Source organism: Enterobacter cloacae complex sp. OE43NF (assembly GCF_023544405.1).
In the GTDB taxonomy this organism is placed as follows: domain Bacteria; phylum Pseudomonadota; class Gammaproteobacteria; order Enterobacterales; family Enterobacteriaceae; genus Enterobacter; species Enterobacter cloacae.
This window is the reverse complement of the sequence record NZ_JAMJFW010000022.1, coordinates 1-57,038: the sequence shown is the minus strand read 5'-3', so window position 1 is coordinate 57,038 and position 57,038 is coordinate 1. Positions and strand designations below refer to the sequence as shown.

Below are 57,038 nucleotides of genomic sequence, written 5' to 3'. Positions count from 1 at the left end.
CGCGACGGGCTGGACGGCTTCATCACCATCACCGGCGGTAAATTGATGACCTACCGCCTGATGGCCGAATGGGCGACGGATGCTGTCTGCCGCAAACTGGGCAATAGCGAACCGTGCGTGACCGCAGAACAGCCCCTGCCCGGCTCGCGCCAGTCCACCGAGAAAACGCTGCAAAAAATTATCTCCCTGCCAGCCCCCCTGCGTGGTTCGGCTGTCTATCGCCATGGCGACAGAACACCGGTCTGGCTGGGTGAAGGACGGCTGAGCCGCAGTCTGGTATGCGAGTGCGAGGCCGTTACCGCCGGGGAAGTGCAATACGCGGTGGAGAATCTGACGGTGAATAGCCTGCTCGATCTCCGCCGCCGCACCCGCGTCGGGATGGGCACCTGTCAGGGGGAGCTGTGTGCCTGCCGTGCCGCCGGGCTGCTGCAGCGTTTTCATACCACCACCGCCACCCAGTCGCTCGATCAGCTCAGCGATTTTCTGAACGAGCGCTGGAAAGGCATTCAGCCTGTCGCCTGGGGCGATGCCCTGCGTGAAAGCGAATTTACCCGCTGGGTGTACCAGGGGCTTTGCGGTCTTGAGAAGGAGCAACGCGATGAAATTTGATACGGTGATCGTCGGCGGCGGGCTGGCGGGTCTGCTCTGTGGCATCAAACTCACGAAGCAGGGACTGCGCTGCGCCATTATCACCCGGGGCCAGAGCGCCCTACACTTCTCGTCGGGCTCGCTGGATCTGGTGGACGAAACGTACCGCGAAAAACTGCCGGCAGAGCATCCTTATCACCTGACTGGCGCGCAGCACATTGACCGCTTTGCCCTGGAGACCGAAGCGCTGCTGGCTGATTGCGGCGCACGTATGCAGGGGAGTGCCAGGCAAAATCACGCGCGCGTCACGCCGCTTGGCACCCTGCGTTCCGCCTGGCTCAGCCCGGAGGAGGTGCCCGTTGCCCCGTTCAAGGCCACGCGCGTGCGGGTGGTGGGCATTAGCGGTTTTCTGGATTTTCAGCCCCATCTGGCAGCGGCCTCGCTCAGTCGCCAGGGGGTCAACGCTGAAACGGCAGAGATTGACCTTCCTGAGCTGGATGTCCTGCGCGACAACCCCAGCGAGTTCCGCGCGGTGAATATTGCCCGTTTGCTTGATAACGAAGAGAAATGGCCGCTGCTGTATGAGGCGCTCAAACCGCTTGCAGAGGGATGCGATGCGCTGTTTATGCCCGCCTGCTTTGGCTTACAGGACAACCGGCTGTGGCGCTGGCTGTCCGACCGCCTGCCCTGCTCGCTCGGCCTGCTGCCAACGCTTCCTCCGTCCGTACCCGGCATTCGCCTGCATACCCAGCTTCAGCGCCAGTTTGTGGCCCAGGGAGGCGTGTGGATGGCGGGTGATGAAGTGAAAAAAATCACCCTGACTGACGGCTCGGTGAGCGAAATCTGGACCCGCAACCACGACGATATTCCGCTTCGTACGCGTTACGCGGTGCTGGCAAGCGGCAGTTTCTTCAGTAACGGTCTGCTGAGCAGCCGGGACGGCATTCGCGAGGCGATTATGGGGCTGGACGTCCGCCAGAGCGCCTCTCGCGCGGACTGGTATCAGAGCGATTTCTTTGCCCCGCAGCCGTGGCAGCAGTTCGGCGTAATTGTGGATAACCTGCTGCATCCGCAACTTTCAGGAAAGTCAGTACCGAATCTCTACGCCATCGGCTCGCTTTTGGGCGGATACGATCCTATCGCCCAGGGCTGCGGCGGCGGCGTCTGCGCCATAACGGCGCTCTATGTGGCAGAGCAAATTTGCCAGCGCACGGAGGCTGAACAATGAACGATACCCGCTTTGAAAGCTGCATCAAATGCACGGTCTGCACCACCGTCTGCCCGGTCAGCGGCGTTAACCCGCGCTATCCCGGTCCGAAACAGGCCGGGCCGGACGGCGAGCGCCTGCGTCTGAAGGACGGCGCGCTGTACGATGACGCGCTGAAATACTGCATCAACTGCAAACGTTGTGAAGTCGCCTGTCCGTCGGATGTGAAAATCGGCGACATTATTCAGCGCGCCCGGGCACGCTATAGCACGCAAAAACCGTCGCTGCGCGATGCCATTCTTAGCCATACCGATCTGATGGGCAGCGTCTCCACGCCGTTTGCCCCGCTGGTGAACGCCGCGACCTCGCTGAAACCGGTGCGCCAGCTGCTGGATGCCACGCTTAAGATCGACCATCACCGCAGTTTGCCCAAATATTCCCACGGCACCTTCCGCCGCTGGTACAAATCCGTAGCGGCAGACCAGGCGCGGTATGCCGACCAGGTCGCGTTCTTCCATGGCTGCTACGTGAACTACAACCATCCGCAACTGGGTAAAGATCTGCTGAAAGTGCTGAACGCCATGGGTACAGGCGTGCAGTTACTGAACAAGGAGAAATGCTGCGGCGTGCCGCTGATCGCCAACGGGTTTACCGATAAAGCGCGCAAACAGGCCAGAAGCAACGTCTCGTCGCTGCGCGAGGCCATCGTCGATAAAGGCATTCCGGTGCTGGCCACCTCCTCGACCTGTACCTTCACGCTGCGCGATGAGTATCCGCACCTGCTGGACGTGGACAATACCGGCCTGCGCGAACATATCGAGCTGGCAACCCGTTTCCTGTGGCGCAAGCTGGACAGCGGGCAGACGCTACCGCTGAAAAATTTACCCCTGAAAGTGGTCTACCACACGCCGTGCCATATGGAAAAAATGGGCTGGGCGCTTTACACGCTGGAACTGTTGCGGTTAATTCCGGGGCTGGAGCTGACGGTGCTGGATTCGCGCTGCTGCGGCATTGCGGGGACGTACGGCTTTAAGCGTGAAAATTACGAAACATCACAGGCAATTGGCGCGCCGCTGTTCCGCCAGATTGAAGAGAGCGGCGCGGATATCGTGGTGACCGACTGCGAAACCTGCAAGTGGCAGATAGAGATGTCCACCAGCAAGCGCTGCGAGCATCCGATCACGTTGCTGGCGAAGGCCCTGGGTTAGGTATCGCCGGGGCCGCCGCCCCGGCAAACCGGTCACTCAACGAACAGCGATTCCACCACGTTGATCCAGCCGTGCTCGCTGGCCACCTCTTTACCTGCCAGCCAGCGACGCAGCATGTTCAGCGCCATCATGGCGCAGACGTCCTGACGCACCGCCAGACTGTGGCGGGTGATACTCATTTTGACTCTTAAGGCATGCGTCCCTTCCGGCGTAGCCAGCGCAAAGTTGAGATATTCCTCATCCATACCCCCGACAAACAGCGCCAGCCCGGCAAAATGGTTGACCCGGCGTTCTGACGCCCAGCGCGCCGTCTGCGCCAGCGTCTCCTGCTGGAACGGCACCACCTCGCTGGCCAGCAGCGGAGCATTAACGCGCGACAGTTGCAGCGCCAGCAGGCCGCCGGTGAACTGCTCGCTGAGGGTGACGCTCAGCTGGCGCGACTGCAGATGCTTCGCAATCTGCGCCGGTAGCCCTTCCGTACCCTCGAAAATCAGACTTTCGCCCGCCACGCGCTGCACTTCCGGCCAGAGCGCCAGCATCGCCGCTTTCTGCGTGGCAGGCCCGGTGAGCTTGAGTTCAATGATCGGCATGGAAGAGCGATAGCCCATGGATACCCCCGGCGGCAGCGGCAGGTGATCGAGGCTCTGCGCCAGATCGCTTTCCGAACGGCCAAAGGTGGTCAGGCGCAGGCAGACTGGCGGTTCAGGCAGGGTAAAACGTTGGCGAAGGCGCGGCAGGATCTGCTGTTCGACCATCACTTTAAATTCAGACGGGACACCCGGCGTGAAGAACATCAGGCAGCGGTTCAGTTGAACGGCGAAACCGCAGGCGGTACCCACCGGGTTATCGACCAGTTCGGCGCTGGCCGGGATTTCAGCCTGTTTGCGGTTGCTGGGGGCCATCACGCGGCCACGTTCGGAGAAGAAACGCTCCATGCGGGTCAGCCACTCCTCGTGCAACACCAGCCCTTCGCCTTTGGCGGTCGCGGCAGCCAGCGCGCTGAGATCGTCGCTGGTAGGGCCGAGCCCACCGTTCACAATCAGCACGTCGCAGTGTTCGCTACGCTCGCGCAGGACAGTCACCAGCGACTCAAGACTGTCGCCTACGGTATTGCGGCGCGTTAACGGTAATCCTTGCTCAAAGAAAAGATCGGCAAGCCAGGCAGCATTGGTATCAATAATCTGTCCATGCAGCACTTCGTCGCCGGTGGATAACATCTCCACATTAATCATTGTGTTCTCCCGCTTATATGGTGAAAACACTATAGCGCAATCACCGGCATGGAGAGGAGAGAAACTGGCGCGACGGACGCCGCGCCGGAGGAGTTAGAAGCCTGCGCTGACACCCACGTACGGGCCGTCAGCCAGCGCGTTGTCGCGGTTGCCGTCTTTGCCCGCCAGGTTCAGATAACGATAACCCGCTTCAATGGTAATTGGGCGCATGATGGTCCAGCGCGCACCCGCGTTGGCTTCTTCATAGCTGTCGATACCGCTGGAGAGGGAGTCCGGCGAGTAGTAGTACTCACCAAACAGGCCGAAGCTGTCGCCAATTTTCCACTGCAGACCGCCGCCCACCGCTGCCGCATACCCTTCGTCGCCGTCGTTCGGGTTGGTGTAGATGCCTTTACCGCCGACGGTGGCCAGGAACGGGCCAAGAGGAATATTCAGACCCAGGCCGAGGCTTGCCGCATCGCCATCGTCGTCGTTATGCGTCCAGCCGCCGGTCATCGCCAGACCGGCGGTCTCGGTACCCAGGCCAAAGCCCAGATGGGTGTAATCCTGACCCGCAGAGCCGTTAAAGCTGATGGCGTTAGCCGCCGCCGAAACGAATATCAGGCCTAAGCCCATCAATGCCACTTTTTTCATTATCGTGTTCCCGCGCAATTTATAGAAAAGTCCCAAAAAAACCGCGAGATTTTAACCTGAGACGCCTGGCGATCAAGCACTCTGCGTGCGGCGGGCAAGTAGATTGTAACGATTTGAAACGCGCGGTTTTTTTACGTCAGCAACAGAAAGCGCATTTTTACGCTCAGCCCTCCCAGTGCCTCACTGCGGGAAAGCTGCAGGTGGCTTCGGTGAAGCCGGGCGATATCACTCGCCAGCGCCAGCCCGATACCCGATCCGCTGGCGTCCCCGACGTTGTCCAGCCGATGGAAAGGCAGTACTGCCTGATGAATCTGGCTGTCTTCGATGCCGGGCCCGCTATCCTCCACGCTGAGCTCAACGCCGCCCGCGTCGGTGTGCAGGAACACGGTGACGATGCCTCCTGCCGGGGTGTACTTGATCGCGTTCTCAAGCAGGTTGGCGCACAGCTCCCCCAGCAGCACCTCATCACCGTCTATCAAGACGGGTTGCTGAATGCCGTCATAACCCAAATCGATCGCCTTGCTGCGCGCCTGCGTCAGTCTGGAGAAACAGCAGTTCTGCACCACCTCAACCAGGTCCACCGGCGCAAACTGGCGATCCCCCTGCTCTTTGCGCCTCACCGTGGAGAGTTGCAGCAGCCGTTCGGTGAGGACGATGGTGTTATCCAGCGTCACGTTCATGGCGCGTAAACTCTCCTGCCACAGGGCCGGATCGTTTCGCGTCAGGGCAACGGAAACCTGGGTTTTGAGCACCGCCAGCGGCGTTTTGAGCTGATGAGACGCATCGGCGTTGAAGCGCTCCTGGCGGGAAAGCACGCCGCGTAATCTGTCGATATAACGGTTAAAAGCCACGATCAGCAGCCGCGTTTCCGACCAGGGCAGCAGCTCCGGCAGCGGGGCCAGCAGCCCTGGCTCACGGCGCACCATCAGCGAGGAGAGCTGACGCATCGGGCGCAGCACGCGGCGCAGCAGCCAGGCGGTTAAGACCAGCGTCAGCAGCACCAGCAGTCCCTGCGAAACGAGCGATGAAAACAGAAGCTGAGTGGCGAGATAGCGCCGCGACTGCAAGGTTTCGGCAACGTAGATTTCCGCCATACCGGAAACATTGTCTTCGTTAATTGGCTGGAGCAGCTTCGCCACGCGGATCGCCTGGCCGCGATACTCGGTATGATAAAACCAGGCCAGCGCGGGATAGTGCGTGGTGCGCGACGTGGAGGGGGGCATGTTCGGCAGATCGTCATAGCCGGAGATCACCCGTCCCTCCGGATCAACCACCTTGTAATAGAGACGATCGTTCATGTTCAGCTCAAAGCTGTCGAGCACCACCCAGGGAACATCAACCAGCAGCTTGCCGTTGTGCACCTCCAGCCGCTCAGAGACGGTACGCGCCGAAGATAACAGCGTGCGGTCGTACGCCTGGGTCGCCGCCTGCAGGGCGCTGACGTAACTGTTAAAAGCCGATAATCCCCATAACAACAGCAGCGGCAGGCCGAGAAAAAGCAGCAGCTGCAGATAAAGCGACTGAGGCTTAACCCACTTCATCGCCGCACTCCAGCACATAGCCCAGTCCGCGCAGGGTGGTGATCCGCACGCCGCTGCCGCTCAGCTTTTTACGCAGGCGATGAATGTAAAGATCGAGACTCTCCGGGCTGACGTCGTCGTTCAGGCTAAACACCTGATCGAACAACTGCTGCCGGGAAACGGGGCGGGTGCGACGATGCATCAGCACCTTCAGCAGCGACAGTTCGCGCGGGGTGAGCGAGAGCGGCTCGTCGCGCAGCAGGAAAAAACCGTCGTCGTCATACTCCAGCTCCCCAAGGCGCTGGCGTTCCTGGGTTCTCCCCTCGCTTCTGCGCAGCAGGGCGCGAAGCCTGGCGTCCAGCTCCTCCAGCTCAAACGGTTTTGGCAGATAATCATCCGCCCCGGCGTTCAGGCCTTTCACCCGATCCGCCACGTTGCTGCGTGCGGTGAGAAACAGCACCGGCAAGGTCTGGCCGCGTTTACGTAAACGGTGCACCACCTCCAGGCCGTCAAAACCGGGCATACCGATGTCCAGTATCGCCACCGCGTAATTTTCCCCCTGCAGCAGATGATCGGCCGCGCGCCCGTCAGAAACGCAGTCTACGGCAAAGCCTTCCTGCACCAGCGCTTTCTCCAGCCAGTGAGCCAGCTCACGATTATCTTCCGCCAGTAAGAGACGCATATCACATCCTGTAAAGTTGGTGTCGCGTTGAAAGGGAAATGAAAGGTTATTGTTTTAACAATCACGCAACGGAACCGCTACAAGGTGGTTCACATAATCAGAAAAAAACCAGTACCCGTACCCCCGGATCGCCGGCGTGAGGATAAACGATGAAAAAACAATTACTTTCAACGATTGCTGCAAGCGTTTTAATGTTGAGTGCCTCTGTTGTCCAGGCGCAGGACGCCCCGTCCCGCACCGAATGTATCGCTCCGGCCAAACCGGGCGGCGGTTTCGATCTCACCTGCAAGTTGATTCAGGTCAGCCTGCTGGAGACGAAGGCCATTGAAAAACCGATGCGCGTGACCTACATGCCAGGCGGCGTGGGCGCGGTGGCCTATAACGCGATTGTCGCGCAACGTCCGGCGGAAGCCGGCACAGTGGTGGCCTTCTCCGGCGGCTCGCTGCTTAACCTCTCCCAGGGCAAGTTTGGCCGCTACGGCGTGGATGACGTGCGCTGGCTGGCCACCGTCGGTACCGACTACGGCATGATTGCCGTGCGAGCAGATTCCCCGTGGAAATCCCTGAAGGATTTGCTCACCGCCATGGAAAAAGACCCCAACAGCGTGGTGATTGGCGCAGGCGCCTCCATCGGCAGCCAGGACTGGATGAAAGCCGCCCTGCTGGCGCAGCAGGCGAAAGTGGATCCGCACAAAATGCGTTACGTGGCGTTTGAGGGCGGCGGTGAACCGGTGACGGCGCTGATGGGCAACCACGTGCAGGCAGTTTCCGGTGATCTCAGTGAAATGGTGCCTTACCTGAGCGGCGATAAAATCCGCGTGCTGGCGGTCTTCTCCGAAAACCGTCTGCCGGGACAGCTGGCAAATGTGCCGACTGCAAAAGAGCAGGGTTATGACCTCGTCTGGCCGATTATCCGCGGCTTCTTTGTCGGGCCAAAAGTGACCGATGCCGAATACCAGTGGTGGGTCGATACCTTTAACAAACTGCAGCAGACAGACGAATTTAAAAAGCAGCGCGATCTGCGCGGGCTGTTTGAGTTCAACCTGAACGGCAAGCAGCTGGACGAGTATGTCAAAAAACAGGTGAATGACTACCGCGAGAAAGCAAAAGCATTTGGCCTGGCCAAATAACCGGAGGCGCTATGAGCGATCGCATTTTTGCCGGGATCTGGTTGTTGCTCTGCATTGGCGGGATGTTCGTCGCCTGGCAGATCCACAGCGAATACAGCTATGAACCCGTGGGGCCCCGCCCCTTTCCAATGGGCATTGTCGGCCTGATGCTGCTTTGCTCGGTGGCCATGCTGTTACGCCACCCGGATACCGTCGAGTGGCCGCCTAAGCGCATTTTGCAGCGGCTGCTGGTGATGGTCATTGTGCTGCTGATGTATGCCTGGGGCTTTGAATGGCTCGGCTTCCCGGTAGCGACCGCCATCCTGACGATGGTCATCGGCACGCTGTTTAACGCCAGCCTGCCTGCGGCGGGGATCTCAGGCGTGGTGATGGGCATTTTCCTGTGGTACGCCTTTGACCGCCTGCTGGATGTGACGTTGCCGCTTGGCGCCTGGCTTAATTAACGGAGCACGCTATGGATACCTGGATTTACCTCTCACAGGGGTTCGCTGTGGCGATGACCCCGGAAAACCTGGTGATCGCCCTGATCGGCTGCTTCGTCGGGACGATCGTCGGTCTGTTGCCTGGACTTGGGCCTATCAACGGAGTCGCTATTTTGCTCCCGCTGGCGTTTGCCCTGCATCTGCCTGCGGAATCAGCGCTGATCCTGCTGGCGACGGTCTACATCGGCTGTGAATATGGCGGCCGAATCTCGTCAATACTGCTCAACGTGCCCGGGGATGCGGCGGCCATTATGACCGCGCTGGATGGTTACCCGATGGCGCGGCAGGGGCGCGGCGGCGTGGCGCTGTCTATTTCCGCCGTCAGTTCGTTCTTTGGCTCGCTGATTGCCATTGGCGGCATCATTCTGTTTGCGCCTGCGCTGGCCCAGTGGTCGCTGGCGTTTGGTCCGGCAGAGTATTTTGCCCTGATGGTCTTCGCCATTGCCTGTCTCGGCAGCATGATGGCACAAAACCCACTGAAATCGTTTTTGTCTGCGCTGATTGGCTTAGGGTTAGCCACCGTCGGCGTGGATGCCAACACCGGGGTCTATCGCTTTACCTTCGACAGCGTTCACCTGTCCGACGGCGTGCAGTTTATCGTGGTCGTGATTGGTCTGTTCTCTGTCTCTGAGATCTTACTGATGCTGGAACATACCAGCAGCGGGCAGACGCTGGTGCGTAAAACTGGCCGGATGCTCTTTAACGCCAAAGAGGGGGTGCAGTGTATCGGTACCACGCTGCGTTCAGCGGTCATTGGCTTCTTTGTTGGCATTCTGCCGGGCGCCGGGGCGACCATCGCCAGCGCCATCACCTACATGACGGAGAAAAAACTCAGCGGCAACAGCGACAGCTTTGGTAAAGGCGATATTCGCGGCGTCGCCGCACCCGAGGCGGCTAACAATGCCTCGGCCTGTGGCTCGTTTATTCCCATGCTGACGCTCGGCGTGCCCGGCTCCGGTACCACGGCGGTGATGATGGGGGCGCTGACGCTCTATAACATTACGCCAGGACCGGCGATGTTCACCGAACAGCCGGATATCGTCTGGGGGCTGATTGCGGCACTGCTGATTGCCAACGTGATGTTGCTGGTCATGAACATTCCGCTGATTGGCCTGTTCACCCGTATGCTGACCATTCCGCTGTGGTTCCTGGTACCCGCAATCGCAGCCGTCTCGGCGGTGGGGGTGTATGCGGTACACAGCACCACCTTCGACCTGATTCTGATGGTGGTGCTGGGGGTGTTCGGCTACATCTTGCGTAAAATGCACTTCCCGATGTCGCCGTTGATTCTGGGCTTTGTGCTGGGTGAGATGCTGGAGCAGAACCTGCGCCGCGCCCTGTCCATCAGCAATGGCGATGTCGCCATTCTGTGGGACAGCAATGTGGCGAAGATCCTGCTGGTGCTGGCTATTGTGGTGGTGGTCGTGCCGCCGGTGCTGCGCCTGCTGCGTCGTCAGCGTAAGCCGCAGCCCGATGTCGGCTAATTAACCAGACAGCTGGGCATTCACCCACTGTTTTAACGCCTGGCGGGAGATCTTAATCCCGCCATTTTTTAACTCCGCAGGCAGTACCAGCCAGTGGACGGGCTGTTCAAATCGTGCCAGTTTGCCCTGTACCCATTCCGGCAAGCGGGTGATATCCGTTCCCGGTTCACACTCCACCACCGCTACCGGACGCTGACCAAATTCGGCGTCATTCAGCGGAACAATGAAGACCTGGCTGATGTGCGGATGGGTCGCGATAATCCGCTCAAGACTCTCCGGCTGAATGCCCTCGCCTCCGCTGAAAAAGAGGTTATCCATCCGACCGAGGATCGTCAGGCGACCGTCATGCAGTTCGCCGCGATCGCGGGTGGCAAACCAGCCCTCTGAATTCGTGAGCGGCAGCAACGCGCCGTCGCGCCAGTAGCCTGAGGCCATGCTTTGCGCCTTGATCCACACTTCACCGTTAACGACCTGAACCTCCCTGCCCGGCAATGCGCTGCCCACGTCCGGCTCACCGTCAGCCTCTTTCGCGCAGACGGTAGAGGCAAACTCCGTCAGGCCATAGCCACAAAACGTAGAAATACCCTGCGCGCGCGCCTGTTGCGTCAACTCAACGGGGATGGCGGCCCCGCCCAGCAGTACCGCTTTCAGCGCGATCCGCTGGTGGGTATTGAGCAGACGCCAGAGCTGAGTTGGCACCAGCGAGGCATGCGTACACCCCTGCAAGGCCTGCTCCAGCGGCTGCTTCTCGCGTACGGTTAAGCGCGCGCCAGCCTGCAGCCAGCGCCATAAGATCCCCTGCCCGGAGACATGAAACAGCGGCAGCGAAAGCAGCCAGTCGTCATCGGCGCCGTAGGGCATCAGCGCGAGGACGCCCTCAGCGCTGGCAAGATGCGCCCCGCAGGTATGAACAGCCGCTTTCGGCAGCCCGGTGGAGCCGGAGGTGAGCGTCATTGAGGCCAGCCGCTCAGGCTGCCATGCCACGCGGTATTCGCCGGACGGTGCATGCACGCTAAGCGCGGCGAGCCCGTCATAGTGACCGTCCAGCACCAGCGCAAAACGCAGCGTCATCTGCGGAAGCAACACCTCCAGCAGCGGATGCGGGAGCTGGGGATTAACCGGAAGAATTCGCGCGCCGCACTGGAGCAGCGCCAGCCATACCAGCAGGGTCTGCGGGTGATTATGGGCGAGCAGCAGCACGCCGTCCCCCGCCTCCACACCCTGCTGATGAAACCCTGCGGCCAGATTGTCGATGCGGGTGCAGAGCTGTTGCCAGCTCAGCACCTCGTCGTTGAGACGCAGAGCCGGTGTATCAGCACGCTGCTCGCGCCAGTGCCGCCACGGCCAGTCGCTAAAACTCATTGCAACGGCTCCAGCGCCTCAACGCCCGCGCACGGCAGCGCGCTCCCCGGCCACGGGCGAATGAGCTGGGTTTGCATCAGGTTTAACGTATCCAGCCCCGGGATGGTGTCGGGCGTTAACCAGGCGGCAATGCGCGCCAGCTGCGTCAGCCCAAGGCTGGATTCGATGGAGGAGCTGATCACCGCCGTCAGCCCTGCCTCATGCGCTGCCGCCACCTGTTCGCGCACCTTCGCCAGACTGCCCGTTAGCGTCGGTTTTATGACCACGGCGCTGACGCCTGGCTCGGCGCTAAAGGCAAAGTCCGCCTCGCGCAGGCTTTCATCCCAGGCGATGGCAATGCCGGTTTCTCGGGCAAAAGCGCGTGAATCCTCACGGGTTTTGCACGGCTCTTCCAAAAAAGCGATGCGGCTGCGGTACGCCGGGTTGACGTACTTCGCGAACTGCTGCGCCTTAAGCGGCGTCCAGGCGCGGTTGGCATCCAGACGCAGGCGCAGATCGGGGATCGCCTCCAGCAAGAGGTTAGCGACCATGCCGTCGCGTACCGCTTCGTAAAGACCGACTTTGATTTTCGCCACTTTCTCGCCGGGCATTGCGCTGAGCAAGGCAAACAGCTCGTCCGGATCGCCCGTGCAGAGCGGCGCGGCACGGTAATCGGCCTCATCAGGGAGGCTGCCGTCGAGCTCCGCGAGCGCGCAGCTGATGCCAAACGCGGCGGAAGGGAGATCGGGCAGCGGCGGATTCAGGCCTGTACGCCATTCCTCTACCCATGCCATCAGCGCAGCCTGCGCCTCCTCCAGCGACTCCAGGCTAAAGCCCGGCAGAGGCGAAATCTCGCCCCAGCCCTGCCCTTCGCCCTGCTGCAGTTGCACGAAGAAGCCATCACGGGTTTTTAACCGCCGTTCACGCAGCACCACGCCCGCGTCCATCGGTATCTGCCAGCGGTATACCTGCGCGCGACGCATTACGGGTTCCGTTTGTATTTACTGAAGTCCGGCTGGCGTTTTTCGTTAAACGCGTTGCGTCCTTCCTGACCCTCTTCGGTCATGTAGAACAGCATGGTGGCGTTACCCGCCAGCTCCTGCAGCCCCGCCTGGCCGTCACAGTCAGCGTTCAGGGCCGCTTTCAGGCAGCGCAGCGCCATTGGGCTGTTCTGCAGCATTTCGCGACACCAGCGAACGGTCTCTTTTTCAAGATCGGCAATCGGCACCACGGTGTTAACCAGGCCCATATCCAGCGCTTCCTGGGCGTTGTACTGACGGCACAGGAACCAGATTTCGCGGGCTTTTTTCTGACCGACAATGCGCGCCATGTAAGAAGCCCCCCAGCCGCCGTCAAAAGAGCCGACTTTCGGGCCCGTCTGACCGAAGATGGCGTTCTCTGCGGCAATGGTCAGATCGCACATCATGTGCAGCACGTGGCCGCCGCCGATGGAGTAGCCTGCCACCATGGCCACCACGGGTTTTGGGCAGGTACGGATTTGACGCTGGAAATCAAGCACGTTCAGGTGATGGGTACCCGCATCGTCCTGGTATCCGCCGTAGTCACCGCGTACTTTCTGATCGCCACCGGAGCAGAACGCTTTTTCGCCTTCCCCGGTCAGGACGATAACGCCGATGTTGTCGTCATAGCGCGCATCCGCCAGGGCCTGAATCATCTCTTTTACGGTCAGGGGACGGAAGGCGTTACGCACCTGCGGACGATTAATGGTGATTTTGGCGATACCGTCAGCCGATTTGTGGTAACGAATGTCGGTGTAACCTTCGGAGCAGTCTTGCCATTCAACCGGTGCATAGAGCATGTTTTCATCAGGATAGATCATAGAGTGTCCTTTATTCGACGACGCAGTATCTGAGCCAGACTCGCGCTAACCGCCCCGGGATTTTCCCGGTGGGCGTTGTGTCCGGCGTTTGGAATGACATGGCGAACAGCGTTCAGTTCAGCGGCCAGGGCCGCGAACTTCTCGTCACGTTCGCCATAGAGATAATCAAAAGGGAAATTTCGCGCGCTGAGGGCGGCACGCAGGTCTGGTTGCACGGCGAGCGAGGTTGCCTCAAGCATCATCGCCAGGTTTGTGCCCGCGTTGCGACAGCGCAGGGCGATGAGCGCCCTGCGCTGGCTGTCCGTCAGGGAGGCAAAGACAGGCTGTTGATACCAGTCGGCAAAGACGTTTGAGAGGGGCTGCGTGCGAAAACGCTGCGCCCACAGATGGTCGGATGCTGCTCTTGCCTCTCGTGCTGCGCCCCCCTTCAGGCCCGGATGTCCGCCTTCCACGATGATGCCGCAAAGCCCCGCAGGATCCTGGCAGGCATGAAACATCGCAATACGGCCGCCAAGGGAGTACCCCACCAGCCAGTAGTTAAGTATGTTGTAACTAACAAGGGTTCGGGTAAGCACGTCACTCATTTCTTTGAACCCCGTGACGGCCATACTGGCGGACCGCCCATGCCCCGGCAGGTCGAGATAAAGCCGGGGATAATCGCTGAGCGCCTCGCCGACCGTCTGCCACTCGCGGCAATCGCCAGAAAATCCATGCAAAAAGACCAGCCAGGGGTAACCTGGCTTACCGGCCTGTTGCGCGCCTGCAAGGATCACAGGTGGCTCACCTGCGCCAGCAGACTTTGCAGCTTCTGCGCACCGTCAGCCTCGTTGACGACCAGTTCAATCAGCGTTGCACCGGGCTGTCGCCAGGCGCTGCTCAGGACTGCATCCAGCGCTTCCCAGTTTTCCGGGCGGTGGTATTTCAGGTTAAACATCGCTGCGGCATGTTCAAACTGCACGTTCTGCGGCATCAGATAGAAGCGCTCGCGTTCGCTCTGCGGTGTCGGCAGCAGGGAGAAGATCTGCCCGCCGTTATTGTTGACCACAATCAGCACAAACGGCGCCGACACTTGCCGCAGCAGCGCCAGCGCATTGAGATCGTACAGCGCCGAAAGATCGCCCACGATCGCCAGCGTGGATTTCGCGCTGGCTCGCTGCACACCCGCCGCCGTAGAGATCAGCCCGTCAATGCCGCTGGCTCCCCGGTTACTGTAGACCGGATAGCCCGCAGGCAGTTTTGAGAACGCATCAATCAGACGCACCACCAGGCTGTTGCCGACAAACAGTTGCCCCTGCTCCGGCAGATACCGGTAAATACGGTGCGCCAGCTCCGCTTCACCAAATTCTTCGCATTGTGCACGGGTCAACTCCCACGCCTGACGCGACAGCGCCGGGATCTCAACGGCCCATGGGGCGCGCTTTTCCGCCGGGTGGAGCGCCAGCCAGGCGTCAATGTCGCTCACCAGACGACGGCCGCGATGGTGCGCCGGATCGAGCCGCCCTTCCAGCGGATCCACCAGCCAGTACTCTTCCGGGCTACAGGTTGCCTGCCACTGCAGTAACCGTTTGCCGGTCAGGCTTGCGCCCAGCTGAACCACAATCTGCGCCTGCGCCAGTTCAGTCACCGCTTTCGCATTCCCGAGCCAGAGATCGGCACACGGCAGCGGCTGCCCGGTCTGGGACAGCACGTCGCCAATCAGCGGCCAGCCAAGGGTGTGTGCCCATTCGGCAACCTGCCTGCCTTCGGCGGCGCTCATGCGCCCGGCAATAACCACGCCGCGTTTTTGTCGCCAGAAAAACCAGTCACGTTGCTTTGCGCTCTCAAGGTGTGTCTGCTCGCGCAGCCACGGCTTTTCGCTCTCCCACCAGTCGCCAAGCTGCTGCTGCCAGGCAAGACCGGTGTCGTCCATTTCGCCATACAACGGCTCGGCAAACGGACAGTTAATATGTAACGCCCCGCTGCGCAACGTCTCCATGGTGTGATCGACGGTCGAGACCAGCCAGCTTGCGGGAATGTCCTGCGTGGGTCGGGGTAACGAAACCGTCTGCGAAGGATGCGAGGCAAAGAGGCCCGGCTGACGAATAGCCTGGTTCGCTCCGCAGTCAATAAGCTCGGGCGGGCGATCGGCCGTCAGCAGAACCAGTTTCTCACCGGTCAGCCCGGCTTCGATAAGGGCCGGATAGAGGTTTGCCACGGCAGTACCGGAGGTGACGATCACCGCCACCGGTTCCTTGCTGACCTTTGCCAGCCCCAGAGCCAGGTGGCCCAGGCCGCGCTCGTCAAAATGGGTGTGGTGAATAAATGCCCGGTTCTCTGCTGCCGCCAGCGTCAGCGGTGTGGAGCGTGAGCCCGGCGCAATACACACATGCCTGACGCCATGGCGAGTCAGGGCTTCAAGGATCACCGTCGCCCAGCGTCGGTTAAAAGAACTTACTGACATGAGATTGTCCGGTATCAAGAATGCGACACAGTATAAATAATAGAAAAAAATAGAATTTTGATATGAATCGGGATTGCGCGAATCAGTACTAATCCTTCAGGAGCAGAGAGCGCAAGCCTGCGGCTTTATTTTCGATCTCCTGCCATTCCTGTTCCGGATCGGAACCGCTGACGATCCCCGCCCCGGCGTAAAGACGGACGGTGGCGTCATGAACGCGCGCCGAGCGCAGGGCCACGCAGAACTCGCTTTGTTCTGGCGACAGATATCCGGCGGATCCGGCATACCATTCCCGGTCGAAAGGTTCAACGCGGTGTATAAATTCGCGTGCTGGCTGGCGCGGTAACCCGGCAACCGCAGCCGTCGGCTGCAGCACATGCAGACATTGCTCATCATCCGCATGCTTGAGCTCGGTCCAGATGCAGCGGCGAAGATGCTGCACTTTGCGCAACCGCATAACCTGTGCTGGCAGGACCTCCAGCGTCCGGGTATGGTGCTGCAGCCGCTGGCAGATATCCTCTACCACCAGCATGTTTTCACGCTGGTTTTTATCATCGTTCATCAGCCAGTCGCCCAGAAGGCGGGCCTGCTTGTCATCGGGATGGCTGGCGACGGTACCGGCCAGCGCTTCGGTACGCAGCAGGTTGCCGCGCCGCCGCCACAGCCGTTCAGGTGTGGAGCCAAGAAACGCGTTGCTGGCATCGAAAACCATGCAGAAATGATAGCAGTTCAGATTCAGGGCACGGCTGGCCGCCATCAGCGCCACGGCATTCACCGGCTGACTGAACTGCAGATCGGTTGCCCGGGCGAGCACCACCTTTTCGACTTCGCCGCGCGCAATGGTCTCTGTCGCCTGACAGATAAGGCGCAGCCATTCCGGTTTTTGCGGCTGATGGGTCTCCTGCACTACCTGGGCGGAGAGCGGGCGGATTGGGCGGGCATCGCGAAGCTGCTGTAAGAACGCCAGCGCCGCGTCGGCATCCTCCTGAAGGGAACGGTCACTCCACAGCTGCAGACGCAACGTGGCGGTCCCGGCAGAACGTCGCCACAGCAGGCGGGGTAAAAAGAGACTGCCCTGCTCCGGGGTGAAGGCATTCAGGCCGCAGATCCGCGTGTCGTTCGCTACAGGCTGTTGCTGTAAAAACTGCGAAGCCTGAGCCAGGGAGGAAAAATGGATGACGGCGCCCAGCGCAGCCAACTCTTCATCACCGTTACGCTGCTGCCAGTAAAACTGGGGAAAGAGGCACTGAGCACCAAGCCAGGCGAGAGGGTCGAAAGCGTCGTTTAACGGGAAAGAGACGTCAACGTGACGTAAGCCGGGTGTAGCGGGTAACGCTTGCGCAAGCTGAGTACGCAGACGTTCCAGCGCGTTGGAAATCGAATGCACGCGAACCTCTCCCTGTAAAAACGCTTAGTATACGGGGTACCATCAGAAATATCAGTACCCACGTATAGGGAGGGGTTAAGCGTCCGATTCAGGGGTTAACGACGGGCCAGAAGCAGCCCCAGCACCAGACCCACCGCCGCACCGACACCAATGCCTTGCCACGGTTTTTCATGGACGTAATCATCGGCGCGATACACCGCTTTTTTTGCGCGGTAGTAGTAATTGTCGGACGCATGGCTGACGCGGGTTTTGACATCATGTAGCGCCTGTTCGGCACGTGCCTTGAGTTCGATATATTTCTGATCGGCAGGGTCGCCGGACGAACGTAACACCTCTTCCAGCGTTTCGCTCAGTAACGTCAGGTCGTCATCGACACGGGTATCCCAGGATTGAAATGACATATTTTTCTCCATGTTAGTACACCAGTCCGCTAACTATAGCCAACGACCTGCCATTACGCCTGTTTCACTTCCCGCGCCATACCGATATGAGGAATGCCGTCTTCGTCGTACACGTCTGTGACCGGCATAAAGCCAAAGTGGCCATAGAAAGACTGAAGGTGCGCCTGTGCGCCAAGGTATAACGCCTTGTCTGGCCACTGTTTTTGGCATGCCTCCAGCGTTTTTTCCATCAGCTGATAGCCCAGTTTTTCACCGCGCGCCTTGCCGCTAATAATGACGCGACCAATAACGACAGGCTCAAAATCGTCCCCGCTTTTCAGAATCCTCGCATACGCCACCAGCTCGTTATCCCTCCAGCCGAGAATATGACGGTTCTCGCCCACCAGATCATCACCATCGATGTCCTGATACGGGCAGGTTTGTTCCACAACAAACACTTCGCAGCGCAGTTTGAGCAGGGCGTACAGTGTCTGAACGGTGAGTTCACTATGGTGTAAATCTTGCCACTGGATCATGTCGGTCTCCTTCCTGGGTTCATCACGTTATACTAAACCCTCCCCCATTCGGCAAAGGGCTGATTGCGTTATGGAACTGATTTTTCTGGGTACGTCCGCTGGCGTGCCAACACGCACACGAAACGTGACCGCGATCCTGCTGGATCTGCAGCACCCAACCCGTGGCGGACTGTGGCTGTTTGACTGTGGCGAAGGAACGCAGCATCAACTGTTACACACCGCTTATCATCCCGGTAAGCTGGATAAGATCTTTATCACGCATCTGCATGGCGATCACCTGTTTGGCCTGCCGGGCCTGCTGTGCAGCCGTTCGATGGCGGGTAATGCCAACCCGCTGACGATTTACGGGCCGGCGGGTACTGGTGAGTTTGTTGAAACCACGCTGCGCCTGAGCGGGTCGTGGACGGATTATCCGCTGGAGGTGATTGAGATAACCGAGGGGCTGGTTTTGGATGACGGGGACTATACCGTCACCGCCCGCCCGCTGAATCATCCGGTTGAGTGCTATGGCTACCGCATTGAAGCGCATGATAAGCCCGGCGCGCTCGACGCCGCTGCGCTGATTGCCGATGGTGTGAAGCCCGGACCGCTTTTCCAGCGACTGAAACAGGGCGAAACTGTTACGCTTGAGGACGGCCGCACGATTAATGGCCAGGACTATCTCGCACCACCGCAGCCAGGGAAAAAACTGGCGATTTTTGGCGATACCGCGCCCTGCCCTGCGGCCCTGCAACTGGCGCGAGAGGTGGATGTGATGGTGCACGAAGCCACGCTTGAAACGGCGATGGAAGAGAAAGCCAACAGCCGGGGTCACAGCTCCACGCGTCAGGCGGCGGCGCTTGCCCGTGAAGCGAACGTTGGAAAATTGATTGTCACCCATGTCAGCTCGCGCTATGACGCCCGCGGCTGTGAAAAACTGCTGGCAGAGTGCCGCGACGTGTTCCCGGCGTGTGAGCTGGCCAACGATTTCACTAAGGTCAGCGTTTAGTCCTTCATTTTTCTCTCAGGATGCCGATAACGATTAAAAGGGCAGCATTTCACTTGAGGGTAGAATGGATAATTTCCAGAAAGATATTGATGACAGGGCAAATCTCACCCTGTCGAATCGTTTTGAGCTGTTGCTGTTCCGTCTGGGCACGTCTCTGAATGAAAATAAATCCGAGCTGTTTGGCATTAACGTCTTTAAGCTGCGTGAAATTGTGCCGATGCCGGAGTTCACCAAACCCGCAGGGATGAAGTCTCCGCTGATGGGGATGGTGAATATCCGCGATCAGGTGATCCCGGTGATCGACCTGGCCGCCGTGGCGGGCTGTAAGCCGACGACGGGGCTCAACATCCTGCTGATCACCGAATATGCCCGCAGCGTGCAGGCGTTTGCGGTGGAATCGGTTGAGAACATCATGCGCCTTGACTGGAAGCAGGTTCACGCGGCGGAAACCGCCGTTAGCGGACGTTACATCACCAGTATCGCCTGTCTGGACGAAAAGACCGATACCAACGAGCTGGCGATGGTGCTGGACGTTGAGCAGATCCTGTATGACATCACGCCGGCCAACCACGATCTGCACGCCACGAATCTGCAGACCACTAAGTTCCACATCAAGCCTGGCGCTGTGGCGATTGTGGCGGAAGATTCCAAAGTCGCGCGCTCCATGCTGGAGAAGGGATTACAGGCTATGGAGATCCCGGCGCAGCTGCATATCACCGGTAAAGACGCATGGGAGAAAATTGGCGTGCTGGCCGCGCAGGCGCAGGCTGAAGGGGTGCCGATCACCGATAAAATTGCCCTGGTGCTGACCGACCTCGAAATGCCAGAGATGGACGGTTTCACGCTGACGCGCAAAATCAAAACCGACCCGCTGCTGAAAGATATTCCTGTTGTGATCCACTCTTCGCTTTCGGGCAACGCCAACGAAGATCATATTCGTAAAGTGAAGGCCGACGGCTACGTGGCGAAGTTTGAGCTGAACGAGCTGTCGTCGGTGATTGAAGAGGTGCTGGACCGTTCGATGAAGAAGATTGACGGGCCGTTGATTAGCAGGAAACAGCTGGCTTAAGTCTGGTGCGGGCTGGAGCCCTCACCCCGTCCCTCTCCCACAGGGAGAGGGCGAAAACCATAAAAAAACCCGCCGAGGCGGGTTTTTTGCTTTTACATCAGCGGCATTGCTCGCTGCACGATATCAATCAGCGGCTGCGGATAGATACCGAAGATCAGCACCAGCAGCGCGGAGATCAGCACCACAATACCACCGGCGCTGTACTGCCAGTTGCCTGGTGCGTCGCGGTTGAGCTGCTGAGGCGCGCTCAGGTACAGGCTCACGGCCACACGCAGATAGTAGTACAGACCGATTGCCGAGCCGATAACCACGCCCGCAGTCAGCCACCACAGGTGCGCCTGCACACCGACAGCCAGCACGTAGAACTTACCGATGAAGCCCAGCGTCATTGGGATACCCGCCAGAGAGAGCATCATCACGGTCATCACCGCAGACAGGATCGGACGGTGCCAGAACAGGCCACGGTAGGAGAACAGTGAATCTGCGTCCGGGCCACGGTACGGGCTGGACATCAGGCTCACCACGCCGAACGCGCCGAGGCTGCTGAACAGGTAACCGGCCAGGTAAACGCCTACGGTTTCCATCGACATCTCACCGCTCTGCAGCGCAATCAGTGCCACCAGCAGGTAGCCCAGATGAGAGATGGAGGAGTAACCCAGCAGACGTTTAATGTTGGTCTGGCTCAGCGCCATCAGGTTACCGAAGATGATGGAGACGAACGCGATAATCCCCAGCACCGTGCGAACTGCTTCGCTGTCACCTACCGGTGCGTACAGGAACAGGCGCATGACCACACCGAAGATAGCGATTTTGCTCGCCGTCGCCAGGAAGGTAGAAACCGGCGCCGGTGCGCCCTGGTAAACGTCCGGGGTCCACAGGTGGAACGGAACCAGAGAGAGTTTAAAGCCGAGGCCAACAATCATCATGCCCAGACCCGCCAGCAGCAGCGGCTCGTGCAGCATGCCGTCGCCGAGGCTCTTACCAAGCGCCATAAACGAAAGGTTACCGGTCTGCGCGTACAGCAGCGCAATACCAAACAACAGGAAGGACGAGGCAGCAGCAGACAGGATGGTGTACTTGATGCTCGCTTCAAGAGAACGCTTCTGACGGAAGGCGTAACCAATCAGGCCGAACAGCGGCAGAGAGATAAGCTCAATGCCGAGGAACAGCGCAGCAAGATGGTTTGCATTCGCCAGCAGAATGCCGCCGAGTGCGGCAATCAGTACCAGCAGGTAAAACTCTTCTTTGTTGTCGTTGTAGCCTTCGAGCCACGGATAGGCAAAGGTACAGGTCGCCAGGCTCGCCAGCAGAACCAGCCCCGTGTACAGCATGGCATAGCCGTCAACGCGCATCAGCGGGGTGACGTCCATCGCCCCGCTCTGGCCAACAAACCAGAGAGAGACTAACGCGGCGTTCAGTCCGATGACCGACAGCGTGGCATTCAGGAAGTGATTGCGTCGCCACGCAATGGAGAGCATCACAACCACCACCGTCAATCCGACGATCAGCAGCGGTAGCAGCGCGATCAGTTGTTGTGGAGTTATTGTCATGGCGAATTACGGCCTTGTAGTAGAAGCAGAATTAACAAACCACTGCTGGATATTACCCATCGCGGAGTGCGAGGTATCCAGAATCGGCTGCGGGAAGAAGCCCAGCAGCACCAGCAGTACGACCAGCAGCAGGATGATGAACAGCTCACGCAGCGACATCCCCGGCAGTTCTTGTGCAGCAATTTCGCTCTTCGCTTTACCGAAGTAAGCACGGTGCAGCATCGCCAGCGAGTAGACGGACGCGAATACCAGACCAAAGGTGGAGATGACGGTAATCATCGGTACCACTTTGAAGCTGCCGAACAGAATCATAAATTCGCCGACGAAGTTACCGGTACCTGGCATACCCAGGGTCGCCACCGCGAAGAACATAGACAGAGCCGGCAGCCACTTAATTTTACTCCACAGACCACCCATCATACGCATGTCACGGGTATGCAGACGTTCGTACAGCTGACCACAGAGGATGAAGAGACCGGCTGCGGACAGACCGTGTGCAATCATCTGGATCACCGCGCCCTGGTACGCCAGCTGGCTGCCGGTGTAGATAGCAATCAGCACGAAGCCCATGTGGGAAACGGAGGTGTACGCAATCAGACGTTTGATGTCGTACTGCGTGAACGCCATCCAGGCGCCGTAGAAGATACCAATCACACCCAGCCACATGGCAATCGGTGCGAACTCAGCGGACGCGTTCGGGAACAGTGGCAGCGCGAAACGCAGCAGACCGTAGGCTGCCGTTTTCAGCAAGATGCCCGCCAGGTCAACAGAACCTGCGGTTGGCGCCTGAGAGTGCGCATCTGGCAGCCAGCCGTGCAGCGGTACTACCGGCATTTTCACCGCGAAGGCGATGAAGAAGCCGAGCATCAGCAGGTATTCCACACCGTGAGACATCGGGGTCTTCAGCAGGTATTCATAGTTGAAGGTCCAGACACCGGTCGCATTGTGGTGCACAAACACCAGCGCCAGAATGGCAATCAGCATCACCAGACCACTCGCCTGGGTATAGATGAAGAACTTGGTGGCCGCCGTGATACGCGTTTTACCGTCGGACGCCTTATGGCCCCACAGCGCGATCAGGAAGTACATCGGCACCAGCATCATCTCCCAGAAGAAGAAGAACAGGAACATGTCGATGGCAAGGAACACGCCGATTACGCCGCCCAGGATCCACATCAGGTTCAGGTGGAAGAAGCCCTGGTATTTTTCGATTTCTCGCCAGGAGCAAAGTACCGCCAGGACGCCGAGCAGACCGGTCAGCACCACCATCAGCAGCGACAGACCGTCAATCGCCAGGTGGATCGTAATGCCGAAACGCGGGATCCAAGGCAGGATAAACTCAGACTGCCACTGCGGAATGCCCGCAGACTGGGTCAGGGAGTAGCCACCCTGCAACCAGAGTTGCAGACCAAGCGCGAGCGTCAATCCCATGGTGATCAGCGCGATCCAGCGCGGCATCTTCACGCCAAAGCGTTCAGTCTGCCAGCACAGGAAGCCGCCGATGAAGGGAATTAATATTAGCCAGGGTAGTAACATGGCGATTTACATTCCTTTTTAAGGCCCCCAGCAGGGGCCTGATTTTCAACGAATTCGAATAAAATTCACTTTACGATCAACGCAACACCATCAGCAGCGCCAGCACGACAACCGCACCGATGCTCATGGACGCCACATACCAGCGCAGGTAACCGTTCTCGCTGTACAGCAGGCCTTTACCTGCAAAGCGGGAGAGGATCGCCGGGATATTCATCAGGCTGTTCAGTGGGTCGCGCTTCAACAGCCACGCAATGCCCAGGAACGGCTTAACGAAGATCATGTCGTACAGCCAGTCGAAGCCCCACGCGTTGTACCACCAGGTGCCCAGCAGGCGGCCTGGCGCACTGTTGGCAACGGCAGTCACCAGCGTGCGTTTGCCCAGCCACAGCCATGCAGCAATCAGGATACCCGCGATAGCGACCACACCAGAGGTGATTTCAAGCGTCAGAACGCGACCGTGCTCAAGCTCGGTGGTGTCTGGCAGTACACCCTGCAGCGGCGGCACAATCATCGCGCCAACGAAGGTGGACAGGACCAGCAGCACAATCAGCGGCAGGTGGTGAGTAATCCCCTTCCCTGCATGAGCGTGAATTTGTTCTTTACCGTGGAATACGATGAAAATCATACGGAAGGTATACAGGGAGGTCATGAACGCACCGACCAGACCCGCAACCATCAGATTGATATGACCATTCGCCATGGCACCGGCAAGGATTTCGTCCTTACTGAAGAAGCCCGCGGTAATCAGCGGCAGTGCCGCCAGCGCCGCGCCGCCCACCAGGAAGCAGACATACACCAGCGGGATGGACTTACGCAGTCCGCCCATCTTGAAGATGTTCTGCTCGTGATGGCAGGCCAGGATCACGGAACCGGATGAGAGGAACAGCAGCGCTTTAAAGAACGCGTGCGTCATCAGGTGGAAAATCGCCGCGTCCCACGCCTGAACGCCCAGCGCCAGGAACATGTAGCCAATCTGGCTCATGGTGGAATAAGCAAGAACGCGTTTGATGTCGGTCTGCACCAGCGCGGCAAAGCCTGCCAGCACCAGCGTGACCGCACCAACGATACCCACCAGATGCAGAATTTCCGGGGTCATCAGGAACAGGCCATGGGTACGCGCAATCAGGTACACACCGGCGGTGACCATGGTCGCGGCGTGGATCAGCGCGGAGACAGGGGTTGGACCCGCCATCGCGTCGGCCAGCCATGTCTGCAACGGCAGCTGTGCAGATTTACCCACAGCACCACCCAGCAGCATCAGCGTTGCCCACCACAGCATGTTGTTGCCTGCGGCGAAGTGTGCAGGCGCCAGTTCCACCATTTCGCGGAAGTTCAGCGTGCCCAGTTCGTTGTAGAGAATGAACAGCGCGAACGCGAGGAAGACGTCACCCACACGGGTCACGACGAACGCTTTCATGGCCGCTGCGCCATTCTTCGGATCGGTGTAGTAGAACCCGATCAGCAGGTACGAACAGAGACCCACGCCTTCCCAGCCCAGATACATCAGCAGCAGGTTATCGGCCAGCACCAGAACCACCATGCTGGCGATAAACAGGTTGGTGTAGGCGAAGAAGCGGGAGTATCCCTCTTCACCGCGCATGTACCAGGAGGCGAACATATGGATCAGGAAGCCCACGCCGGTCACCACGGAGAGCATGGTCAGCGAGAGACCATCCAGCACCAGGTTAAAACCGATGTTGAAATCACCGACCGACATCCAGGTCCACAGCGGCACGCTGAAAGCCTGACGCCCGTTGTTGAAGAAATCGATACCCGCATACGCTGTTACCAGCGCAGCCAGACCGACAGAACCCATGCCGACGGTCGCAGACAGATTCTCAGACCAGCGGCCGCGAGAAAACGCCAGCAGCACGAAGCCAATCAGCGGAAAAATAATGGTTAAGGCAAGCATGTTCATCCACGCAACTCACTTACTGAATCGATGTTCAGGTTCTGGCGGCGACGATGGAGCTGCAGCAACAGCGCCAGGCCAATACTCGCTTCGGCAGCCGCGAGGCTGATGGCGAGAATGTACATCACCTGACCATCGGTCTGGCCCCAGTAGCTTCCGGCGACCACGAAGGCCAGCGCGGAGGCGTTAATCATGATTTCCAGACCGATCAGCATAAACAGCAGATTGCGGCGGATAACCAGACCGGTTAAGCCCAGAACGAATAAAATCGCAGCGAGGATCAGTCCATGTGTTAAGGGGATCATGCGCGTTCCTCCGTTTTTCTTTTCGCGCGGTCGTCAGTGCGGTTGCTCAGCACCTCACCAGCACGCTCTTCGCGGCCAACGTGGAAGGCAACAACCAGACCCGCTAGCAGCAGCATAGAGGCCAGTTCAACCGCCAGAACGTATGGGCCAAACAGCGTGATACCCACTTCTTTCGCGCCGATTGGCGTACCGTCGATGCCCTGGTCGTTCACGCCGAGAATGGCATAAACAATCACCACCAGCATGATGGCCGACAAAATTGCCGGGCCAATCCACACCTGCGGTTTTAACCACTGACGTTCCTGCTCAATTTCAGAGCCGCCCAGGTTCAGCATCATCACCACGAAGACGAACAGCACCATGATGGCACCGGCGTAAACGATGATTTCCAGCGCACCGGCAAAGTGCGCGCCGAGCGCAAAGAACACCCCGGAAATAGCCAGCAGCGAAATGATTAAGTACAGCAGCGCATGCACCGGATTGGTGTGCGTAATCACTCGTAGCGTAGCCAGGATGGCGATAAGGCCACAGATATAAAAAGCGAATTCCATTGCCCTCTCCTTACGGTAACAGGCTCTTGACGTCGATAGGCTTGGCTTCGTTCTCTGCTTCGCCCTTATCTTTGCCGTCGATTGCCATACCCGCCATCCGGTAGAAGTTATATTCCGGGTATTTGCCCGGACCGGAAATCAGCAGATCCTCTTTCTCGTACACCAGGTCCTGACGCTTGTACTCACCCAGTTCGAAGTCTGGGGTGAGCTGAATCGCCGTGGTTGGGCACGCTTCTTCACACAGACCACAGAAGATGCAGCGTGAGAAGTTGATGCGGAAGAACTCAGGGTACCAGCGGCCGTCTACCGTCTCTGCTTTCTGCAGAGAGATACAGCCTACCGGACACGCTACCGCACACAGGTTACAGGCAACGCAGCGCTCGGAGCCGTCCGGGTCGCGCGTCAGCACGATACGGCCACGGTAGCGCGGCGGCAGATATACCGGCTCTTCCGGGTACATCCGGGTTTCGCGTTTGGCAAACGCGTGCAGGCCGATCATCCAGATACTGCGTACCTGGGTACCAAAGCCTACCAGTAATTCTTTTAAGGTCATGGTCTATAGCCCCTTATGGCTGCTGCCAGAGAATGACAGCCGCCGTTACCAACAAGTTGACGAGCGTCAGCGGCAGGCACACTTTCCAGCCGAAGGACATTACCTGGTCATAACGCGGACGCGGTAACGCTGCGCGAATCAAAATGAACATCATCATGAAGAACGCGGTTTTCAGCGCGAACCAGATGAACGGCGGTAAGAACGGGCCATGCCAGCCACCAAAGAACAGCGTTACCATCAATGCGGAAATGGTGACGATACCGATGTACTCGCCCACGAAGAACAGACCGAATTTCATACCGGAATATTCAATGTGGTAACCGTCGGCCAGTTCCTGTTCGGCTTCTGGCTGGTCAAACGGGTGACGGTGACACACCGCCACGCCCGCGATAGCAAAGGTAACAAAACCAAAGAACTGCGGGATAACGTTCCAGATGTCGGCCTGGTTGTTAACGATGTCGGTCATGTTGAATGAACCGGCCTGCGCCACCACGCCCATCAGGGAGAGCCCCAGGAACACTTCGTAGCTCAGCGTCTGCGCGGAAGCACGCATCGCACCCAGCAGCGAGTATTTGTTGTTACTGGACCAGCCTGCGAACAGTACCGCGTAAACCGCGAGCCCTGCCATCATCAGGAAGAACAGAATGCCGATGTTCAGGTCAGCCACCACCCAGGTCGGGCTGACAGGAACGATAGCAAACGCCAGCAGCAGCGAGGTGAAGGCGATCATCGGTGCCAGCGTAAAGATCACGCGATCCGAGAAGCGTGGGATCCAGTCCTCTTTGAAGAACATCTTGATCATGTCCGCAACCAGCTGGAGTGATCCCCCCCAGCCAACGCGGTTTGGTCCATAACGGTTCTGGAACAGACCAAGCAGACGACGTTCACCAAAGCTCATGAACGCACCACAGGTGACCACCACCAGCAGAATGACAATCGCTTTCAGAATGCTCAGCAGGATGTCGATAAGATCCGGCGTTAACCAACTCATGCTTTTGCCTCCTGCAGGTTATCAAGACGCGCACCCGCCAATACCGGCGCGATGCCAGGCATACCCATCGGCAGACCGACCTGCCCTGCTGTCAGGCTTTCAGAGATAATCAGCGGCAGGCTGATGGTCTGGCCCTCGTAGCTAAAGGCAATGTTCGCACCCGCGTTCACGCCAAGCTTCGCGGCGTCTGCCGGGTTGAGCTTGATGTACGGCTGCGGCATACGCTGCTGGAATACCGGTGAACGCTGGGACAGCTCGTCGCTACCAAACAGATGGTAGTACGGCGCAATACGCCAGCTACCGTCCTGCGCCTGGAAGCTCGCCGGAACGGTGGTGAAGAAGTCCAGACCGGTTTCGGAGGCTTCAATCAGACGCACGCCCGGATCGCCGTGACGCAGTGAACCGCCCACTTCCGCCTGGAACTTGTTCCACGCCTGCGGGGAGTTCCAGCCCGGCGCCCATGCGAATGGGATCTGTGAACGCGGCGCAGACGGCTGGTTGTTCCCTTCCATGGAGAAGGCGAACATGGTGTCTTTATCCTGCGGCTGACGCGGTTCGTGCACGCTGATATTGGCACGCATCGCGGTACGGCCACTGTAACGGTGCGGTTCACGCGCCAGTTTCTGGCCGCGAATACGGAAGCTCGCTTCAGGCGCAGCATCTTTAATGCCCGCCAGCTGAGGCAGTTTTTCGACTACCGCATCGATAACGTGGTCGAGCTGCGTCCAGTCCACTTCACGGCTTTGCACGGTGCTGTGCAGGGAGTGCAGCCAGCGCCAGCTTTCCAGCATCACGGTGTTGCTGTCGTAGTACGCCGGGTCATAAACCTGGAAGAAACGCTGTGCGCGGCCTTCGTTGTTGATAACCGTACCGTCGCTTTCTGCGAAGCTTGCCGCAGAGAGCACCAGGTGCGCTTTATCCATAATCGCGGTGCGCTGATGGTCGATTACCATCACCAGCGGTGCTTTAGAGAGCGCAGCGTCAACGCGCGCGGCAGAGGCATGGCGATGCAGGTCATTTTCCAGCACCACAACGGCGTCAGCAGCACCGGACTCCAGTTCGCTTAACGCTTCTTCCAGCGAGCCGCCGCCAATCATACCCAGACCGATGCTGTTCACCGCACGGGCAATCATGGTGACACCAACGTCCGCACCGCGGCCTTTCAGGGCTTTGGCGACGTTCGCTGCAGCCTGAATGATCTCGGCGCTACCGGCGTTAGTCCCGGAGATAATCAGTGGTTTCTTCGCCCCCGCCAGCGCCTGAACAATCACGTCGACTTTGCTTTGCAGGTCACGATCCAGTTCAACGGCCGGAGAGTTATTGTCCAGCGCATGGGCAATGGCAAAGCCAAGACGCGCCTGATCTTCAACCGGCGCGCAGTAGGTCCACGCGGCGATATCATCCAGACGGGTGTTGTCGACGTTCGTCACAAACAGAGGATGCTTCGCGCGCTGGCCGATGTTGAGGATTGCCGCAATCTGCCAGTCAGCCACTTTCTGTGCCGCTGCCATTTCACGTGCTTTACCCTTCACCGCCTGGCGAACCGCCAGAGCCGCGCGAGCGCCGGTCTGCGTCAGATCTTCGCCCAGCACCAGAACCGCATCATACGATTCGATTTCGCGCAGCGCAGGGGTATGAATACCGCCTTCGCGCAGCACTTTCAGTACCAGCTGCAGACGTTCCTGCTCGCCCTGAGCGATACCGGTGTAGAAGTTTTCCGCCCCCACCAGCTCACGCAGCGCGAAGTTGCTTTCGATGCTGGCACGCGGGGAGCCGATACCGATCACTTTCTTCGACTGGCGCAGAATATCTGCCGCACCCTGCATCGCCTGTTCAGCGTTCAGGGTGATAAAGTCGTCGCCACGGCGCTGAACCGGCTGACGCGGACGGTCTTTCAGGTTCACATAGCCATAGCCGAAACGACCGCGGTCGCACAGGAAGTAATGGTTTACGGTACCGTTGTAACGGTTTTCGATACGACGCAGTTCGCCGTAGCGCTCACCCGGGCTGGTGTTACAGCCCAGCGAACACTGCTGGCAGATGCTTGGTGCAAACTGCATGTCCCACTTACGGTTGTAACGCTCGGAGTGAGTTTTATCGGTGAATACGCCGGTCGGACAGATTTCTACCAGGTTACCGGAGAATTCGCTCTCAAGCGTACCGTCTTCCGGACGACCGAAGTAGACGTTGTCATGTGCGCCATACACGCCCAGATCCTGACCGTCTGCGTAATCTTTGTAGTAACGCACGCAGCGGTAGCAGGCGATGCAGCGGTTCATTTCGTGAGAGATGAACGGCCCCAGGTCCTGGTTACGGTGCGTACGTTTAGTAAAGCGATAGCGACGGAAGCTGTGACCGGTCATTACGGTCATATCCTGAAGGTGGCAGTTACCGCCCTCTTCACAGACCGGGCAGTCGTGCGGGTGGTTGGTCATCAACCATTCCACAACGCTTTCGCGGAACTGTTTTGCTTCTTCGTCATCAATCGAAATAAAGGTGCCTTCGGTGGCTGGCGTCATACAGGACATCACCAGGCGACCACGCGTGTCTTCCGCGTTTTGATATTGCTTCACCGCACACTGGCGGCAAGCACCGACGCTGCCCAGCGCCGGATGCCAGCAAAAGTACGGAATATCGAGGCCAAGAGACAGACAAGCTTCCAGCAGGTTGTCCGCCCCGTTGACTTCGTATTCTTTGCCGTCTACATGAATCGTAGCCATTAGCATGCTTCCAGTTGTCTCGAATTGCTTCGAGCGTTAATCAAAATTCTGTTTTTACCAGCGTGCTTTCAGCAGGTTCGGCTGAATACCATTGATTGAATGGGTATTGCTGAACGGCTGCTTGATGCCTGCTTCGAATTCGTCGCGGAAATATTTAATCGCGCTCTGCAGCGGCTCGACGGCACCCGGTGCGTGGGCACAGAAGGTTTTGCCCGGCCCTAAGAATCGACACAGTTGCTCAAGTGTCTCGATATCACCAGGCTGGCCTTCGCCGCGTTCGATAGCACGCAGGATCTTCACGCTCCACGGCAGACCGTCACGGCACGGTGTACACCAGCCGCAGGACTCACGGGCGAAGAACTCTTCCAGGTTACGCACCAGCGAGACCATGCCGATCTCGTGGTCGACGGCCATCGCCAGCGCCGTACCCAGACGGCTGCCTGCTTTACCAATGCTTTCGAATTCCATCGGCAGGTCAAGGTGGGCTTCGGTCAGGAAGTCTGTCCCTGCCCCACCCGGCTGCCAGGCTTTGAATTTCAGGCCATCGCGCATGCCACCGGCGTAGTCTTCAAGAATTTCGCGGGCGGTGGTACCGAACGGCAGTTCCCAGACGCCAGGGTTTTTCACGCGGCCGGAGAAGCCCATCAGCTTGGTACCGGCATCTTTGCTTGAGGAGATGCCCTGATACCACTCCACGCCGTTGGCGAGGATAGCCGGAACGTTACACAGGGTTTCGACGTTGTTCACACAGGTCGGTTTACCCCACACACCGGAGCTTGCCGGGAACGGCGGCTTGGAACGCGGGTTCGCACGGCGGCCTTCCAGGGAGTTAATCAGCGCGGTCTCTTCACCGCAGATATAACGCCCTGCACCGGTGTGCACGAACAGCTCGAAGTCAAACCCGGTGCCGAGAATGTTTTTGCCAAGCAGGCCCGCTTCGGTCGCTTCGGCAATCGCGCGACGCAGGTTTTCCGCCGCTTCGATGTACTCACCGCGCAGGAAGATGTAACCACGGTACGCTTTCAGCGCGAACGCGGAGATCAACATGCCTTCCACCAGCAGGTGCGGCAGTTGCTCCATCAGCAGACGGTCTTTATAGGTACCCGGCTCCATTTCATCCGCGTTACACAGCAGGTAACGGATGTTCATGGATTCATCTTTTGGCATCAGGCTCCACTTCAGACCGGTGGAGAAGCCCGCGCCGCCGCGGCCTTTCAGACCCGACTCTTTCACCGCATTAACGATGTCGTCCGGCGCCATGCCGCCCAGGGCTTTACGCGCCCCGGCATAGCCGTTTTTGCTCTGGTATTCGTCGAGCCATACCGGCTGTTTGTCATCACGCAGACGCCAGGTCAGCGGATGCGTCTCAGCAGTACGAATTACAGTTTTCATTTGTACTGCTCCAGCAGGTCAGGAATGGCTTCCGGCGTCAGATGGCTGTGAGTATCCTCATCAATCATCATGGTCGGCCCCTTGTCGCAGTTACCCAGGCAGCAGGTTGGCAGCAGAGTAAAGCGACCATCGAACGTGGTCTGGCCCGGCTTGATATTGAGTTTTTTCTCAATCGCAGCCTGAATGCCCTGATAACCGGTAATGTGGCAAACAACGCTGTCACAGTAGCGGATCACATGGCGGCCCACCGGCTGACGGAAGATCTGGCTGTAGAACGTGGCTACGCCTTCTACGTCACTGGCCGGGATACCCAGCACTTCTGCGATCGCATAGATCGCCCCATCCGGCACCCAACCACGCTGTTTCTGTACGATTTTCAGCGCTTCAATGGACGCCGCACGCGGGTCTTCGTAGTGGTGCATCTCGTGCTCAATGGCGGCACGCTCTGCTTCACTCAGCTCAAAAGCCTCGGTTTGTGGTTGTTGATTCTCGTGCATAATTAGCGGTCCACATCTGACATAACAAAATCGATACTACCCAGATACACAATCAGGTCGGAGACCAGACTGCCGCGGATGGCGGACGGGATCTGCTGCAGGTGCGCAAAGCTCGGCGTACGCACGCGGGTACGGTAGCTCATGGTGCTGCCGTCACTGGTCAGGTAGTAACTGTTAATACCCTTGGTCGCTTCGATCATCTGGAAGGATTCTTGTGCCGGCATGACCGGGCCCCAGGAAACCTGCAGGAAGTGGGTGATCAGGGTTTCGATATGTTGCAGCGTGCGCTCTTTCGGTGGCGGCGTCGTCAGCGGGTGATCCGCCTTGAACGGGCCTTCCGGCATGTTGTTGAGGCACTGCTCAAGGATGCGCAGACTCTGGCGCAGCTCTTCTACTTTCAGCATCACGCGGGTATAGCAGTCGGAAACACCGCCGCCAACCGGGACTTCAAAGTCGAAGTTCTCATAGCCAGAGTAAGGACGCGCTTTACGCACGTCGAAATCAATACCGGTCGCACGCAGGCCAGCACCGGTGGTCCCCCACTCCAGCGCCTCTTTCGCGCCGTAGGCAGCAACGCCCTGGGAACGGCCTTTCAGGATGGAGTTACGCAGCGCGGCTTTCTCATACGAGGCCAGACGTTTCGGCATCCAGTCAAGGAATTCACGCAGCAGACGGTCCCAGCCTCGCGGCAGATCGTGTGCCACACCGCCGATACGGAACCAGGCCGGGTGCATACGGAAACCGGTAATCGCTTCCACCAGATCGTAAATTTTCTGACGGTCAGTAAAGGCGAAGAAGACCGGGGTCATCGCGCCAACGTCCTGAATGAACGTGGAGATGTACAGCAGATGGCTGTTAATACGGAACAGTTCTGACAGCATAACGCGAATCACGTTAACGCGATCCGGCACGGTGATGCCTGCCAGTTTCTCAACGGCCAGCACGTAAGGCATTTCGTTTACGCAGCCGCCGAGGTACTCGATACGGTCGGTATACGGAATGTAGCTGTGCCAGGACTGACGCTCGCCCATTTTCTCAGCACCACGGTGGTGGTAACCGATATCCGGAACGCAGTCGACAATCTCTTCGCCATCAAGCTGAAGAATAATACGGAATGCACCGTGCGCAGACGGGTGGTTTGGACCGAGGTTGAGGAACATGAAGTCCTCGTTTTCGGTACCACGCTTCATGCCCCAGTCTTCCGGCTTGAAGGTCAGCGCTTCCATCTCCAGATCCTGCTTGGCTTTGGTCAGCTCAAACGGATCGAATTCAGTCGCACGTGCCGGGTAGTCTTTACGCAGCGGGTGGCCGGTCCAGGTCTGCGGCATCATGATGCGCGTCAGATGCGGGTGGCCGTCGAAGGTCATACCGAACATTTCCCAGGTTTCACGCTCGTACCAGTTGGCGTTCGGGAAAAGTTTGGTGAGCGTCGGCAGATGCATGTCGTTTTCAGACAATGCCACCTTGAGCATGATATCCGTATTGCGGTCTATTGAGATCAGGTGGTAGAAAACGGAAAAATCCGCAGCAGGGAGACCCTGGCGGTGCGTGCGCAGACGTTCATCCATGCCGTGTAAGTCAAACAGCATGACGTAAGGTTTTGGCAATTTCTTGAGGAAATCGACAACTTCCAGCAATTGTTCACGCTTCACCCAAACAACGGGTACCCCGGTGCGGGTCGCCTGAACAGTAAAGGCATCCGGCCCAAAACGGTTGCGCAGTTCGCCAATGACGGGGTCATCCAAATGATCCCGGGTCTGCCAGGCGGCTTCTTGCGCGGTTAAGTCGGTCATATTGTTCACCATTGCAAATGGTCCGTGGTGACTGTTAAGCCTGGCTTCGCGCTATTTGAGTAGTGATATGCGAAGGTGTTCTCCAGGCCCACAGGCGCAAATTAAATTTCGTCAGGCGTACGCAGGTTGGTGACGGCAATACGTTCACCACGTTTACGCTCGCGCTCAGACTGCATGTTCGCGCGATAGACACCCTGATCGCCAACAACCCACGACAGCGGGCGGCGTTCTTTACCGATAGACTCCTGCAGCAGCATCAGCGCTTGCATGTAAGCTTCCGGACGTGGCGGGCAACCCGGGATGTATACATCCACTGGAATAAACTTATCTACGCCCTGCACAACGGAATAAATGTCGTACATACCGCCAGAGTTTGCACATGCGCCCATGGAGATAACCCATTTTGGCTCCAGCATCTGGTCATAAAGACGCTGAATAACCGGTGCCATCTTGGTAAAGCACGTACCGGCCACCACCATCAGGTCAGCCTGACGTGGGGATGCACGCAGTACCTCTGCCCCAAAACGCGCAACGTCATGCACCGCAGTGAATGACGTCACCATTTCAACGTAGCAGCAGGAAAGGCCAAAGTTGTATGGCCAGATGGAGTTCTTACGACCCCAGTTGACCATATCGTGCATGGCATGTTCGAGCTTGCCCATGTACACGCTTTTATTGACTTCTTGCTCCAGGGGGTCGGTTACGATCTCCTGTTTTTGCAGGGGGTAACGGTCATTCTCACCGTTAGGATCTATGCGGGTGAGCGTATAATCCATCTTATTGCCTCGCTGTTACTGCTGACGATTAGAGATACTGTTTTCCGGGTTGATGTGTTCACGACGTGAACGCGCAGGCGTCCAGTCAAGCGCGCCAATACGCACCAGATAAACCAGACCGGCCAGTAGCACTAAAATGAAAATTGCGGCCTCGACAAAGCCTACCCAACCACTTTCGCGGATGGAGGTCGACCATGCGAAAAGGTAAAGCGCTTCCACGTCAAAGATGACGAAGAACATGGCTACCAGATAGAACTTGGCAGACAGGCGTAAGCGAGCGGAACCTACTGAATCAATACCTGATTCGAAAGGGGTGTTTTTGTGCCTTGCGCGGGCGCGACCGCCCAGGAACCAGCCGCCGACTAACATCAGGCAGCACAGGCCAATGGCTACAATAAGAAAGATTGCGAATGCCCAGTGATGAGCGATGACTTCTGTGGATGTTGACATACTCATTGCTTACTCATCAAAAGTGATACCAACGACACTGCTCTTGCTGGCAGATGGGCATCACATCGATTCATGGGGAGGAACAAATAACCTTACACTAACTGTCAGAAATGAGACGTAGACAGCAAAATGATGGGGTTTTTTACTCCTTTCTATAACCTATTGTCAACTTTAACAAAGGTTTCTTCACATTAAATTACATCGAGCGATTCTCATTAACATTTGGTGCCCTTTAACCCTGGTGGTTACCTGACTTTTCGTCAAATGCATGTTGTTGAATCGTGTCCGTTTTGGAAGTAAAAAAAATAACCCTCCTATTTTGACAGGATTTGCCAACGATTCCTCCCCCTAAATGGGAGTATTTTCTTGATCTGAGACACGCTTTTGTTAATTCAACCAGTAAAACGGCAACATCTTTCCTGTTTTATTAACATGCCGGGCGCGGGAAGGAAGTGAGAAAAGAATTTGTTCAGACTTTAATCAACTGTATTTTACTCATTGATAATTAAGAACTCTTTTCATTTCACTCACTTTAGCGGAGAGAATTTGTGCAAAAAAAAAGCCACTCCATGCGAAAATCGCGCGAGTGGCATTTTTTTACACTTACATTTTGTTACCAGAATTTTGAGCTCTCGATCACTCAAAGTCACCTTCAACGATCAGGGAGTCATCCCCCCCTTCGTGGGTAACATGCTCGAACTGCCACGGGTTATGGTAGTTCTCCATTGCTTCGAACACCACTTTCGCCAGCTCGTTGTTACTGGACGTGTTGTGGCACAGCAGATACTCCGTATCCGGCAGCGGAGGGAGTCCATCGGATTTTCCCAGCACCCGCAGATCCGGGCTCATCATCTCCACCGGACGCGCCGTTACGCCAAGGCCGGCTTTGACCGCTGCGCGAACGGCAGGCAATGTGGAGGCCACATACGCCAGTCGCCACGGAATGTTGGCCTCGTTGAGCGCCGCCAGCACCATATCGCGGAATGGGCTCGGATCGTCCAGTAAGACCAGAGGAACCGGCTCGCCTTGCTGAAGCACATATTCCGCCGCGCAATACCAGTGCGTAGGAGACGTTCGCAGCGTCAGGCAATTAAATTGGCCGGGACGATGCGTGGTGACCACGAGGTCAACCTCGTTCTCTTTTAACATCTCAATCATAAAAGCATTACGCTTCACGCTAACATCCAGCGCAAGCTTCGGATAAACCGAACTGATTCGATTAAGAAGGAACGGCAATATAGTATCCGCTGACTCATCAGATGCACCTAACGTTAGCACACCCTGAAGGTTGCTAAACATTAATGACATACATGCTTCGTCATTAAAACGAAGTATTTTCCTGGCATAACCCAGTAGCTGAATACCGTGTTCCGTTAAGAGCTTATTACGGCCATGACGGGCAAAAAGCTCTTTACCAACCAGTTGTTCCAGACGCTGCATTTGCTGACTGACGGCGGACTGGGTTCGGCAAACTGCGGCAGCAGCTGCTGCAAAAGTGTTGAGGTCTGCGACCGCAACAAACGTTCTCAGCAGATCGAGGTCGAGATTCATTATCGGACGATTTGCATTTATCATATCTATTCACTTTCAGGTTGCTCGTGCGGAGCTGCCCGGGTTGAAGCTGTGTGTAACAGTTAAGCAATTCCTTCTGGAGTTTTCCCTCGCATCCCGGCCCGGCAGACTGCCTGACAGATAGTTATTGTGCTGCTTTAGTGTATATATCAACAGTCAGAAAGCACGTTTCATGACGTTATTTTTATTCTCTTAAACGTTCAGGATATTTAGATGATCGCAGGTTAATGTAAATTACATTAAAGGTATGACACCTTTTCTGCCATCTTTATCGCAGCGCTGTCAACGTTGCAGGTTGTGCTTTGCACACGCCAGCCAGAGATAACTCCAACAATAACAATCAATTAATTCAGAAAATCAGGGCAAGATATACAAATCACATACGTCTTTCCTCTGCTTTCCTTAAAGACATCTTAACTCAAATCCACTTTATTTATAAGTCTTATCGCAATATTCAGGATTAAAGGTTGTTGTTAGGCTTCTAAACTAATTTTATTAAAATTAACTAAAGTTGCATTTTGTAGGTTAATAATAAATAAATTTTAATTTAGATTAAGGCCAATCATTAATAACACTTAACATTAATTTCACATGAGCAACTTTTAACCAAAGCCTGCTATTACAGCGTGATCTATTGAAGCACTCAGATTTTACGAAAAGTCACTCAGGTAAACTTCCGCCTTAACCCTGGCCGCTATTTTATTTTTAATAGCACAACATGCAACAAAGATTAAAATTAACAGCACAATTAACCTAATAAAACGCTTTCATGCATAACTTTAGACCAGAAAATTTCAACGCAGGCAGCGAAAGAGATTCAGCAGAATTTTTTCTATTGCACAAAATCTTCTTCTGTTTACCCTTCAAAACGAAGCGAGGGGGGAGTACATTGTTCCGTGCTGACTTCCACGGCAGGGAGCGGCAATAATAGCGAAAAGGTTAAAGGTTCATGTCCCCTATCGAAAAATCCAGCAAGCTAGATAACGTCTGTTACGACATCCGTGGCCCGGTTCTCAAAGAGGCAAAACGCCTGGAAGAAGAAGGCAATAAGGTTCTGAAACTCAACATTGGTAACCCTGCGCCGTTTGGTTTTGAAGCGCCGGATGAAATCCTGGTTGATGTGATCCGCAACCTGCCTACTGCACAAGGCTATTGTGATTCAAAAGGACTCTACTCCGCACGCAAAGCCATTATGCAGCACTACCAGGCACGCGGTATGCGTGACGTTACCGTTGAGGATATTTATATCGGTAACGGCGTCTCTGAGCTGATCGTGCAGGCCATGCAGGCATTGCTGAACAGCGGCGACGAAATGCTGGTACCCGCCCCGGATTACCCGCTGTGGACGGCGGCCGTATCACTCTCCAGCGGTAAGGCGGTGCACTATCTCTGCGACGAATCCTCTGACTGGTTCCCGGACCTCGATGATATTCGTGCAAAAATCACCCCGCGTACGCGCGGCATCGTGATTATTAACCCGAACAACCCGACGGGTGCCGTCTACTCTAAAGCGCTGCTGATGGAGATCGTGGAGATCGCCCGTCAGCATAACCTGATCATCTTCGCTGATGAAATTTACGACAAGATCCTGTATGACGCCGCGCAGCACCACTCTATCGCCGCGCTGGCGCCAGACCTGCTGACCGTCACCTTTAACGGCCTGTCTAAAACTTACCGTGTGGCCGGTTTCCGCCAGGGCTGGATGGTCCTCAACGGTCCGAAAAAACATGCGAAAGGTTACATTGAAGGGCTGGAGATGCTGGCTTCCATGCGTTTGTGTGCCAACGTTCCGGCCCAGCACGCGATCCAGACGGCGCTGGGCGGTTATCAGAGCATCAGCGAGTTCATCGTGCCCGGCGGCCGCCTGTACGAACAGCGTAACCGCGCCTGGGAGCTGATCAACGACATCCCTGGCGTCTCATGCGTGAAGCCTAACGGTGCGCTTTACATGTTCCCGAAAATCGACGCGAAGCGCTTCAACATTCACGATGACCAAAAAATGGTGCTTGATTTCCTGCTGCAGGAAAAAGTGCTGCTGGTTCAGGGCACGGCCTTTAACTGGCCATGGCCGGATCACGTTCGTATCGTGACGTTGCCGCGCGAAGACGACCTCGAAATGGCCATCAGCCGCTTCGGGCGATTCCTCTCCGGCTACCACCAGTAACACAAGCATTCTGCCGGGTGGCGCTGCGCTAACCCGGCCTTCAAAATCCGCAAATTTGCATCTTCCCTCCCCTCCCCGCACAATGAAGTCTGTCGCAGTGAAGACAAAAGGTAACCTATGAGTCAGAGTCATTTTTTTGCCCACCTCTCCCGCCTGAAACTCATCAACCGCTGGCCTTTGATGCGCAATGTGCGCACCGAAAATGTCTCAGAACATAGTCTGCAGGTTGCAATGGTCGCGCATGCCCTTGCGGCCATTAAAAACCGCAAATTCAACGGTCAGGTCAATGCGGAACGTATCGCGCTGCTGGCGATGTATCACGATGCGTCAGAAGTGCTGACCGGGGATCTCCCCACGCCGGTGAAATACTTCAATTCGCAGATTGCACAGGAATATAAGGCCATTGAGAAGATTGCCCAGCAGAAACTGATTGAGATGGTCCCGGAAGAGCTACGGGACGTCTTTGAGCCGCTGATTGACGAACATCAGTATACGGAAGAGGAAAAGTCACTGGTGAAGCAGGCGGACGCGCTCTGTGCCTACCTGAAATGTCTGGAAGAGTTGTCTGCGGGGAATAACGAGTTTTTACTGGCCAAAACGCGTCTGGAGAAGACGCTGGAATCCCGCCGCAGCGAAGAGATGGATTATTTTATGCAGGTGTTTGTGCCGAGCTTCCATTTATCGCTGGATGAGATCAGCCAGGATTCTCCGTTGTAATTTTTCGCCGGGTGGCGGCTTCGCCTTACCCGGCCAACGTTTCTGCGCTCACGCTAAAACGGGAATAACACCGGAATCAGCACCACACATACCAGCATCACCAGTATGGTGAACGGTACGCCAATCTTCACGAAATCGCTAAAGCGGTAATTACCCGGCCCCAGTACCAGCGTGTTAACCGGCGAAGAGACCGGCGTCATAAATGCCGCTGAGGCCGCCATCGCCACCATCATCGCAAAGGGGTACGGCGACACGCCCATCGATTTCGCCATCGCCAGTGCAATAGGCGCCATCAGCACCGCCGTGGCGGTATTGGAAATGAACAGCCCTATCGTGGCGCACATCACGAACAGGCACACCATCATCATATACGGACCGTATCCCCCGCCGATGTCCATGAGCCCTTTAACCACTAAATCCACCCCACCGGTTTTTTGCAGGGCAAGGGCGAATGGCATCATCCCGACAATCAAAATGATGCTTGGCCAGTGAATTGCTTTATAGGCGCTCTCGGCATCAATACAGCGAAACTTGCCCATTAACAGGCAGGCAATAATCGCCGCCACCGGGTTCGGGATCTCGTCGGTGAGCATTAGTGCCACCATCAGCACCAGACAAAAAATGGCGTGAGGCGCCTGGCTGTGGGCCGGAGAGGCATCGCTCTCCTCAACGGGCATGTTGAGTACCACAAAATCGCGGCCTTTTTGGCCGAGCTGGCTGATAAGCTTCCAGTTACCCACCACGAGAAAAATATCGCCCAGCAGGATAGGCTCATCCACCACGGCCCCTTCCATCGCCACGCCATCACGCTTCAGGCCGACGACATTAAGACCGTAGCGGGTACGGAACCCCATTTCACGCACGGTTTTGCCCAACAATTCCGATTCCGGGATCAGCGACACTTCCGCCATACCCACATCCAGCGCCTGGTCGGAGAAATACTCTCCGCGTAGCACCATCGGCTCCAGCAGCTGCTCACTGCAAAACTCACGCAGATCGACCTCTGCGGTGGACATATCGATCAGCAGAACGTCACGCGCCCGGAATTCGGACACCCCGTTCACGTTGACGATGACCCGGCGAAAGCGACGCCAGCGCTCCACGCCGATCACGTTCGCGCCATACCGTTCGCGCAGCTTCAGGTCATCCAGGCGCTGGCCGACCATTGGCGAACCGGGACGAATAGCCAGACGGCGGGCGCGGCCGGCCAGACGGTACTCTTTGATCAAATCGCGGAAGGTGCGTCGTTTCCAGCCATCTTTAGTTTTGTCCTGCTTCTCGCCTTTCAGGGCGAAGCGAGTCAGCAGCATATACACCACACCCATCAACAAAATGACCAGCCCAAGCGGGGTGACGCTGAAGAAGCTAAAGCCCTCCAGCCCTTCACGTATCAGCTCGCTGTTGACCACCAGGTTTGGCGGCGTGGCCACCAGGGTCATCATACCGCTGATGAGCCCGGCAAAGCTCAGGGGCATCATCAGGCGCGACGGTGAGGTTTGCATGCGCATGGAGACGCTCAACACCACCGGGATAAAGATGGCAACGACGCCCGTCGAGCTCATAAAGGCTCCCAGCCCGGCGACCGTAAGCATGAGGTAGATCAGCATTTTGGTTTCGCTGTTGCCTGCCACCCTCACCAGCCATGCCCCCACAAGGGTTGCTACGCCGGTGCGCACCAGCCCGTCGCCGATAATAAACAGCGCGGCAATCAGAATGACGTTAGGATCGCTAAATCCCGAGAAGGCTTCCGGCAGCGTGAGCGTACCGCTCAGCGCAAACGCAACGATAACAAACAAAGCGACGGCATCCATGCGCACTTTGCCTGTAGCAAACAAAATGATGGCGATTAAAAGCAGGCTGAGCACCCAAATCAGTTCACCGTTCACAACATGTCCTTGTCAGAGAGAGATGCGAAATTGTGCCATAAAAAAGCCCCAGCAGCGTGGGGCTAAATCATGGGATTACACTTTTAGCGAGACGGTTACAATACCGTCTGGCGCCTTAGCGATATCAAGCGCGGTCAGCGTATTGAGCACAAAGTCCGCCTCGTCCAGACGGGGAGAATCGGCCGGAACGTTGACGGCAATAACGTGGCTGCCGGCGTTCAATCCGGCCAGCACGCCCGCTGCCGCATCTTCCACCACCACGCACTCCGCCGGGGGGATGCCGAGCATTTCTGCACCCAGCAAAAAGGCATCAGGCTCCGGTTTGCCGCGTTTCACGCGCTCTGCGGTAATGAACACGTCCGGCGTGGGTAAACCCGCCGCCTTATGACGGGCGTGAGCCACGGGAACCGAGCCGGAGGTGACAATGGCCCACGGAATTTCCGCTTCATTCAAATGCTCAAGCAGTTCACGAGCACCGGGTAACGCGGTGATGCCGTCCGTATCGGTGGCTTCAATGTGTTCCAGATATTTAAACTCTGCCTGAATTTCGTCCTCAGAGCGTCCCGCCAGAAAATGCCGGAGCGAGGTTATGGCCTGTTTGCCGTGGATAAAATTCAGCACGTCCTGATGGTTGATGCCATGTCTGTCCGCCCAATGGCACCATGAACGCTCTACAACCGGTAGCGAATCCACCAGCGTACCGTCCAGATCAAACAGAAAACCTCTACACTGCACACGCACCTCCGTCAGGCATTAATGATTTGTTGAATTTCGTTGCTGCTTAAGTGGTACTGGCGCGGGCAGGCGTGCCATGCGCTCAGCATGCGCTGGTATTTTTCCCACATAGGGGTCTGCGCGTTAAAGCCGTGGGTGCCCGCATCAAAGTGCGTATAACGCCCTTCTGTATTCACCATAAAGCGGACATAGCTCAAATAGCGCGCTTCCGTTGCGGCATCAAAGCCTAAGAAAGTGACGCGGCGCTCGTCAATGGACTGCTGATCTTTCAGGTTGGTCCAGGACACGTGAAGCGCGTGGTACATCTCCATAATGTCGATCACGATGCGGCAGGTTTCTTCTTTCAGCTCGCCAAACTCGCGGTCCAGTTCACGCATCTGCAAACCAAAGCCGCGTTCGACGATGGTCTGCAGGCGGCTGTAGCGCTCAGCGTTATCGGGATCAAGCATAGTCATCATTTTGTACTGGTTGGACAAAATCAGACGTTGAGCATGGGTCATTTCCATCTTTCGACTCCTGTAGCGCATGGCACTTGAAAAAAAAGACACGGTAACGGTGTGTTACTGTGCCTTCTTTTATTAGTCGTTTCGATGATCAATCACAAATCATCGAGGAATGTTTTATCAAGTTGCTTAAAAGCTCGCTTAAGCGTGTCAGCCAGCGCCTGATAATCGGGCTTGCCTTCAACCGGAGCGAGCGCCTGACCGGCTTCTTCCAGTTTCCCGCGAACGTCATAAAACCAGTGTAAAATAGAAGGCGGCAGAGGTGTGATTGAACGCTTACCTAACCACCACAGCCCTTGCATCGGCAGGCTCAACGCAAAAAGCGCCGTCGCCACGGCAGGCCCGAGCTGTCCGCCCAGTGCAATTTGCCAGCAGAGGGTAAAGATAGCGACAGGAGGCATGAAGCGAATCGCGTAGCGCGTGGCGCGGATTGTGCGATTCTCAATGAACATGGGCGCAAGGCGTTTTTCCATCGGCCACGTCTTCGCGTAATGCTGTCCCCGACGAAACAGACTAAAAAAATTCACGGACGGGATCTCAGGTGTCGACATGGCATACCTCAACTTCACATATAAAAATTAAAATTTTCGTGCAAAACCACAACAAGCTATGACAACGTTCAAAATATTTTGTCATCACTACCCCGTATCGGGTATCCTGTGCCAGCCTGATAGGGCCGTAGACGAGAATCGTTAACTCGTCAAATTATCGCATATTATGCCATTGTCTGAAAAATGTTCAAAATGGCTTAAAATCATAGGTATTTCTTCCATCCTGCCAGAATGTTCGTTTGGCATGATGTTAATCATAAATGTCTGGGTCAGCATGCGTTACGCTTTTAGACTCTTTGACGTTTTTTTAGCCACGTATCAATTATAGGTACTTCCATGTCGAGTAAGTTAGTACTGGTTCTGAACTGCGGTAGCTCCTCACTGAAATTCGCCATCATCGATGCGCTCAACGGTGACGAGTACCTCTCTGGTTTGGCCGAATGTTTCCATCTGCCTGAAGCACGTATCAAGTGGAAGATGGACGGCAGCAAACAAGAAGCGGCTTTAGGTGCAGGCGCCGCTCACAGTGAAGCGCTGAACTTTATCGTTAACACTATTCTGGCACAAAAACCAGAACTGTCTGCTCAGCTGACTGCGATTGGTCACCGTATCGTCCATGGTGGCGAGAAATACACCAGTTCCGTCGTGATTGACGACTCTGTTATCCAGGGCATCAAAGACTCTGCATCTTTTGCACCGCTGCACAACCCGGCGCACCTGATCGGTATCGCTGAAGCGCTGAAATCCTTCCCGAATCTGAAAGACAAAAACGTGGCCGTGTTTGACACCGCGTTCCATCAGACCATGCCGGAAGAGTCTTACCTCTATGCCCTGCCATACAGCCTCTACAAAGAGCACGGTGTTCGTCGCTATGGCGCGCACGGCACCAGCCACTTCTATGTGACTCAGGAAGCGGCAAAAGTGCTGAACAAACCGGTTGAAGAAGTGAACATCATCACCTGCCACCTGGGCAACGGTGGTTCCGTTTCTGCAATCCGCAACGGTAAATGTGTTGATACCTCCATGGGTCTGACCCCGCTGGAAGGTCTGGTGATGGGTACGCGTTCCGGTGACATCGACCCGGCGATCATCTTCCACCTGCACGACACCCTGGGCATGAGCGTTGACCAGATCAACAAAATGCTGACCAAAGAGTCTGGCCTGCTGGGTCTGACCGAAGTCACCAGCGACTGCCGTTACGTTGAAGACAACTACGCAGAGAAAGAAGACGCTAAACGTGCAATGGACGTTTACTGCCACCGTCTGGCGAAATACATCGGCTCTTACACTGCGCTGATGGATGGCCGTCTGGACGCTGTTGTCTTCACCGGTGGTATCGGTGAGAACGCGGCAATGGTTCGCGAACTGTCCCTGGGCAAACTGGGCGTTCTGGGCTTTGAGGTTGATCACGAGCGTAACCTGGCTGCCCGCTTCGGCAAGTCTGGCTTCATCAACAAAGAAGGCACCCGCCCTGCTCTCGTTATCCCAACAAACGAAGAGCTGGTCATCGCGCAAGACGCGCACCGTCTGACTGCTTGATTCCACACCGCCAGCTCTGCTGGCGGTGCTGTTTTGTCACCCGCCACAATCAGGCGGTAACGAAAGAGGATAAACCGTGTCCCGTACTATTATGCTGATCCCTACCGGAACCAGCGTCGGCCTGACCAGCGTCAGCCTTGGCGTGATCCGTGCTATGGAACGCAAAGGCGTTCGTCTGAGCGTCTTTAAGCCAATCGCCCAGCCACGTGCCGGTGGCGATGCGCCAGACCAGACCACCACCATCGTTCGTAAGAACTCCAATCTGCCAGCGGCCGAACCGCTGAAGATGAACCACGTTGAATCTCTGCTCTCCAGCAACCAGAAAGACGTGCTGATGGAAGAGATCATCGCCAACTACCACGCCAATACAAAAGACGCGGAAGTGGTGCTGGTTGAAGGCCTGGTTCCGACCCGCAAACACCAGTTTGCCCAGTCGCTGAACTTCGAAATTGCGAAAACCCTGAACGCCGAGATCGTCTTTGTGATGTCTCAGGGCACAGATACCCCAGAGCAGCTGAAAGAGCGTATCGAACTGACCCGCAGCAGCTTCGGTGGTACTAAAAACACCAACATCACGGGCGTAATCGTCAACAAACTGAATGCGCCTGTGGATGAGCAGGGCCGTACGCGTCCTGACCTGTCCGAGATCTTCGACGACTCTTCCAAAGCGAAAGTCATTAAAGTTGACCCGGCTAAACTGCAGGAATCCAGCCCGCTGCCGGTTCTGGGCGCGGTGCCGTGGAGCTTCGATCTGATTGCCACCCGTGCCATCGATATGGCGCGTCACCTGAACGCCACCGTGATCAACGAAGGCGACATCAATACCCGCCGCGTGAAATCCGTGACCTTCTGCGCCCGCAGCATTCCGCACATGCTGGAGCACTTCCGTGCAGGTTCCCTGCTGGTGACCTCCGCAGACCGTCCAGACGTGCTGGTTGCTGCCTGCCTGGCCGCAATGAATGGCGTAGAAATCGGTGCTATCCTGCTGACCGGTGCTTACGAGATGGATCCACGCGTCAGCAAGCTGTGCGAACGCGCGTTCGCGACTGGCCTGCCGGTATTCATGGTTAATACCAACACCTGGCAGACCTCCCTGAGCCTGCAGAGCTTCAACCTGGAAGTGCCGGTTGATGACCACGAGCGTATCGAGAAAGTTCAGGAATACGTTGCAAGCTACATCAACGCAGACTGGATCGAATCGCTGACCGCAACCTCCGAGCGCAGCCGTCGTCTGTCTCCTCCGGCCTTCCGTTACCAGCTGACCGAGCTGGCGCGTAAAGCGGGCAAACGTGTTGTTCTGCCAGAAGGCGACGAACCACGTACCGTGAAAGCGGCCGCAATCTGTGCAGAGCGCGGCATCGCGACCTGTGTGCTGCTGGGTAACCCGGATGAGATTAACCGCGTTGCGGCATCCCAGGGTGTTGAGCTGGGTGCTGGCATCGAAATCGTTGATCCAGAAGTGGTTCGCGAAAGCTACGTTGCCCGTCTGGTCGAACTGCGTAAGAACAAAGGCATGACCGAAGCCGTTGCGCGTGAGCAGCTGGAAGACAACGTGGTGCTGGGTACGCTGATGCTGGAGCAGGACGAAGTTGACGGCCTGGTATCCGGTGCGGTTCACACTACCGCGAACACCATCCGTCCACCGCTGCAGCTGATCAAAACGGCTCCAGGCAGCTCTCTGGTTTCCTCCGTGTTCTTCATGCTGCTGCCTGAACAGGTTTACGTTTACGGCGACTGTGCGATCAACCCGGATCCAACCGCAGAGCAGCTGGCTGAAATCGCAATCCAGTCCGCGGACTCCGCGATTGCCTTCGGTATCGAACCACGCGTCGCGATGCTTTCCTACTCTACCGGCACCTCTGGTGCAGGTAGCGACGTAGAGAAAGTGCGTGAAGCGACCCGTATTGCACAGGAAAAACGCCCTGATCTGATGATCGACGGCCCGCTGCAGTACGATGCCGCAGTTATGGCTGACGTTGCGAAATCCAAAGCGCCAAACTCCCCGGTTGCAGGTCGCGCTACCGTGTTCATCTTCCCGGATCTGAACACCGGTAACACCACCTACAAAGCGGTACAGCGTTCAGCAGACCTGATCTCGATCGGGCCAATGCTGCAGGGTATGCGCAAACCTGTGAACGACCTGTCTCGTGGCGCGCTGGTAGACGATATCGTCTACACCATCGCGCTGACGGCGATCCAGTCTTCGCAGCAGCAGTAAATAAGGTCTTGCCGGATGGCGCTTCGCTTATCCGGCCTACAGGACCGTAGGCCCGGTAAGCGCTAGCGCCACCGGGCAACAAAAAGGCGACCCCACGGTCGCCTTTTTTATTTACAGCAGCTCTCGCGCCGCTGAAACGATGTCATGCGCCGTCAGGCCATACTCCTTCTGCAGGAAGTCCTGCGTCCCTACCTGACCATAACGCTCCTTCACCCCCACGCGACGCATCGGCACCGGGCAGGTCTCCACCAGCACTTCCGCCACCGCCGAGCCCAGCCCGTTGTGAATGCTATGGTTTTCGCAGGTCACGATCCGCCCGGTTTTCTCGGCGTAGTTTTTCACCAGCATCCGGTCGATGGGCTTCAGGGTAAACATGTCTATCACTGCCGCGCTAACGCCCTCCTGCTCAAGCTGACGGGCCGCTTCCAGCGCTTCGGCCACCATAATGCCGTTGGCAATCAGGGTAATGTCGCTTCCTTCGCGCAGAACATTGCCTTTGCCGATGGTAAACGTTGAACCCGGGGCATACACGCTTGGCGCCTGCTTACGGATAGTACGTACCCAGTAGAACCCGTCGAGGTCGATAAGCTGGCGCAGTATGTCTTCAAACATCACCGCGTCGGTCACCTCCAGCACTACCGAATGCGCCAGACCGCGCACAATGCCCATATCCTCGAACGACATATGCGTCCCGCCGTTGTGGCAGGCCGTCACGCCCGCATCCGAGGCAATGACCTTCACGTTATTTCGCTGGTAGTCCAGGGACATAAACAGCTGGTCGAAGCAGCGACGGCTGGCAAAGGCGGTAAAGGTATGAACAAACGGCTTGCGGCCGGTGAGTGACAGCCCGGCCGCGGTACCGATCACGTTGGCCTCCATAATGCCGCAGTTGATCACATGTTGCGGATAATCGCGCGCCACGCCGTCCATCGCCATTGAGCTCATCAGATCCGCTTCCAGGGCGATGATCTCGCTCCCGGCTTCAATCTGTTTTGCCACAAAGCCCGCGTAGATCTTACGCATCTCTATGGCATCTTTCTGTCCTGCAGGTGCAACCTTAATCATGAGTTACCTCCAGCTGGCGGATCGCCTCGTCGAGGGCCGCTTTGCTCTCCGGGGTCAATCGCAGATGGTGCGAGTTACCCAGCTGTTCCAGATACGCCACTCCCTGTCCTTTGATGCTGTCGAGGATCACCACCCGCGGACGCGCATCCGCTGGCGGAACCGGTGCAGTGACCTTCAGCAGTGCCGGGATGTCATCTCCTTTCACCGTCACCACGTCAAAACCAAAGGCGCGGAATTTCCCTTCCAGATCGAACGCGCAGATGATCTCATCCAGCTCGCCATCAAGCTGTTGTTTATTCCAGTCCACAAACACCGTCAGGTTGTTAAGACGATGGTGGGCAATAAACTGGAACGCTTCCCAGCACTGCCCTTCGTTCAGCTCGCCGTCACCGACGATGCAAAAGACCCGATTTGACCGCCCGGCCAGCTTATGCGACAGCGCCATGCCGCCCGCGATGGAGATCCCCTGGCCAAGCGAGCCGGTCGTGGCATCCACACCGCGTGTTTTTAGCCGGTCCGGATGGCTTGGCAGGCGTGTGCCGTTCTGGTTAAGCGTGCTCAGCTCTTCCATCGGGAAATAGCCCTTAATCGCCAGCGTACTGTACAGGGCCGGTCCCGCATGGCCCTTCGACAGGACAAAGTAGTCTCGTTCGGGCCAGTCCGGGTCTGCCGGGTCAATTTTCATTACCGCGCCGTACAGTACGGCCAGGGTTTCGACGACCGACATACTGCCGCCGTAGTGACCAAATCCCAGCTGCGTCAGCGATTTCAGGGTCTCGAGTCGAATTTGACGCGCGAGTTCGGTTATCTCATTCTCGTTCATGATTTGGCTCCGGTGTTTTCCTGCGCATTACCACCCGCAGATTTGTTTTTCGCGAACACGTTGTACGCCACCAGCAGCGCGAACAACGCAACGACAAGCCCGGTGATGGCCAGTGGTGACAGGAAGCGCGCCAGGTTACCAAGCACAATCCCGACGGCGCCGAAGTCAGCGTCCGAGAAAGTGGTATTGGCAAAGCCAATGGCTCCCAGTACTGGCAGCAGCAGCACCGGCAGGAAGGTGATTAAGAGCCCGTTGGCAAAGGCGCCAATCATTGCCCCGCGACGTCCACCGGTGGCGTTACCAAACACGCCCGCGGTTGCGCCGGTGAAGAAGTGCGGCACCACACCCGGCAGGATCAGCACCCAGTTAAACTGGCCGCAGATAATTAACCCCACAATCCCCCCGAGGAAGCTGAACAGGAAGCCAATCAGCACCGCGTTGGGCGCATACGGATAGACCACCGGGCAGTCCAGGGCCGGACGCGCATTGGGCACCAGTTTTTCTGAGAAGCCGGTAAAGGCCGGGACGATTTCTGCCAGAATCAGGCGTACACCCTGCAGGATGATGAACACCCCTGCGGCGAAGGTGATTGCCATGATAATGGCGTAGACCAGGTAGTTCTGACCGCCGCTGAAGGTCGCCTCGACGTATTCACGCCCGGCGCTCACCGCCATGATCAGGTAGATAATCATCATGGTCAGAGAGATGGAGATCGAGCTGTCACGCAGGAAGCTCAGGTTCTTCGGCAGGTTCATCTCTTCGGTTGAACGTGAACCTTTGCCGACCTTGCTGCCAATCCAGCCGGACAGCACGTAGCCCAGAGTGCCGAAATGGCCGAAAGCAATATCATCGTTGCCGGTAATGCGCTTCATGTAACGCTGCGCAATCGCCGGGAAGAAGGCCATGACCAGCCCGAGGATCAGCGACCCCGTAAAGACCAGCCCTACCCCTTCAAAGCCCGCAACCGTGAGGATCACCCCAATCATGCACGCCATGTAGAACGTGTGGTGTCCGGTCAGGAAGATATACTTCAGACGGGTAAAGCGGGCGACGAGAATATTGGCCACCATCCCAAACGCCATAATCAGCGCAGTCGAGGCCCCATATTTTTCCAGCGCAATGGAAACAATCGCTTCATTATTGGGAATAATGCCCTGGATATTAAAGGCGTGTTCAAACATACCGCCTAATGGATTTAATGACCCCACCAGCACGGTGGCGCCACCGCCCAGCACAATAAACCCGAGAATAGTTTTAATGGTCCCTTTTACAACGTCAGAAAAGGCTTTTTTCTGCGCAACGAGACCAATTAAGGCAATCAGGCCTACCAGTACGGAAGGGACTTTTAAAATATCGACAACGAAATTCAGCGTTTCAAGGATAAACATATCCACCTCGCCTTATCAGGGTTATTGTCTTTCGAACCAGGCACGCAGCTGCGCTTCAAGTTCGTTGATATCGATGATGTTATTGATCACCACCAGCTGGTTTTCCGGCACGCTGGCGCTGGAGGCAATATCTTTCGCCATCACGAAAAGATCGGCCGCACCGGGCGTGGCTGAAGAGAGATCGGAGTGCTCAACCTCGGCGTCAATGTCCAGCTTCTTAAGCACTTTTTTAATATTCATTTCGACCATAAAACTACTGCCCAGGCCAGAACCGCATATAGCCATGATTTTCATTGTTGTCCCCTTTTTTGCGTAGAGTATGTCCCATCACGCTTGCGCGTAATGTGTGTGACGAGTCGGATTAAATAATTAAATCAGAAGCGGTCGATTATCGTTTTAATTTCCTCCAGGGTATTCGCCTGATGTAATTCCGCCATATCCTCATCGCTTGAAAATAATTCAGCCAGCGCGGAGATCATTTCGATATGGCTGTGTTTATCCGGTGCCGCCAGCATAACGATCACATCGACGGGATCAAATTCGCCTGCACCGAATGAAACGCCCTTCCTGAGTTTTAATAATGAGAGGCCCAGTCCTTTTGCCCCCTCTTCCGGCCGCGCATGCGGCATGGCCAGCCCTGGTGCCAGCACATAATAGGGTCCTAAAGTGTGGTGCTGCTCAATAATGGCCGTCACGTATTCCGGCGCAATGACCTGCAGCTCCAGCAACGGTTTCGCGCATATCTCCAGCGCCTGCGGCCAACTCTCAACGCTTTCCTGCAGCGTGATGGTTGTATCATATATCCACTTTTTGAGCATTTCCCCTCCCGGCATCGCGCTAAAGATGAACAAACTTTATTCAACGCATAACGAATTGGCTGCGATCGGGATCACAAAGATAGCGCTACCAAGATCTAACATTCAGAAGTGTGATAGCGCTATCAAATTGACATCCTGGCGCGAAATCACAGCAAAAAAAGGGATTTAAGGCGTATACTGCCTGTCACGTGAAGCGAAGGATGAAATGAGTGGCGTCCTGTCAGCAGGAAGGTGTATGTCTCTAACCCGAAAACGGCGCAGTACCGGTAAAGTGACACTTGCCGATGTCGCACAGCTTGCCGGTGTGGGCACAATGACCGTGTCCCGTGCTCTCCGCACGCCTGAACAGGTTTCCGATAAACTGCGAGAAAAAATAGAAGCCGCGGTACAAGAGTTAGGCTATATGCCCAATCTTGCAGCCAGTGCGCTGGCTTCGGCCTCGTCATGGACGATTGCGATGGTCGTCCCCAATCTTTCCGAAGCCGGTTGTTCCGAAATGTTCGCCGGGCTCCAGCAGGTGTTACAGCCCGCCGGCTATCAGATCATGCTGGCCGAATCCCAGCATCGTCTTGAACAGGAAGAGAAATTGCTGGAAACGCTGCTGGCGTCAAATATCGCCGCAGCGATATTGCTCAGCGTCGAACATACTGACACCGTGCGTCACTGGCTGAAAAACGCCTCGATTCCGGTGATGGAGATGGGCGCCATGCGCGCCGATCCTATCGATATGAATATCGGGATTGATAACGTCGCGGCCATGTATGAACTTACGGAAATGGTCATCAAACGCGGCTACCAGAACATCGGCCTGCTGTGTGCCAACCAGGAGCAGTGGATTTTCCAGCAGCATTTGCAGGGCTGGTACAAAGCGATGCTGCGCCACCATATGTCGCCTAACCGGGTGATTAACGCCGCCATGCCGCCGAGCTTTTCGACGGGGGCCGCACAACTTCCTGAATTTCTGCTGGCGTGGCCGGAGCTGGATGCGCTGGTTTGCGTCTCAGATGAACTGGCCTGTGGCGCGCTGTACGAGTGCCAGCGCAGGCGTATCAAGGTGCCGGACGATCTGGCCGTGGTCGGGTTTGGCGACAGTGACGTCAGCCGTGTCTGTCAGCCGCCGCTGACGACGATGGCAGTACCCCATCGTAAGATTGGTATTGAAGCGGGACGTGCATTGCTGGAACGTCTGAATGACGGAGACTGGCGCGATCAGAAACCCATCGCATCCAGTCTGTGTCTGAGGGAGAGCTGCTAAAGCTTATTCGGCCTCTTCTTCTTTCTCAGATTTGGTCGATTCGTTTTTGGCGTTGCGGGTCATCCACAGCGCCAGTGCTTTTAACGAATCCGGCGTGAACTCGTCACAACGCGCGGTGATCTCTTCCGGCGTCATCCAGCTCACTTCGCTTACTTCTTCTTCCTGCAGGGCGAACGGCCCGTGGGAAACGCAGCTAAACAGCCCGCCCCAGACACGGCAATGTTCGTCTTCAAAATAGAACTGTCCATGCTCGGCAAACGGTACGCCCGCAATGCCTAGCTCTTCTTCCGCTTCACGGCGTGCGGAATCCAGCAGGACCTCATCCGCCTGAACGACACCGCCCGCAGTGGCATCCAGCATACCAGGGAGAAAATCTTTGGTGTCCGTGCGGCGTTGAACCAAAATTTTGCCCATGCCGTCATGAACAACAATATACGTCGCACGATGACGCAGGCGTTCAGCGCGCATTTGTTCGCGGCTGGCCTGCGCGATCACTTCATTCTCTTCGTTGACAATGTCAACCCACTCTGTACTTGCCAAATGACTCTGCTCCACCATCGGGAAACCTTCTCGTCTAAGCGCTCTTACGGCGCGTTTACAGTTGAGGTGTAACTTACGGATTAATCGCTACCTGTGCAATAACTTGCTGATCATTAAGTGCGATAACGCTTAACGTATGCTCATCAAGCATGCCATAGCTCGCCGGGTATCCGCCTTTCGGAATGCTGACCGAACCTGGGTTGAAGTGATAAATCTCCCCGCGTTTTTCTGCTACCGGAATATGAGTATGGCCGTAAACCAGGACATCGCCAGCGGCCAGCGCCGGGAGATTATCCGGGCTAAAAAGATGACCATGGGTGAGGAACAGACGGCATTTTTCCAGCAGCACCTGTTGCCACGGAGCGGTCATGGGGAAGTGCAGCAGCATCTGGTCCACTTCGCTGTCGCAGTTACCGCGCACGGCAATAATGCGCGAGGCATAGGGGTTGAGTTTTTCCGCCACCTGCGCAGGGGCATAGCCTTCCGGCAATGCGTTACGTGGGCCATGGTTCAACACGTCACCCAGAATAACCAGCCACTGCGCCCCACTTTGTGCGAACAGGGAAAGAACGCGCTCGGTCGCGGGCAGCGATCCATGGATATCCGACGCAAACATCAGTTTCATTAGTCACTCCTCAGAAAAACAGACTGCCCTTATCATACCTTAAGCGCCAGGGCTTATCAGCCGACGCGCTTAGCGGAGAGTGCCACATAGCGCTGCACCGACGCACGTTGCCACTGGAAAGTGGCGTAATCCACCAGCAGTTGGGGGACGTCATCGCCGTTAAGGATCAAGCGGTTCAGCATCAGCGCCAGGTCGGTATCGGCAATACACCATTCGCCAAACAGGTTCGGGTTACCGTGGGCCAGCAGCGAGGTGGCGGTGTCAATCAGCTTTTGCGCGCTCTGCGCCCCCTCAGTACTCAGGGCGGGCTTTTTCACACCCGCAAATACCACATCCGTGGAGCGTTCAACGCGAATCGGCACCAAATCGCTGCGTAGCCACGCCTGGATTTGCCGTGCCCGGGCCCGCTTTTGCAGATCGTGAGGATAAATACGCTCCCACTCTGGTGGCGCGAACCTATCTTCCAAGTATTCATCGATCGCCGACGATTCACTCAGCGCGAAGCCATCAATGTCCAGTACCGGCACGCGCCGGGTCAGATCGTAACCCTGCCACTGCGGTTTCAGATGTTCACCGCCGTCCAGATCAACGGTTTTCAGGCTAAATGACAGCCCTTTTTCCGCCAGCGCCACGTACACGCTCATGACATAGGGTGAAAAGAATTGGGCATCGGACCACAACGTGATTACAGGCTGGTTCATAACATCCTCATCGGCTGATCGGTATTCCCTCAACATATAGTCTCTTTACGCCGCTGTCACTTGATGAAAACTCACGATTTTGCACAACCACCTATACTGATTGGTCATGGCATTACACTTCACACTGACAGGAGTTGAGAATGATCGACCTTTATTACGCCCCTACTCCAAACGGCCATAAGATCACCCTCTTTCTTGAAGAAGCCGAGCTGGAATACAGGATCATCCGCGTGGATATCAGCAAAGGCGATCAGTTCAGGCCTCTCTTTCTGGCCATCTCACCGAACAACAAAATCCCGGCCATCATCGATAACCTGCCAGCTGATGGCGGCAAACCGTTGAGCCTGTTTGAATCCGGGGAGATTTTGCTCTATCTGGCGGAGAAAACCGGCAAACTGCTGAGCGGGGAACTGCGCGAGCGTCACCACACGCTACAGTGGCTGTTCTGGCAGACAAGCGGCCTGGGCCCGATGCTGGGGCAGAACCACCACTTTACCGCTTACGCGCCACAACCCATCCCGTATGCGATAGAGCGCTATCAGGTGGAAACGCAGCGGCTGTACGGCGTACTGAACCGTCGGCTGGAAAAATCACCGTGGCTCGGGGGCGATCATTACAGTATCGCCGATATCGCCTGCTGGCCGTGGGTGAATACCCATGAACGTCACCGTATTGATTTAGCCTCTTACCCGGCGGTTAACAACTGGTTTGAACGTATCCGCACCCGCCCGGCGACCGAGCGTGCGATGAAAAAAATCCAGGAGATTTAGGCCTGCGCCCGGTTGGGCGCGTGTCAGGCTCTCATGTATTATGGGGAGGAAATACTGACACGGAGAAGACCTGCAATGTCGCAGCATGACGCTATTATTCGTATAAAAAATTTACGCTTACGTACTTTTATCGGTATCAAAGACGAGGAGATCGCCAACCGTCAGGATATCGTGATTAATGTGGTTATCCACTATCCGGCAGACAAAGCGAGAGGCAGTGAAAATATCAATGACGCGCTGAACTATCGCACGATTACGAAAAGCATCATTCAGTACGTGGAAAATAACCGATTCTCTCTGCTGGAAAAATTAACTCAGGATGTGCTCGACATCGCACGCGAACATCACTGGGTCACTTATGCTGAAGTAGAGATCGATAAACTTCACGCCCTGCGTTATGCCGACTCCGTCTCCATGACGTTAAGCTGGCAGCGCCGGGCGTAAACCTGGAGGTTGTATGAAGATTCTGCTGACCGGCGGTACAGGCCTGATTGGCCGTCATCTCATTGCGCGCCTGCAGGCGTTACATCACGACATTACCGTGGTAACGCGCAGCCCTGAGAAAGCGCGCCAGGTGCTGGGTGCCGGTATCGACATCTGGAAAAATCTGGCTGACCGGCAGAATCTGGACGGCTTTGACGCCGTCATCAACCTGGCCGGTGAACCCATCGCCGACAAACGCTGGACGGAAGAGCAAAAACAGCTGTTGTGCAGCAGCCGCTGGAACATCACCGAAAAGCTGGTCGAGCTGATCCGTAACAGCCATACCCCGCCATCGGTACTGATTTCCGGTTCTGCGGTAGGCTATTACGGCGATCTCGGTGAGGTGGTCGTGACCGAAGAAGAGCCGCCGCACAACGAGTTTACCCATAAGCTCTGCGCCCAGTGGGAACGTATTGCCTGTGCTGCCCAGAGCGATAATACCCGCGTGTGCCTGCTGCGTACCGGCGTCGTTCTCGCGCCGAAAGGCGGCATTCTGGCGAAAATGCTTCCTCCGTTCCGGCTCGGACTGGGCGGCCCCATCGGTAATGGCCGTCAGTATCTGCCGTGGATCCACATCGACGATATGGTCAACGGTATTCTCTGGCTGCTGGATAACGATCTACGTGGGCCGTTTAATATGATTGCGCCGTACCCGGTACGTAACGAGCAGTTTGCCCACGCGCTGGGCCATGCTCTGCATCGCCCGGCGATTTTGCGCGTGCCCGCAACCGTGATTCGTCTGATGATGGGTGAAGCGTCCGTGCTGGTGCTGGGCGGGCAGCGTGCGCTACCGAAACGGCTTGAAGCGGCCGGGTTTGCGTTTCGCTGGTATGACTTAGAAGAGGCGTTGAGGGATGTGGTGGGATGAATATGTTACATTTGTACGCCATGTCCCGATGAAATGGCGTAACAATGGCAACCATTACCACACCCCGGCTTCACCTCACCCCTTTCGAACCCACTGACTGGGCCTTCTTCCGCTCGTTGCGGGAAGATCGCAATATCATGCGTTACATGGCCGCCATCGCGCCGGAAAAAGAGACCCGGCGCGTATTTGCTACGCGCTTAACGGCGGCGCACGTTTTTGTGATTCGTTTTCATGATGATGACACGCCACTGGGCGATATCGGCCTGCAGATCAGCCCGGAGAATCGTGAAGAGGCGGATATTGGCTATACGGTTGTGCCTGCCGCGCAGGGGAAAGGTATCGCCAGTGAGGCGTTGCGCGCGGTATGTGAATATGCGTTTAACCAGACCGGCGTGAAAGCGATTAACGCCTACGTACTGGCGGACAACGGCAGGTCGGTGCGGGTGCTGGAGAAAGCGGGGTTTGTGCGTACGCAGGTGCTGGAGAAGGCGTACGAGATTGACGGCGTACGGTATGACGACTGGGTGTATCGGCTGGAGTGCGGTGCGGTCTGATGCCCTTACCCCGGCCCTCTCACACAGGAGAGGGAGAAAACCCAGCCTGTAGGCCCGGTAAGCGAAGCGCCACCGGGCGATTGGGCTGCACCG

General features: G+C 56.7%; 55 protein-coding genes (1 of these 55 running past the window's edge). 17 read left to right on the top strand and 38 right to left on the bottom strand.

The annotated features are described in order from the left end of the window. The 3 genes in view from glpA to glpC are tightly spaced (each overlapping or abutting the next) and all read left to right on the top strand, a layout consistent with a single transcriptional unit that may run on beyond the window. Positions 1–609 carry the 3' end of an anaerobic glycerol-3-phosphate dehydrogenase subunit A gene (gene glpA, locus M8370_RS12420; RefSeq protein ID WP_045292153.1) on the top strand. 1,020 nt of this gene lie to the left of the window's left edge, so 609 of the gene's 1,629 nt are visible here — the last part of the coding sequence; the start codon falls outside the window, past its left edge; its stop codon occupies positions 607–609. Then, positions 599–1,816, top strand: coding sequence for a glycerol-3-phosphate dehydrogenase subunit GlpB (gene glpB / locus M8370_RS12415; protein ID WP_020690659.1), 1,218 nt, complete (start codon positions 599–601; stop codon positions 1,814–1,816). The genes glpA and glpB overlap by 11 nt, the downstream gene beginning before the upstream one ends. After that, positions 1,813–3,003, top strand: coding sequence for an anaerobic glycerol-3-phosphate dehydrogenase subunit GlpC (gene glpC, locus M8370_RS12410; RefSeq protein WP_020690658.1), 1,191 nt, complete (start codon positions 1,813–1,815; stop codon positions 3,001–3,003). The genes glpB and glpC overlap by 4 nt, the downstream gene beginning before the upstream one ends. Positions 3,004–3,035: 32 nt before the next feature. On the opposite strand, the gene M8370_RS12405 is transcribed toward glpC, so the two are convergent. From M8370_RS12405 to tctD, 4 genes are all read right to left on the bottom strand, one after another. Next, a complete protein-coding gene (locus tag M8370_RS12405; RefSeq protein WP_148790877.1) occupies positions 3,036–4,235 on the bottom strand; it encodes a nicotinamide mononucleotide deamidase-related protein YfaY in 1,200 nt (399 codons plus the stop codon). A 93-nt stretch (positions 4,236–4,328) separates the two neighbouring features. Further along, the gene (locus tag M8370_RS12400; RefSeq protein ID WP_013098023.1) at positions 4,329–4,868 is read right to left on the bottom strand and encodes a YfaZ family outer membrane protein; all 540 of its coding nucleotides are present in this window, start codon (positions 4,866–4,868) and stop codon (positions 4,329–4,331) included. A gap of 131 nt (positions 4,869–4,999) precedes the next feature. Continuing rightward, on the bottom strand, positions 5,000–6,409 hold the full coding sequence (locus M8370_RS12395) for a sensor histidine kinase (RefSeq protein ID WP_250021124.1): 1,410 nt from the start codon (positions 6,407–6,409) through the stop codon (positions 5,000–5,002). Further along, positions 6,396–7,070 carry a transcriptional regulator TctD gene (gene tctD, locus M8370_RS12390; RefSeq protein WP_013098025.1) on the bottom strand — a complete coding sequence of 225 codons (675 nt, stop codon included), beginning with the start codon at positions 7,068–7,070 and terminating at the stop codon, positions 6,396–6,398. The genes M8370_RS12395 and tctD overlap by 14 nt, the downstream gene beginning before the upstream one ends. A gap of 149 nt (positions 7,071–7,219) precedes the next feature. On the opposite strand from tctD, the gene M8370_RS12385 reads away from it, so the two are divergent. Genes M8370_RS12385 through M8370_RS12375 form a run of 3 tightly spaced genes read left to right on the top strand, consistent with a single transcriptional unit; the run spans position 7,220 to position 10,166 of the window. Further along, positions 7,220–8,200 (top strand): Bug family tripartite tricarboxylate transporter substrate binding protein, encoded by a 981-nt coding sequence (locus M8370_RS12385; protein WP_013098088.1) that lies wholly within the window; start codon positions 7,220–7,222, stop codon positions 8,198–8,200. Positions 8,201–8,211: 11 nt separating this feature from the next. Further along, positions 8,212–8,643 (top strand): tripartite tricarboxylate transporter TctB family protein, encoded by a 432-nt coding sequence (locus M8370_RS12380; protein WP_013098089.1) that lies wholly within the window; start codon positions 8,212–8,214, stop codon positions 8,641–8,643. Positions 8,644–8,654: 11 nt separating this feature from the next. Continuing rightward, complete coding sequence (locus tag M8370_RS12375; protein WP_013098090.1) at positions 8,655–10,166, top strand: tripartite tricarboxylate transporter permease; 1,512 nt, start codon at positions 8,655–8,657, stop codon at positions 10,164–10,166. On the opposite strand, the gene menE is transcribed toward M8370_RS12375, so the two are convergent. From menE to M8370_RS12335, 8 genes are all read right to left on the bottom strand, one after another. Beyond that, the gene (gene menE / locus M8370_RS12370; protein ID WP_250021123.1) at positions 10,167–11,528 is read right to left on the bottom strand and encodes an o-succinylbenzoate--CoA ligase; all 1,362 of its coding nucleotides are present in this window, start codon (positions 11,526–11,528) and stop codon (positions 10,167–10,169) included. Next, complete coding sequence (gene menC, locus M8370_RS12365) at positions 11,525–12,490, bottom strand: o-succinylbenzoate synthase (protein WP_038983967.1); 966 nt, start codon at positions 12,488–12,490, stop codon at positions 11,525–11,527. The genes menE and menC overlap by 4 nt, the downstream gene beginning before the upstream one ends. Beyond that, positions 12,490–13,347, bottom strand: coding sequence for a 1,4-dihydroxy-2-naphthoyl-CoA synthase (gene menB / locus M8370_RS12360; RefSeq protein WP_013098093.1), 858 nt, complete (start codon positions 13,345–13,347; stop codon positions 12,490–12,492). Before menB ends, menC begins: the two co-directional genes overlap by 1 nt. Beyond that, positions 13,344–14,120, bottom strand: coding sequence for a 2-succinyl-6-hydroxy-2,4-cyclohexadiene-1-carboxylate synthase (menH, locus tag M8370_RS12355; RefSeq protein ID WP_250021122.1), 777 nt, complete (start codon positions 14,118–14,120; stop codon positions 13,344–13,346). Before menH ends, menB begins: the two co-directional genes overlap by 4 nt. Beyond that, the gene (menD, locus tag M8370_RS12350) at positions 14,117–15,787 is read right to left on the bottom strand and encodes a 2-succinyl-5-enolpyruvyl-6-hydroxy-3-cyclohexene-1-carboxylic-acid synthase (RefSeq protein WP_250021121.1); all 1,671 of its coding nucleotides are present in this window, start codon (positions 15,785–15,787) and stop codon (positions 14,117–14,119) included. The genes menH and menD overlap by 4 nt, the downstream gene beginning before the upstream one ends. An 88-nt stretch (positions 15,788–15,875) precedes the next feature. Beyond that, on the bottom strand, positions 15,876–17,171 hold the full coding sequence (gene menF / locus M8370_RS12345) for an isochorismate synthase MenF (RefSeq protein ID WP_248067320.1): 1,296 nt from the start codon (positions 17,169–17,171) through the stop codon (positions 15,876–15,878). Between the two features lie 95 nt (positions 17,172–17,266). Continuing rightward, on the bottom strand, positions 17,267–17,572 hold the full coding sequence (elaB, locus tag M8370_RS12340) for a stress response protein ElaB (RefSeq protein WP_028028061.1): 306 nt from the start codon (positions 17,570–17,572) through the stop codon (positions 17,267–17,269). 53 nt (positions 17,573–17,625) lie between these two features. Continuing rightward, positions 17,626–18,087 carry a GNAT family N-acetyltransferase gene (locus tag M8370_RS12335; RefSeq protein ID WP_058651761.1) on the bottom strand — a complete coding sequence of 154 codons (462 nt, stop codon included), beginning with the start codon at positions 18,085–18,087 and terminating at the stop codon, positions 17,626–17,628. Between the two features lie 70 nt (positions 18,088–18,157). Here M8370_RS12335 and rbn point away from each other — a divergent pair, with 70 nt between their 5' ends. Next, positions 18,158–19,075, top strand: coding sequence for a ribonuclease BN (gene rbn, locus M8370_RS12330; RefSeq protein ID WP_250021120.1), 918 nt, complete (start codon positions 18,158–18,160; stop codon positions 19,073–19,075). 64 nt (positions 19,076–19,139) lie between these two features. Then, positions 19,140–20,144, top strand: coding sequence for a chemotaxis protein (locus tag M8370_RS12325; RefSeq protein WP_013098100.1), 1,005 nt, complete (start codon positions 19,140–19,142; stop codon positions 20,142–20,144). A 92-nt stretch (positions 20,145–20,236) separates the two neighbouring features. Here M8370_RS12325 and nuoN read toward each other — a convergent pair whose 3' ends face one another. From nuoN to lrhA, 14 genes are all read right to left on the bottom strand, one after another. After that, on the bottom strand, positions 20,237–21,694 hold the full coding sequence (nuoN, locus tag M8370_RS12320) for an NADH-quinone oxidoreductase subunit NuoN (protein WP_250021119.1): 1,458 nt from the start codon (positions 21,692–21,694) through the stop codon (positions 20,237–20,239). Positions 21,695–21,700: 6 nt separating this feature from the next. Continuing rightward, positions 21,701–23,230: an NADH-quinone oxidoreductase subunit M gene (gene nuoM, locus M8370_RS12315; RefSeq protein WP_250021118.1), complete on the bottom strand. Its 1,530-nt coding sequence runs from the start codon at positions 23,228–23,230 to the stop codon at positions 21,701–21,703. A 76-nt stretch (positions 23,231–23,306) separates the two neighbouring features. Then, positions 23,307–25,148 carry an NADH-quinone oxidoreductase subunit L gene (nuoL, locus tag M8370_RS12310; protein WP_014832758.1) on the bottom strand — a complete coding sequence of 614 codons (1,842 nt, stop codon included), beginning with the start codon at positions 25,146–25,148 and terminating at the stop codon, positions 23,307–23,309. Then, positions 25,145–25,447 (bottom strand): NADH-quinone oxidoreductase subunit NuoK, encoded by a 303-nt coding sequence (gene nuoK / locus M8370_RS12305; RefSeq protein ID WP_003861496.1) that lies wholly within the window; start codon positions 25,445–25,447, stop codon positions 25,145–25,147. Before nuoK ends, nuoL begins: the two co-directional genes overlap by 4 nt. Next, the gene (gene nuoJ, locus M8370_RS12300) at positions 25,444–25,998 is read right to left on the bottom strand and encodes an NADH-quinone oxidoreductase subunit J (protein ID WP_008500212.1); all 555 of its coding nucleotides are present in this window, start codon (positions 25,996–25,998) and stop codon (positions 25,444–25,446) included. Before nuoJ ends, nuoK begins: the two co-directional genes overlap by 4 nt. Positions 25,999–26,008: 10 nt before the next feature. After that, positions 26,009–26,551 carry an NADH-quinone oxidoreductase subunit NuoI gene (gene nuoI / locus M8370_RS12295; protein ID WP_003861491.1) on the bottom strand — a complete coding sequence of 181 codons (543 nt, stop codon included), beginning with the start codon at positions 26,549–26,551 and terminating at the stop codon, positions 26,009–26,011. Between the two features lie 13 nt (positions 26,552–26,564). Further along, on the bottom strand, positions 26,565–27,542 hold the full coding sequence (nuoH, locus tag M8370_RS12290; RefSeq protein WP_013098104.1) for an NADH-quinone oxidoreductase subunit NuoH: 978 nt from the start codon (positions 27,540–27,542) through the stop codon (positions 26,565–26,567). Beyond that, positions 27,539–30,262: an NADH-quinone oxidoreductase subunit NuoG gene (gene nuoG, locus M8370_RS12285; protein WP_023621514.1), complete on the bottom strand. Its 2,724-nt coding sequence runs from the start codon at positions 30,260–30,262 to the stop codon at positions 27,539–27,541. The genes nuoH and nuoG overlap by 4 nt, the downstream gene beginning before the upstream one ends. Before the next feature lie 54 nt (positions 30,263–30,316). Further along, entirely contained in the window at positions 30,317–31,654 is a 1,338-nt protein-coding gene (gene nuoF, locus M8370_RS12280) for an NADH-quinone oxidoreductase subunit NuoF (protein WP_003861487.1), read from the bottom strand. Next, entirely contained in the window at positions 31,651–32,151 is a 501-nt protein-coding gene (gene nuoE, locus M8370_RS12275) for an NADH-quinone oxidoreductase subunit NuoE (protein WP_003861486.1), read from the bottom strand. Before nuoE ends, nuoF begins: the two co-directional genes overlap by 4 nt. A 2-nt stretch (positions 32,152–32,153) precedes the next feature. Continuing rightward, entirely contained in the window at positions 32,154–33,956 is a 1,803-nt protein-coding gene (gene nuoC / locus M8370_RS12270; protein ID WP_013098106.1) for an NADH-quinone oxidoreductase subunit C/D, read from the bottom strand. Between the two features lie 89 nt (positions 33,957–34,045). After that, positions 34,046–34,720, bottom strand: a complete 675-nt coding sequence (nuoB, locus tag M8370_RS12265; protein ID WP_003861482.1) for an NADH-quinone oxidoreductase subunit NuoB — start codon at positions 34,718–34,720, stop codon at positions 34,046–34,048. Positions 34,721–34,735: 15 nt separating this feature from the next. Further along, positions 34,736–35,176 (bottom strand): NADH-quinone oxidoreductase subunit NuoA, encoded by a 441-nt coding sequence (gene nuoA / locus M8370_RS12260; RefSeq protein ID WP_014171000.1) that lies wholly within the window; start codon positions 35,174–35,176, stop codon positions 34,736–34,738. Between the two features lie 630 nt (positions 35,177–35,806). Further along, positions 35,807–36,745 carry a transcriptional regulator LrhA gene (lrhA, locus tag M8370_RS12255; RefSeq protein ID WP_029881734.1) on the bottom strand — a complete coding sequence of 313 codons (939 nt, stop codon included), beginning with the start codon at positions 36,743–36,745 and terminating at the stop codon, positions 35,807–35,809. Between the two features lie 946 nt (positions 36,746–37,691). On the opposite strand from lrhA, the gene alaA reads away from it, so the two are divergent. Both alaA and yfbR read left to right on the top strand, forming a co-directional pair. Next, positions 37,692–38,906 (top strand): alanine transaminase AlaA, encoded by a 1,215-nt coding sequence (alaA, locus tag M8370_RS12250; protein ID WP_013098109.1) that lies wholly within the window; start codon positions 37,692–37,694, stop codon positions 38,904–38,906. 117 nt (positions 38,907–39,023) lie between these two features. Continuing rightward, positions 39,024–39,623: a 5'-deoxynucleotidase gene (gene yfbR / locus M8370_RS12245; protein ID WP_013098110.1), complete on the top strand. Its 600-nt coding sequence runs from the start codon at positions 39,024–39,026 to the stop codon at positions 39,621–39,623. 53 nt (positions 39,624–39,676) lie between these two features. Here yfbR and M8370_RS12240 read toward each other — a convergent pair whose 3' ends face one another. From M8370_RS12240 to yfbV, 4 genes are all read right to left on the bottom strand, one after another. Continuing rightward, on the bottom strand, positions 39,677–41,509 hold the full coding sequence (locus tag M8370_RS12240) for an SLC13 family permease (protein WP_020690639.1): 1,833 nt from the start codon (positions 41,507–41,509) through the stop codon (positions 39,677–39,679). A gap of 75 nt (positions 41,510–41,584) precedes the next feature. Beyond that, positions 41,585–42,244: a sugar phosphatase gene (locus tag M8370_RS12235; RefSeq protein WP_194500575.1), complete on the bottom strand. Its 660-nt coding sequence runs from the start codon at positions 42,242–42,244 to the stop codon at positions 41,585–41,587. An 11-nt stretch (positions 42,245–42,255) separates the two neighbouring features. Next, on the bottom strand, positions 42,256–42,750 hold the full coding sequence (locus M8370_RS12230) for a YfbU family protein (protein ID WP_013098113.1): 495 nt from the start codon (positions 42,748–42,750) through the stop codon (positions 42,256–42,258). Positions 42,751–42,842: 92 nt separating this feature from the next. After that, the gene (gene yfbV, locus M8370_RS12225) at positions 42,843–43,298 is read right to left on the bottom strand and encodes a terminus macrodomain insulation protein YfbV (RefSeq protein WP_020690637.1); all 456 of its coding nucleotides are present in this window, start codon (positions 43,296–43,298) and stop codon (positions 42,843–42,845) included. A 336-nt stretch (positions 43,299–43,634) separates the two neighbouring features. On the opposite strand from yfbV, the gene ackA reads away from it, so the two are divergent. Both ackA and pta read left to right on the top strand, forming a co-directional pair. Beyond that, a complete protein-coding gene (gene ackA, locus M8370_RS12220; RefSeq protein ID WP_013098115.1) occupies positions 43,635–44,837 on the top strand; it encodes an acetate kinase in 1,203 nt (400 codons plus the stop codon). A 76-nt stretch (positions 44,838–44,913) separates the two neighbouring features. Next, on the top strand, positions 44,914–47,055 hold the full coding sequence (gene pta, locus M8370_RS12215) for a phosphate acetyltransferase (RefSeq protein WP_013098116.1): 2,142 nt from the start codon (positions 44,914–44,916) through the stop codon (positions 47,053–47,055). Between the two features lie 111 nt (positions 47,056–47,166). Here pta and M8370_RS12210 read toward each other — a convergent pair whose 3' ends face one another. From M8370_RS12210 to M8370_RS12190, 5 genes are all read right to left on the bottom strand, one after another. Beyond that, positions 47,167–48,120, bottom strand: a complete 954-nt coding sequence (locus M8370_RS12210; protein ID WP_013098117.1) for a transketolase family protein — start codon at positions 48,118–48,120, stop codon at positions 47,167–47,169. Beyond that, the gene (locus M8370_RS12205) at positions 48,113–48,943 is read right to left on the bottom strand and encodes a transketolase (RefSeq protein WP_029881737.1); all 831 of its coding nucleotides are present in this window, start codon (positions 48,941–48,943) and stop codon (positions 48,113–48,115) included. The genes M8370_RS12210 and M8370_RS12205 overlap by 8 nt, the downstream gene beginning before the upstream one ends. Further along, a complete protein-coding gene (locus M8370_RS12200; protein WP_023622509.1) occupies positions 48,940–50,331 on the bottom strand; it encodes a PTS ascorbate transporter subunit IIC in 1,392 nt (463 codons plus the stop codon). The genes M8370_RS12205 and M8370_RS12200 overlap by 4 nt, the downstream gene beginning before the upstream one ends. Before the next feature lie 21 nt (positions 50,332–50,352). Continuing rightward, positions 50,353–50,625, bottom strand: a complete 273-nt coding sequence (locus tag M8370_RS12195; protein ID WP_013098120.1) for a PTS sugar transporter subunit IIB — start codon at positions 50,623–50,625, stop codon at positions 50,353–50,355. Positions 50,626–50,705: 80 nt separating this feature from the next. Then, positions 50,706–51,149, bottom strand: coding sequence for a PTS sugar transporter subunit IIA (locus M8370_RS12190; RefSeq protein WP_058662055.1), 444 nt, complete (start codon positions 51,147–51,149; stop codon positions 50,706–50,708). A 235-nt stretch (positions 51,150–51,384) separates the two neighbouring features. Here M8370_RS12190 and M8370_RS12185 point away from each other — a divergent pair, with 235 nt between their 5' ends. Further along, on the top strand, positions 51,385–52,404 hold the full coding sequence (locus tag M8370_RS12185; protein WP_013098122.1) for a LacI family DNA-binding transcriptional regulator: 1,020 nt from the start codon (positions 51,385–51,387) through the stop codon (positions 52,402–52,404). A gap of 3 nt (positions 52,405–52,407) precedes the next feature. On the opposite strand, the gene yfcD is transcribed toward M8370_RS12185, so the two are convergent. The 3 genes from yfcD to yfcF are packed head-to-tail and all read right to left on the bottom strand — an operon-like array spanning position 52,408 to position 54,270. Continuing rightward, complete coding sequence (yfcD, locus tag M8370_RS12180; RefSeq protein ID WP_013098123.1) at positions 52,408–52,962, bottom strand: NUDIX hydrolase YfcD; 555 nt, start codon at positions 52,960–52,962, stop codon at positions 52,408–52,410. Between the two features lie 55 nt (positions 52,963–53,017). Beyond that, the gene (gene yfcE, locus M8370_RS12175; protein WP_013098124.1) at positions 53,018–53,569 is read right to left on the bottom strand and encodes a phosphodiesterase; all 552 of its coding nucleotides are present in this window, start codon (positions 53,567–53,569) and stop codon (positions 53,018–53,020) included. 56 nt (positions 53,570–53,625) lie between these two features. Then, positions 53,626–54,270, bottom strand: coding sequence for a glutathione transferase (yfcF, locus tag M8370_RS12170; protein WP_013098125.1), 645 nt, complete (start codon positions 54,268–54,270; stop codon positions 53,626–53,628). A gap of 140 nt (positions 54,271–54,410) precedes the next feature. On the opposite strand from yfcF, the gene yfcG reads away from it, so the two are divergent. The 4 genes from yfcG to M8370_RS12150 all read left to right on the top strand — a co-directional run bounded on the left by yfcG (position 54,411) and on the right by M8370_RS12150 (position 56,945). Then, positions 54,411–55,040 carry a GSH-dependent disulfide bond oxidoreductase gene (gene yfcG / locus M8370_RS12165; RefSeq protein WP_023621684.1) on the top strand — a complete coding sequence of 210 codons (630 nt, stop codon included), beginning with the start codon at positions 54,411–54,413 and terminating at the stop codon, positions 55,038–55,040. A 75-nt stretch (positions 55,041–55,115) separates the two neighbouring features. Next, positions 55,116–55,484: a dihydroneopterin triphosphate 2'-epimerase gene (gene folX, locus M8370_RS12160; protein WP_128311972.1), complete on the top strand. Its 369-nt coding sequence runs from the start codon at positions 55,116–55,118 to the stop codon at positions 55,482–55,484. 13 nt (positions 55,485–55,497) lie between these two features. After that, on the top strand, positions 55,498–56,391 hold the full coding sequence (locus M8370_RS12155) for a TIGR01777 family oxidoreductase (RefSeq protein ID WP_250021117.1): 894 nt from the start codon (positions 55,498–55,500) through the stop codon (positions 56,389–56,391). Between the two features lie 44 nt (positions 56,392–56,435). After that, on the top strand, positions 56,436–56,945 hold the full coding sequence (locus M8370_RS12150; RefSeq protein WP_250021116.1) for a GNAT family N-acetyltransferase: 510 nt from the start codon (positions 56,436–56,438) through the stop codon (positions 56,943–56,945). Positions 56,946–57,038 lie beyond the last annotated feature (93 nt).

Bases quoted from the DNA above. Each gene is read 5' to 3' on its own strand.
- glpB (WP_020690659.1), top strand. From the start codon at position 599: ATGAAATTTGATACGGTGATCGTCGGCGGCGGGCTGGCGGGTCTGCTC.
- glpC (WP_020690658.1), top strand. From the start codon at position 1,813: ATGAACGATACCCGCTTTGAAAGCTGCATCAAATGCACGGTCTGCACC.
- M8370_RS12405 (WP_148790877.1), bottom strand. From the start codon at position 4,235: ATGATTAATGTGGAGATGTTATCCACCGGCGACGAAGTGCTGCATGGA.
- M8370_RS12400 (WP_013098023.1), bottom strand. From the start codon at position 4,868: ATGAAAAAAGTGGCATTGATGGGCTTAGGCCTGATATTCGTTTCGGCG.
- M8370_RS12395 (WP_250021124.1), bottom strand. From the start codon at position 6,409: ATGAAGTGGGTTAAGCCTCAGTCGCTTTATCTGCAGCTGCTGCTTTTT.
- tctD (WP_013098025.1), bottom strand. From the start codon at position 7,070: ATGCGTCTCTTACTGGCGGAAGATAATCGTGAGCTGGCTCACTGGCTG.
- M8370_RS12385 (WP_013098088.1), top strand. From the start codon at position 7,220: ATGAAAAAACAATTACTTTCAACGATTGCTGCAAGCGTTTTAATGTTG.
- M8370_RS12380 (WP_013098089.1), top strand. From the start codon at position 8,212: ATGAGCGATCGCATTTTTGCCGGGATCTGGTTGTTGCTCTGCATTGGC.
- M8370_RS12375 (WP_013098090.1), top strand. From the start codon at position 8,655: ATGGATACCTGGATTTACCTCTCACAGGGGTTCGCTGTGGCGATGACC.
- menE (WP_250021123.1), bottom strand. From the start codon at position 11,528: ATGAGTTTTAGCGACTGGCCGTGGCGGCACTGGCGCGAGCAGCGTGCT.
- menC (WP_038983967.1), bottom strand. From the start codon at position 12,490: ATGCGTCGCGCGCAGGTATACCGCTGGCAGATACCGATGGACGCGGGC.
- menB (WP_013098093.1), bottom strand. From the start codon at position 13,347: ATGATCTATCCTGATGAAAACATGCTCTATGCACCGGTTGAATGGCAA.
- menD (WP_250021121.1), bottom strand. From the start codon at position 15,787: ATGTCAGTAAGTTCTTTTAACCGACGCTGGGCGACGGTGATCCTTGAA.
- elaB (WP_028028061.1), bottom strand. From the start codon at position 17,572: ATGTCATTTCAATCCTGGGATACCCGTGTCGATGACGACCTGACGTTA.
- M8370_RS12335 (WP_058651761.1), bottom strand. From the start codon at position 18,087: ATGATCCAGTGGCAAGATTTACACCATAGTGAACTCACCGTTCAGACA.
- rbn (WP_250021120.1), top strand. From the start codon at position 18,158: ATGGAACTGATTTTTCTGGGTACGTCCGCTGGCGTGCCAACACGCACA.
- M8370_RS12325 (WP_013098100.1), top strand. From the start codon at position 19,140: ATGGATAATTTCCAGAAAGATATTGATGACAGGGCAAATCTCACCCTG.
- nuoN (WP_250021119.1), bottom strand. From the start codon at position 21,694: ATGACAATAACTCCACAACAACTGATCGCGCTGCTACCGCTGCTGATC.
- nuoM (WP_250021118.1), bottom strand. From the start codon at position 23,230: ATGTTACTACCCTGGCTAATATTAATTCCCTTCATCGGCGGCTTCCTG.
- nuoL (WP_014832758.1), bottom strand. From the start codon at position 25,148: ATGAACATGCTTGCCTTAACCATTATTTTTCCGCTGATTGGCTTCGTG.
- nuoK (WP_003861496.1), bottom strand. From the start codon at position 25,447: ATGATCCCCTTAACACATGGACTGATCCTCGCTGCGATTTTATTCGTT.
- nuoJ (WP_008500212.1), bottom strand. From the start codon at position 25,998: ATGGAATTCGCTTTTTATATCTGTGGCCTTATCGCCATCCTGGCTACG.
- nuoI (WP_003861491.1), bottom strand. From the start codon at position 26,551: ATGACCTTAAAAGAATTACTGGTAGGCTTTGGTACCCAGGTACGCAGT.
- nuoH (WP_013098104.1), bottom strand. From the start codon at position 27,542: ATGAGTTGGTTAACGCCGGATCTTATCGACATCCTGCTGAGCATTCTG.
- nuoG (WP_023621514.1), bottom strand. From the start codon at position 30,262: ATGGCTACGATTCATGTAGACGGCAAAGAATACGAAGTCAACGGGGCG.
- nuoF (WP_003861487.1), bottom strand. From the start codon at position 31,654: ATGAAAACTGTAATTCGTACTGCTGAGACGCATCCGCTGACCTGGCGT.
- nuoE (WP_003861486.1), bottom strand. From the start codon at position 32,151: ATGCACGAGAATCAACAACCACAAACCGAGGCTTTTGAGCTGAGTGAA.
- nuoC (WP_013098106.1), bottom strand. From the start codon at position 33,956: ATGGTGAACAATATGACCGACTTAACCGCGCAAGAAGCCGCCTGGCAG.
- nuoB (WP_003861482.1), bottom strand. From the start codon at position 34,720: ATGGATTATACGCTCACCCGCATAGATCCTAACGGTGAGAATGACCGT.
- nuoA (WP_014171000.1), bottom strand. From the start codon at position 35,176: ATGAGTATGTCAACATCCACAGAAGTCATCGCTCATCACTGGGCATTC.
- lrhA (WP_029881734.1), bottom strand. From the start codon at position 36,745: ATGATAAATGCAAATCGTCCGATAATGAATCTCGACCTCGATCTGCTG.
- alaA (WP_013098109.1), top strand. From the start codon at position 37,692: ATGTCCCCTATCGAAAAATCCAGCAAGCTAGATAACGTCTGTTACGAC.
- yfbR (WP_013098110.1), top strand. From the start codon at position 39,024: ATGAGTCAGAGTCATTTTTTTGCCCACCTCTCCCGCCTGAAACTCATC.
- M8370_RS12230 (WP_013098113.1), bottom strand. From the start codon at position 42,750: ATGGAAATGACCCATGCTCAACGTCTGATTTTGTCCAACCAGTACAAA.
- yfbV (WP_020690637.1), bottom strand. From the start codon at position 43,298: ATGTCGACACCTGAGATCCCGTCCGTGAATTTTTTTAGTCTGTTTCGT.
- ackA (WP_013098115.1), top strand. From the start codon at position 43,635: ATGTCGAGTAAGTTAGTACTGGTTCTGAACTGCGGTAGCTCCTCACTG.
- M8370_RS12210 (WP_013098117.1), bottom strand. From the start codon at position 48,120: ATGATTAAGGTTGCACCTGCAGGACAGAAAGATGCCATAGAGATGCGT.
- M8370_RS12205 (WP_029881737.1), bottom strand. From the start codon at position 48,943: ATGAACGAGAATGAGATAACCGAACTCGCGCGTCAAATTCGACTCGAG.
- M8370_RS12200 (WP_023622509.1), bottom strand. From the start codon at position 50,331: ATGTTTATCCTTGAAACGCTGAATTTCGTTGTCGATATTTTAAAAGTC.
- M8370_RS12195 (WP_013098120.1), bottom strand. From the start codon at position 50,625: ATGAAAATCATGGCTATATGCGGTTCTGGCCTGGGCAGTAGTTTTATG.
- M8370_RS12190 (WP_058662055.1), bottom strand. From the start codon at position 51,149: ATGCTCAAAAAGTGGATATATGATACAACCATCACGCTGCAGGAAAGC.
- M8370_RS12185 (WP_013098122.1), top strand. From the start codon at position 51,385: ATGTCTCTAACCCGAAAACGGCGCAGTACCGGTAAAGTGACACTTGCC.
- yfcD (WP_013098123.1), bottom strand. From the start codon at position 52,962: ATGGTGGAGCAGAGTCATTTGGCAAGTACAGAGTGGGTTGACATTGTC.
- yfcE (WP_013098124.1), bottom strand. From the start codon at position 53,569: ATGAAACTGATGTTTGCGTCGGATATCCATGGATCGCTGCCCGCGACC.
- yfcF (WP_013098125.1), bottom strand. From the start codon at position 54,270: ATGAACCAGCCTGTAATCACGTTGTGGTCCGATGCCCAATTCTTTTCA.
- yfcG (WP_023621684.1), top strand. From the start codon at position 54,411: ATGATCGACCTTTATTACGCCCCTACTCCAAACGGCCATAAGATCACC.
- folX (WP_128311972.1), top strand. From the start codon at position 55,116: ATGTCGCAGCATGACGCTATTATTCGTATAAAAAATTTACGCTTACGT.
- M8370_RS12155 (WP_250021117.1), top strand. From the start codon at position 55,498: ATGAAGATTCTGCTGACCGGCGGTACAGGCCTGATTGGCCGTCATCTC.
- M8370_RS12150 (WP_250021116.1), top strand. From the start codon at position 56,436: ATGGCAACCATTACCACACCCCGGCTTCACCTCACCCCTTTCGAACCC.